Source organism: Dactylosporangium darangshiense, from assembly GCF_039537565.1.
Taxonomy (GTDB): Bacteria; Actinomycetota; Actinomycetes; order Mycobacteriales; family Micromonosporaceae; genus Dactylosporangium; species Dactylosporangium darangshiense.
On the sequence record NZ_BAABAT010000015.1, the window covers coordinates 171245 to 228670 of the forward strand.

The following is a 57426-nucleotide window of genomic DNA, read 5'->3' on the forward strand; positions in this document are numbered from 1 at the left end:
CGCCGACCCCAACCCGGTGCGCATCGCCGTGCACAACGCCCGGCTTCCCGCGCCGGTGCCCGCCTACCCGGCCGCCGAGTTCACCACGATGATCGAGCGCGAGCGCGTCGACGTCGTGGTCGTGTGCACGGTGGACCGCTACCACGACGAGTACATCGTGGCCGCGCTGGAGGCCGGGTGCGACGTGCTGACCGAGAAGCCGATGACCATCGACGCGCGGCGCTGCGCGTGGATCCTCGACGCCGTGCGCCGCACCGGCCGCCGCGTCCGGGTCACCTTCAACTACCGCTACAACCCGCTGCACGAGGCGGTGAAACGGATCCTGGCCTCGGGCGAGATCGGCGAGGTCGGGTCGGTGCACTTCGAGTGGCTGCTCGACGTGCGGCACGGCGCGGACTACTTCCGCCGCTGGCACCGTGACAAGGCCGACTCCGGCGGGCTGCTCGTGCACAAGGCCGGGCACCACTTCGACCTGGTCAACTGGTGGCTGGCCGCCGAGCCGGAGCAGGTGTTCGCCGAAGGGCGGTTGTTCTTCTACGGTACGGACGGGACGGGCCACGGCGCCGGCAAGTTCTCGGTGGACATGGACGACCCCGAGCTCGACGCGCTCTACGGCGAGGCGGCCGTCAAGGTCGACGGCTACCACCGCGACCAGGACGTCTTCGCTCCCGGCGTCACCATCGAGGACGACCTCGCGGTCATGGTCCGCTACACCGGCGGCGCCACGATGACGTACCACCTCACGGCCTACGCACCGTGGGAGGGCTACCGGGTCATGTTCAACGGCAGCCGCGGCCGCCTGGAGCTCGAGGTCGTCGAGAGCGACCACGTCGCGCCGGCGGGCGCCGCCGCCGTCAAGGGCTTCGGCACCCCGGTCGAGAAGGGCATGGTCTCGCTGCGCGTCCACCCGTACTGGGCGCCGCCGCGCGACGTCGAGGTCACCGGCTACGAGCGGCGCGGCCACGGCGGCGCCGACCGGCGCATGCTGGCGGCGCTGCTGGACCCGGGCGCCCCGCCGGACCCGCTCGGCCGCTCCGCCGACGCCGAGGACGGCGCCCGCGCCCTGCTCGTCGGCCTCGCCGCCAACGAGTCCATCGCCACCGGTCGGCCCGTCCGCACCGCCGAGCTCAAATCTGGGATCGCCCATGCATGAGGACCAGTTGCTGCCCGCCGAGCCGGGGGTGCGCGCGATTGCGCGCGAGCTCTACCGGCACGCGAAGGACCTGCCGCTGATCAGCCCGCACGGCCACGTCGACCCGGCGATCCTCGCCGACGACCGGCCGTTTCCCGACCCCGCCCGGCTCATCGTCGTGCCGGACCACTACATCACCCGGATGCTCGCCAGCCAGGGCATCGAGCCCGCCGCGCTCGGCGTGCCGTCGCTGGACGGCACGGCGGTGCAGACCGACGGGCGCACGATCTGGCGGCTGCTGGCCGCCAACTGGCACCTGTTCCGGGGCACGCCGTCGCGGCTGTGGACCGAGCGGGTGCTCACCGAGGTCTTCGAGGTGCAGACGGCGCTGAGCGTGCGCACCGCCGACGAGGTGTACGACGCGATCGCCGCGCGGCTGGCCGACCCCGAGTTCCGGCCCCGGGCGCTGTTCGAGCGCTTCAACCTCGAGGTGCTGGCCACCACCGAGTCGCCGCTGTCGGACCTGGGCGCGCACGCCAAGCTCGCCGCCGACGGCTGGGGCGGACCGGGCGGGCGGGTCATCACCACGTTCCGCCCCGACGACCTCGTCGACGTGGACTGGCCGGGCTGGGAGGACCGCGTGGCGCAGCTCGGCGCCGGCACCTACGCGCAGTTCCTGGACCGCCTGCGCGAGCGCCGCCTCGCGTTCATCGCCGCCGGCGCCACCTCCAGCGACCACGGCCACCCCACCGCCGCCACGCTCTCGCTCTCGCCCGGCGAGGCCGCCGCCCTGTTCGACCGGGCGCGGCGCGGGCGGGTCGAGCCCGGCGACGCCGAGCGCTTCCGGGCGCACATGCTCGTCGAGTTCGCCCGCATGTCCGTCGAGGACGGGCTCGTCATGCAGCTGCACCCGGGCGCGGTGCGCAACCACAACGCCGCCCTCTACGCCCGGCACGGCCGCGACGTCGGCGGCGACATCCCGGGCCCGACCGAGTACGTGCGGGCGCTGCGGCCGCTGCTGGACGAGTTCGGCACCGACCGGCGGTTCCGCATCGTGCTGTACACGCTCGACGAGACGGTCTTCACCCGCGAACTGGCGCCGCTCGCCGGCGGCTACTCGGCCGTGTTCCTCGGCGCGCCGTGGTGGTTCCTGGACAGCCCCGAGGGGCTGCGCCGCTTCCGCGAGGCGGTGACCGAGACGGCCGGCTTCTACAACACCGCCGGCTTCGTCGACGACACCCGCGCGTTCTGCTCGATCCCGGTCCGCCACGACGTGGCGCGGCGCATCGACGCGGGCTTCCTCGCCCGGCTCGTCGCCGAGCACCGGCTCCCGCTCGACGAGGCCGCCGAGACGATCGCGGACCTCGCCTACCACCTGCCCAAGCGCGTGTTTCAGCGCACCGTCCACAATGGAGTAACCCAGTGAGGGTCAGTAGCGAAGCGGAGGAGCCCGAACCAATGTACACAGCATTCAGCCGGCGCCGGAGCGAAGCGGAGGCGACGGCGTGACCTTGATTACCGGCCTGGCCGTGCACGACGTGCGGTTCCCGACCGCGGCGGCCGGGGACGGCTCCGACGCCATCAACCGCGGCGACTACTCGGCCACCTACGTGGTGCTCGAAACCGCGGGCGGCGTGCGCGGCTTCGGCCTGACCTTCACCAACGGCCGCGGCAACGAGCTCACCTGCGCCGCCGTCGAGGCGCTGGGCCACCACGTGGTCGGGCACGACGTCGGGGAGCTGTGCACCGCCGAAGGGGCGCGCACCCTGACCGCGGACGTGCAGCTGCGCTGGCTCGGCCCGGAGAAGGGCGTCATCCACATGGCGGCCGGCGCGCTGCTCAACGCCGTGTGGGACCTGCGGGCCCGGCTCGCCGGCGTGCCGATGTGGCGGCTGCTGGCCGAGCTGCCGACCGCGGACCTCGTCGCCGCCGTGGACTTCCGGCACATCTCCGACGCGATCACGCCCGAGGAGGCCGCGGCCCTGCTCGACCGAGGGCTGGAGGGCTACGCCGAGCGGCTCGAGCGCGCCACGCGGGAGGGCTTCCCGGCGTACACCACCTCCGTGGGCTGGCTCGGGTACGACGACGAGAAGGTCCGCTCGCTCACCCGCCAGGCCGTCAAGGACGGCTGGACCGCGGTGAAGATGAAGGTCGGCGGCCCGATCGACGACGACGTGCGCCGCGCCGGCATCATCCGCTCCGAGATCGGCCCCGGCTCGCTGCTCATGATGGACGCCAACCAGGTCTGGGACGTGGGCGAGGCCATCGCCAACATGGAGCGGCTCGTCGCCTTCGACCCCTACTGGATCGAGGAGCCCACGCACGCCGACGACGTGCTCGGCCACGCCGCGATCCAGCGCGCGCTCGGCGAGCGCTGCCGGGTCGCCACCGGCGAGGTCGGCGCCAACCGGGTCATCTTCAAACAGCTGCTGCAGGCCGGCGCGATCGGCATCATGCAGGTCGACGCCTGCCGGGTCGCCGGCGTCGGCGAGGTCCTCGCCGAGCTGCTGCTGGCCGCCCGCTTCGGCGTCACCGTGTGCCCGCACGCGGGCGGGGTCGGGCTGTGCGAGTACGTGCAGCACCTGTCCTTCTTCGACTACCTGCGCGTCGGGCGGTCGATGGAGGGGCGGATGATCGAGTACGTGGACCACCTGCACGAGCACTTCACCGACCCGGTCCGGGTCGCCGGCGGCCGCTACCTGCTGCCCGAGCGGCCCGGCTACAGCGTGGAGATGCGGCCCGAGTCGATCGCGCACTACGCCTACCCGGCGGGACCCGCATGGAGCGCCTGAGCCGCAGGACGCTGGACGGCCTCGACCACCGCCCGGCGATCCGGCCGGGCGACGCGGGCGTCGGCGTCGTGCACCTCGGGCTCGGCGCCTTCCACCGGGCACACCAGGCCGTCTTCACCGAGGACGCGATCGCGAAGGGCGGCGGCGACTGGGCCATCGCCGCGGTCGCGCCCAGCTCCCGCTCCGTGCTCGATCCGCTGATCGAGCAGGACCTGCTCTACAGCGTGTTGACGCTGGACGCCGAGCGGGTCCGCCCGCGCGTCCTCGGGGTGCACGCCGCCGCACTGCACGCCGCCGGCGACCCCGCCGGCGTCGAGGCCCGCCTCGCCGACCCCGCCGTCCGGGTCGTCACGCTCACCGTCACCGAGAAGGCCTACAGCCGCGACTCGGCGATCTTCCGGCTGCTCGTGCGCGGCCTGCGGGCCCGCGGCGGCGCGCCGGTGGCCCTGCTCAGCTGCGACAACCTGCCCTCCAACGGCCGCCGGCTGCGGGAGCTCGTCGTCGCAGAGCTGGGGGAGTCCATCGTGGAATCGGTCGGGTTCCCGTGCTCGATGGTCGACCGGATCGTGCCCGCCAGCACCGAGGGCACCTACGCCATGGCACAGGCCGCGCTCGGCGTGGTCGACCGGGCCGCCGTCGCCGCCGAGCCGTTCAGCCAATGGGTGATCGAGGACGACTTCCCCGCCGACCGGCCCGCGTGGGAGCTCGCCGGCGCGATTTTCACCGACGACGTCGCGTCCTGGGAGCGGCTGAAGCTGCGCATGCTCAACGGCGTGCACTCGGCGCTGGCCTACCTCGGCGCGCTGGCCGGCGCGCCGACCATCGACCGGGCCCTCGCACTGCCCGGGATGCGGGCCGCGATGGAAAGTTTCATCCGCACGGACATCGCGCCCACGCTGCGCCCGCCCGAGGGGCTTTCCATCCAGCGGTACGGCGAGAGCGTCCTCGAACGCTTCTCGAACCCGGCCCTGCGCCACCGCACCCTGCAGGTGGCGATGGACGGCACGCAGAAGCTCCCGCAGCGGCTGCTCGGCACCATCGCCGACCGGCGGGCCGCCGGCGCCACCCCGCGCTACGCCGCGCTCGTGCTCGCCGCCTGGATGCGCTTCGTGCGCGGCCGGGCCGACGACGGCACCCCGCTGCCGCTGGACGACCCCCTCGCCGACCGGCTGCGGGCCGCACCGTCGCTGCTGGAGCTCGACGCCGTCTTCCCGCCCGGGTTCGCCGACGACGCGGAGCTGCGGGCGGAGCTCGACGAGTGGGGCAAGGCGCTGCAACGCCACGGCGTCGTCGGCACGCTGGGTGCGCTGCCGTGACCGCGCCGGCCACGGTCGCGCTCATCGGCGCCGCCGGCCACGGCGCCTGGCACCTGCGCGCCATCGACGCGCTCGGCGAACGGGTCCGGCTGGTCGCCACCTGCGACGTCCAGCCGGGCTTCGACTACACCGACCACCGGCTCATGCTGCGCGAGCGGCGGCCCGAGGTCGTCGTGGTCTGCACGCCGCCGCACACCCACCTGCCGATCGCCCTCGACGTGCTCGAGGCCGGCGCCGACCTGCTGCTGGAGAAGCCGCCGGTGCTGTCGCTGGCCGACCACCGCACCCTCGCCGCCGCGGCCGAGGGGCGGGCCCTGCAGATCGGCTTCCAGGCCCTGGGCTCGCCGACGATGGACCGGCTGCCCGGCCGCGTCGGCGAGGTGACCTCGGCCTCGGTCGCCGGCGCCTGGTGGCGGCCGGACGACTACTGGACGCGCTCGTCGTGGGCCGGGCGGCGCGGGCGGGACGGCGCGCTCGTCAACGCCTTCGCCCACGCGCTCATGCAGGCCCTGGCGATCACCGGTATCCGTCCACCGTGGACGCTGAGCCTCGATCGGTACCGCACGCGCTGCGCCGTCGAGGTCGAGGACACGGCCACGCTGCGCCTCGACGCGCCCGACGGCCGGTCCCTGTTCGTCGCCGTCACCCTGTGCTCGACCGAGTTCGTCCCCGGCGACATCAGCGTCGCCGGCAAGGACGGCACCTGCGAGGTCGGCTACGCGCAGGACCGCCTCGACGGCGAGGTCCTGCCCGGCCGCACCGGCCTGCTGGAGAACCTGCTCGACCACCGCGACCGCGGCACCCCGCTGCTGGTGCCGCTGGAGCGGACCGAACCCTTCACCGCTTTGGCCGAGGCGATCCTCGCCGAAGGCCCGCCCACCCTGCTCGGCCCGGACCGGCTGGCACCGCGCCCCGACGGCGTGGAGATCCCCGGCATCGCCGGCCTGGTGCGCCGGGCCGCGGCCGAGCGCGCCCACTTCCGCGAGATCGGAGCGTTCCAGTGAGGAAACTTTCCATCGGCGACCTGCCCGACGGCGGCACCCCCGCCACCCTCGCCGCGATCGGCGAGGGCTGGGGTCCGGTGCAGCGCGGCGGCATCAGCCGCTACGACACGCCGGGGCACCGCACCCACCCCGAGAGCGACCACCACGTCCACGACGTCCCTGAAATTTTCACGATCGTGCAGGGCGCCGGCGCGCTCGAGCTCAACGGCGTCGCGGGCACCCGCTTCGCGGCCGGCGACATCCTCATCATCGAGCCCGGCGAGAACCACCACCTCATCAGCGACGGCGACGTGCCCCTGGTTTTCACGTGGATGCATCTCTCGCGGCCGACTGATTGACGGCGGATCGACATCGGTCTAGTTTGCTCGTGAGGAAACCGCTTTCCTCGTCGCATGCGGCGGACCCGCCCAGTCTTCGGCCGCACACCCCATGCGCTTCTCTCCTGTACTGACCCCGGAGGAAGCATGGAAACCCGCCAACGGCGGCGCAGATGGCCCATCGTGGCCGCCGGCGCCGCCGCGTTCACCGCCGTGGCCGCGATCTCCGCCCAGATCGCGTTCGCGGCCACCCTCTTCAGCGACAACTTCGAGGACGGCGACACCAGCGGCTGGTCGAAGTCCGGCGGCACCTGGGCCGTCGTCAGCGACGGCTCCAAGGCGCTGCAGCAGAGCAGCGCGGGCAGCGAGAACGCCCGCGAGTTCGCCGGCGACAGCGGCTGGACGAACTACACCGTCACCGCCCGCGTCAAGCCGCTGTCGTTCGGCAGCGGCGGCCACGCGGCGCTGCTGGCCCGGGCCAAGACCTCCACCACGTTCTACCGGCTCGCGCTGCTGCCCGGATCCGTCCAGCTGCAGGCCGTCAACAGCGGCTCGGTGACCGTGCTGGCGTCGGCATCGCGGTCGGTGAGCACCGGGACGTGGTACACCCTCGGCCTCACCGTCTCCGGAAGCACCGTCTCCGCGACCGTGGACGGCGCCTCGGTCGGCTCCGGGTCGAGCTCGGTGGCCTCCGGCGGGCGCATGGGCGTGCAGACGGTGTACGCGAGCGCCGAGTTCGACGACGTGACGGTCAGCGACGCGGCCGGCCCCGGCCCGACGACAACCGGCCCGACGCCGACGAAGTCCCCGACGCCCACCAAGTCCCCGACGCCCACGCCGACCACCACGACCCCGCCGCCGTCCTCGGGCTGGCCGACCCCGACCGGGCAGGCCTCGGTCAGCGGCACGATCCAGGTCTCCGGCACGTTCGACGGGGGCATGAAGCGGTACTGCTGCATCGGCGACGGCGGCCAGAGCGAGAGCCAGGACCCGATGTTCAACCTCGCGGCCGGCGCCACGCTGCAGAACGTCATCCTCGGCGCCCCCGCCGGCGACGGCGTGCACTGCAACGGCGACTGCCACCTCATCAACGTGTGGTGGGAGGACGTCGGCGAGGACGCCGCCACGTTCCTCGGAGGCTCGAACTACTACGTCACCGGCGGCGGCGCGCGGCACGCCAGCGACAAGATCTTCCAGCACAACGGCCCCGGCACCGTGCACATCAGCAACTTCTACGCCGAGGACGCCGGCAAGCTCTACCGCGCCTGCGGCAACTGCAGCAGCAGCTACACCCGCCACGTCACCGTCGACAACGTCCGCGTGACCTCCACCAAGGTCGTCGCCGGCATCAACGTCAACTGGGGCGACACGGCGACGTTCAGCAACATCACCGTGATCGGCGACTCGTCGCACAAGACGATCATCTGCGACAAGTACAACGGCGTGCCGAAGGGCAGCGAACCCACCCACGTGGGCAGCGGCCCCGACAGCACCAACTGCCTGTACGACCCGAACACGGACGTGCACTGGTCGTGACCCCTCCCCTGGCGCCCGCCCGCACTGGCGGGCGGGCGTTAGGCTCCCAGGCCATGACACTTCGTGCCATACCGGCGCGGCTCGCCGCCACCGCGACCGCCGGATTGCTCGCCGCGCTCACGCCGGCCGCGCCGGCCGGCGCGGAGGTGACGCCGACACCGACGCTGGACCCGGACGACCCCGCCGTGAAGGCCGGCACCCTGATCGGGCGGCTGCTGCCGGCGATCTGCTGCCTCGTGATCTTCGTGATCCTGCTGGGCGTGCTGCTGGTCCTGCTCAACCGCCGCAAGGAGCGCCGGGCCCGCGGCTACCGATAGCCGTTTATTTGCTCGCCCGGTGTCCGTGGCCGCGCCTACGCTTTCCGGCATGGCGAAGGCGAGCGGGGGCGGGCTGCGCCCGGTTCAGGACGTCGTCGCCCGCATCCGCTACGACGCGGCGCTCGACGCGGCCCGCTTCGTCGTCGGCTACACCGAGCGCGGGGCGGGCGTGCGCGAGACGCCGCTGCTCGCGTTCGTGAGCGGCGGCGACGTGCCGTGGCACCGGGTGCAGTACGTGAAGGCCGGCGACGTCACCGTCTGGGACCGCCAGGCCCGGGTCGACCTCGTCTCCGGCCCCGCCGCCGACCTCGCCGCCCTTGCCGCACCGCCGCCCGCGCCGCACCGCGAGCCCCGCACCGCCGGGCGCGCCGTCTCGTCGTTCGACGCCGATGCGTGTCTGCGCTTCGACCCGGCGGCCGGGGATTGGGTGCCGGCCGGGCCGCCCGCGCCCGTGCACGCCGACGTCGTGCAGGTGGCGACGTTCAACGTGCTCTCCGACGCCTACGACCGGGAGCTCACCTACCCCGAGCGGCGGGTGCCGGCCTGCGTCGAGCTGCTCGAGGGGCTCGGCGCCGACGTGGTCGCGCTGCACGAGGTCACGCACGAGCTCTGGGCGGCGCTGCTCGCGGCGCCGTGGCTGCGGCAGGGGTACTGCGTCTCCGCCGGCCCCGACCCGGAGATCGGCTACGGCACGACGCTCATCGCGCGGTGGCCGCTGACGCTGGAGGTGCACCGGCTCTCGGCGTACAAGCGGCTGGTCCTCGGCCACACCGTGCTCAACGGCCGCCGGACCGGCTTCGTCGCCGCGCACCTGACCAGCGACCACACCGAGGGCGCCGAGCAGCGGCGGGAGCACCAGCTGCGGGTCGTCGCCGAGCGCCTCGGCCGCGGCGACCTCGACGCCGCCGTCGTGCTCACCGACCTCAACGCCGGCGACGAGGCCGCGCCCGCTGCACCTATTGCTCTGGGCCGAGGCTACGTCGACGCCTGGCGGGCGCTGCACCCGCACGACGCCGGGTTCACGTTCGACCCGGCCGTGAACCCGCTCGCCGCCGTCGCCTCCCGCACCGGCCGGGCCGCCCGGCTGGACCGCATCCTGGTGCGCGGCCCGCTCACTCCGGTCGTGGCCGAGCGCTTCGGCGACCGGCCGTTCGCGTCCGACGGCGGGGCCGCGCTGTACGTCTCGGACCACTTCGGCGTCACCGCGCTGCTGCAGCCGGAGCCGCAGACGCTCGCCTCGGCGTCGGTGCACACCTCGGCGCTCGTGGTGCGCCCGCCTTCGTCCTCCTGGGCGCAGATCCAGGCCGTGCGGGAGGCGCACGACCCGGCGTACCGACGATGGATGCCGCACATCAATCTCCTCTACGGCTTCGTGCCCGAGGCCGACTTCGACGCCGCCGCCCGCGTGAGCGCCGCGGCGCTCGAGGGCCTCGGCGACCTCGGCCCGGTCCGCGTCCGGCTGGCGCAGCTGCGCCGCTTCGTCCACCGCGGCAGCACCACCGTGTGGGCCGAGCCGGAGACGTCGCCGCCGGGCGCGCTGCGACGCCTGCAGGCCGCGCTCGCCGCCCGCTTCCCCGGCTGCACCGAGCAGGACTCCCGCGGCGCCGCGGGCTTCACGCCCCACCTCACCGTCGCCAAGCTCACCGGCCCGGCCGCGGCCGTCGACCAGCGCTTCGCGGCGCTGCAGCGCGACTGGCACCCGGTCGAGTTCACCGTCACCGCCGTCGACCTGATCAGCCGCCGCGCCGACGAGCCCTTCGCGGTGCGCCACACCGTGCCGTTCGCCACCGGCCACGACGCGGCCCTCGCGGTCGTCTCGGCCGCCTGCGCGGCGGTGCGCGCCGGTTCCCGCGTGCATGTGGTGGGTTCGGTACGCCTGGGCGTCGCCACCCCCACCGCCGACCTCGACCTGGTCTGGGCCACCCCGCGCCCGGCGGCTCCGGCGGGCGATCCGCTCGACGACCTGGCGGCGCGGCTGGACGGCGCCCGGCGGGCCGGCGTCGTCGTGCCGGTGCTGCGCGCCACCGTCGCCGGGGTCAGCGTCGACGCGCAGCACGTGGCGGTCGCCGACGTCGACCGGCTCGACCCCGCGGATCCCGCGCTGGACGACGCCGGCCGGCGCGCGGTCCTGGCGGTGCGCGACGCCGACGCGCTGCTGGAGGGCCTCGACCCGGCCGCCTTCCGGGCCCTGCTGGCCAGGGTGCGCGCGTGGTCCCGCGAGCGTGAGCTGGACGGGGCCGCGTGGGGCCTGGTCGGCGGGTTCACCTGGGCGGTGCTGACCGCCGAGGCGATGCGGCACAACGCCGCCGACCTCGACGGCTTCCTGCGCCACTGCGCCGGGCACCCGCGCCGGCCGCGCTCGGGGGACCGGCACGCGTACTGGCCCGTGTACTCCCCGACGCCGCCCGGCGTGAACACCACCCGCACGATGACGCGCTCGACGGCGCGCCTGGTCGACGATCACCTGCACGGCCGGCCGGTCCGCTCCACACATGACCGGCTGGTGTCGCTCGGCGGCGGCGACGACCTCGACGGCCGGGTGCTCGGGCTGATCCTGGCCCTGGAGGACGTCGGGGCCGAGGTGCGCCCGTATCCGCGCCGCCGCGCCCTGGGCCTGGACGGCGGCGACCCGTCCGCCATCGAGCCGCTGCTGGATTGACCGCGCTTTACATCTACATACGCGGTATGCATACTCCGTAGGTATGTCGATCCGGCACGGTCTGCTCGCGCTGCTGCAGCGCGGGCCGATGCACGGCTACCAGCTGCGCACGAACTTCGAGGCGTCGACCGGGGGAACCTGGCCGCTGAACATCGGCCAGGTCTACACGACCCTCGCGCGGCTGGAGCGCGACGATCTCGTGCGGGCGCTGCCCGAGTCCGAGGGCCAGCGCCCGTACGAGATCACCGAGGCCGGCCGGACCGAGGTGGGCGCCTGGTTCGCCACCCCGGTCGGCCGCGCCGACCGCCCTCGCGACGAGCTCGCCGTGAAGCTGGCGCTCGCGATCACCACGCCCGGTGTGGACGTGGCCGCCGTCGTGCAGGCCCAGCGGACGTCGACGATGCGGGCGATGCAGGAGTACACCCGCCTGAAACGCAGCGCGGAAGGCGAGCTCCCGTGGCGCTTGGTCCTCGACGCGATGGTGTTCCAGGCCGAGGCCGAGCTGCGCTGGCTCGACCACTGCGAGACGAGCCTGCTCCGCCACGCCGAGTCCCGGCCCGCCGCCCCCTCGCTCCCCGAGGCGGTGGCGCATGAGCACGCTTGAGCTCCTCGACGCGTGCCGCACGCACGGCAGCGGCGAGACGGCCGTGCCGGCGCTGCGCGGCGTCTCGCTGAGCGTCGCGCCCGGCGAGCTGGTCGCGGTGATGGGCCCGTCGGGCTCGGGCAAGTCGACCCTGCTCAACCTGGCCGGCGGCCTGGACCGCCCGACCGCCGGCGGCGTCGCCGTCGAGGGCCGCCGCCTGGAGTCGCTGGGCCGCCGCGAGCTGGCCGCGCTGCGGCGCCGCTCCATCGGGTACGTCTTCCAGGACCTCAACCTCCTGCCCGCCCTCACCGCCGCCGAGAACGTGGCGCTGCCGCTGGAGCTGGACGGCGTACCGTTGCGGCGGGCGCGGCGCGAGGCCCTGTCCGCCCTCGCCGACGTCGACCTCGACGGTTGCGGCCGGCGCTTCCCCGACGAGCTGTCGGGCGGCCAGCAGCAGCGGGTGGCGATCGCGCGGGCCCTGGTCGGCCGCCGCCGGCTCCTCCTGGCCGACGAGCCGACCGGCGCACTGGACTCCCAGACCGGCGAGTCGGTCCTGCGCCTCATGCGCTCCAAGATCGACGCGGGCGCGGCCGGGGTCCTGGTGACCCACGAGCCCCGCCACGCGGCCTGGGCCGACCGGGTCGTGTTCCTGCGCGACGGCCTCGTCGTCGACGCTTCGGGCCCGCTCGCCACCGCGGACGACCTCCTCGACGGCGCCGCCCGATGACGTTCCTGCGCACGTGGGCCGCCGCGGTCCGCATCGCCCGGCGGGAGGCGGCCCGTTCGAAGGGCCGCACCGCCCTTGTCGTCGCGCTCATCATGCTGCCGGTCCTGGCGCTGTCGTTCCTGGCCGCGACCGACGCCATGTTCACCCTCACCCCCGCCGAACAGGCCGACCGCGACCTCGGGCGGTTCGATGCGGTCCTCGAGTGGCGCTACGACGGCCCGGTGCGCCAGGACCGCGACGGCCACCTGGCGCATCCGCTCTCCGCCGACGCCCGCCCGGTGACCGCCGCGAGCTCCGAGGACGTCGAGCGCACCCTGCTGGCGGCGCTGCCGGCGGGCACCCGGCTCGCGCACGCCGAGGAGGACCACCTGGTCGCGGTGCGCACTCCGGCCGGCCGCACGGTGCTGCCGGCGTTGGCGCTGGACGTGGCGGATCCGCGGTACCAGGGCCATATCCAACTGCTCCGCGGTCGCGCCCCGGCCACGGACGGCGAGGTGGCGCTCGACGCCGCCGCCCTGACCCGCACGAGCACCCGCGTCGGCGGAACGCTGACCCTGCCCGACGCGGGCCGCACCCTCACCGTCGTCGGCGAGTTCGAGCGCCCCGGCGACCTGCGCGCGGCCCTGGTGCTGCGCCCCGGCGCGCTACCGTCCGATCCCGGCACCTGGTACGCCGACACCCCCGCCCCGCTGACCTGGCCCCAGGTCCGGTCCCTCAACGAGCGCGGCATCGTCGCCCAGTCCCGCGCGGTGCGCCTGGGCCCGATGCAGGCCGGCATGCTCGCCGCCCCGGACGCGGACCTCCCGGCGCTGGACCGCCGCCGCGAGCTGGCGCCGCTGGTGCTCGGCATGGCATTCCTCGAGGTGGTACTCCTGGCCGGCCCCGCCTTCGCCATAGGCGCCCGCCGCCGTCGCCGCGAGCTCGCCCTGATCGCCGCGAACGGCGGGACCCCCGCGCATCTGCGCCGCATCGTCCTCGCCGACGGCCTGGTGCTCGGCACGGCCGCCGCCCTGGCCGGCATCGCACTCGGGGTGGGCAGCGCATTCGCCGCACGCCCGCTCGTCGAGGTCTACGTGACGGCAATGCGGGCCGGCTCTTACCGGGTAAGTTTGCCGCTCCTCGCCGCCCTGGCCGCCCTCGCGGTCGCGATGGGTATGGCCGCGGCGCTGGCCCCGGCGATCGTGGCCGGCCGCTCGGACGTGCTGGCCGCCCTGACCGGTCGCCGCCTCGCACCGCGGGCCGGCCGCCGCCTGGCTTCGGCGGCCCTGGCCGCCCTGCTGGCGGGCGCGGCAGTCGCGGCGTGGGGCGTCGCCTCGTACGCCTCCCGCACCGTGCTCGCCGGCCTGCTGGTCGCCGAGGCCGGCCTGGTGCTGTCGACGCCCGCGCTGCTGGCGGCGGTCGCCGGTCTCGGCGGCGCGTTGCCGCCGGCTCTCCGGATCGCCTTGCGCGACGCCGCCCGCAACCGCACCGCCGCGGCACCCGCCGTGTCGGCCGTGATGGCGGCGGTCATCGGCAGCATCACGGTGGGCGTGTACGCCGCCAGCCTCAACGCCCGCACCGAGCGCATGGCAGTGCCGACGCTGCCGCCCGGGTATGCGACGGCGTACCAGCCGCCTACCCTGCGCACGGAGCCGGCGCCGGCGCGTGTGCCCACGGCGCAGTTGCGGGCGGCGATGTCTCCGCTACCGGTGCGCGAGACGGTCGAGGTGCGGGCCGTGATCTGCGCCGACCCGGCGTCGCAGTGCGGCCTGGAGCCGATCCGGCCTCCGGAGAACCGCTGCCCGTACCGGGCCGGGTCGCTCACCGGGGCCGAGCAGCGGGCCGCGGCCGCCGACCTGCGCTGCGACGACCTGTACCACGTCCTGTCCGGCGACGCCACGGTGCTGCACATCGTCGACGACGGCCGCCTCCCCGGCCCCGTCTCGTCGGCACCGGGTGGCGTCTCGTCTTCACCTGGCCCCGGTTCCTCTGCACCTGGCCCCGGTTCGTCGGCACCTGGCCCCGGTTCGTCGGCACCTGGCCCCGGTTCGTCGGCACCTGGCCCCGGTTCGTCGGCCCCTGGCCTCGGTTCATCGGCTGGTCCCGGTTCGTCGGCGCCGGGCGGGGTCTCGCCGGGGGCTGGCGGCGTCTCGCCGGGAGTCCCCGGCGTTTCGTCGGGGCTCGGTGACGCTCTGTCGACGATCGGCGGCCTTACCGGTGACGACCTGGAGCAGGCCCGGGCAACGCTCCGTGCCGGCGGCGCCGTGGTGACCGACCCACTCCTGATCCGCGACGGCCGGGTCCTGCTGCGCCGCACCGGCACCGGCACCCAGGACGAGCCGCTGAGCGTTCCCGGCCACTACGCCACCACCGCCCGGAGTTCTGAGTTCTACGCTCTGTCGCCGGACGCGGTGCGAAGGGCCGGGTACGACAGCGCCGTCATCGGCCTGGTCGCCGCCACCACCCGGGCACCCACCGTCGCGGAGCGCGACGCCTACTTCGAGTCACTGGCCCGTTTCGGGCACGGTTACGGCGGCGAGGTGGTCGAGCCGCAGCGGCGCACCGCCGGCCTCCTAGAGTTGATGCTCGCGTTCGCCGCCGCCGCGGTCGCCCTGGGCGCGGCCGGCATCGCGACCGCACTGTCCGCAGTGGACGGCCGCCCGGACCACGCCACGCTGGGCGCGGTCGGTGCGTCTCCCGCTCTGCGTCGCCGGTTGGCGCTGAGCCGGGCCGGCCTGATCGCCGTCCTGGGTTCGGTGCTGGGCGTGGTGGCCGGCGCGTCCGCGGGCGCGGCGCTGCTGGCCGCAATGAACCGCCGCAACGTCATGACGTGGCCGTCGGAGCCGCCGGCCCCGATCACGCTGCCTTGGACGAGCATCGCGATCGCCCTGCTGGCGGTCCCGTTGATCGCCATGGCGGCCGGCGCCCTGTTCACCCGCGCCCGCCTACCGATCGAGCGCCGCCTCTGACCCACCACACCGGACGCGCCTTGCGGCGTCGCTCGCGGAGGCGATGCGCTTGCGGCGTCGCTCGCGGAGGCGATGCGCTTGCGGCGTCGCTCGCGGAGGCGATGCGCGTCCGGCGTCGCTCGCGGAGGCGTCGCACCGAACACGTTCGTGACGAACACGACCGCACTGCACCCGCTGCCGTAGCTTTCCCCTCGCCCGCCAGGCTGGCCGTTGCGCAGGCTCGGCCTGCGGTCGAACGTGTTCGTGACGAACATGGCCGCGCCGCGCCCGCTGCCGCTTGCCCTCGCTCGCCGACCTGGCCGTCGAGCAGGCTCGGAGTGCGGTCGAACGTGTTCGTGACGAACATGGCCGCGCCGCGCCCGCTGCCGCTTGCCCTCGCTCGCCGACCTGGCCGTCGAGCAGGCTCGGAGTGCGGTCGAACGTGTTCGTGACGAACGTCGAGGAATTGTTAGCCGGCGGTCCGTGGCGGGCGACGCACCAGAGCCCCGGTGTCGATCTCGAAAGCGAACGGTTCCTGGACGACAAGCCTGCCGTCGGCGCGGGCCACCGCCTGCTCGACATAATGAGAGCCCTCGAGGCGGAAGAGTCTCAACGTGATCGAGCCTTGTTGCTCCTGTTCTACCAGCAGGTAAAGGCCAATTCCGGCAGCGGCGTACAGGTGCATTTTGACCAGCCGATCCGCACCCGCGTTGCCCGGAGAAACGACCTCGACGGCCAGTAGGACGTCTGGGGCGTCGATGACGACGCCCTCTTCGTCGGTATCCGCCATGACCAGGTCGGGAATCATGATGCGGCCCGTGTGTAGGCGTACGTTCACCGCTTCCAAGGCCAACAGGCCGGCATTCGCGGCTGCGGCGTCGAGCGCTACGAACAGCAATGACGAAAGTCGCTGGTGACGCTTGCTCGGTACCGGGCTCGCCAACAAACTTCCATCCAGCAGCTCGATTCGGTCCGCCGTCTCCCCGAGTGCGAGGTACTCCTCCTCGGTCCACGGCCCCTCGTGCTCGAGCACCGCACCGCTCATCAGGTGGCCCTACCTTCCGACGCCGACGTTCCAGCGTCCCGGGCCGGTCGTCGCAGGCGAAGGGGCACGCCGTCATCGGCCGATAGCCTAGCGTCAGATGGCCATTTACCCATATGGCCTACAGTGCATCGAGATGTCCAGCGGGATCGCTACGAACGTGTTCGCAGCGAATGCGTAGGTCAGGCCGGGGGATAGGCGGTCGGACGAACGTGTTCGTGACGAACGTGTGGCTTGTGGCGGTGGTGCGGTGGGCCGGGGTGAACGTGTTCGTGACGAACGTGTGGGTCGCGGCGGTGGTGCGGGGGGCCGCGACGAACGCGTTCGTCGCGAATGTGGTCGTCGTACGAGGTGTTGGCGATGAGTGTTGACGGCCGTGGGCGAACATGTTCGCCGCGAAAAAGGGGCGTTTCGGGCATAACCGCCCCGGATGATGGGACGTATCGGGCGCGGTGCATGGGAGTTAGCCCGAACGTGCACGAATCCGCCCCTCTGGCCGGAATAATTCCTGCTGGGGGGAACGAACCAAGCAAGCGTCGTCGCGATGTCCTTACGTGCATTGGCGCGATATGTGGCGGATTGGTCAGATACCCCGTCCTTATCGGATCACCGTGGAAATGTAGGGGTACCGACACGTGCGCCTGTTCAGACTGCTCATCGGCGGGGTCCTCGCGGCCCTGGTATCGGCGCTGCTGCCCAGCGTCACGGCGTACGCGATCGGCGCCAACCTCATCGGGAACCCATCCGTGGAGACGGCCAACGCGGCCGGGTCGGCGCCGGCGAGTTGGACGTTCGACAAGTGGGGGACCAACACCACCACGTCCAGCTGGAAGGCGGGGGGCAAAGACGGGCAGAAGAGCCTCGCCGTCACGATGACGGCGCGCACCTCCGGCGATGCCAAGTGGATGGCGGCGCCCGTCACCGTCAAGCCCAACACCAAGTACGTGGCGTCCGACTGGTACATCAGCGACGCCCAGACGAGCCTCGAGGTCGTCTACACCAACGCCGCGGGCAAGCAGACCTTCAACTGGCTCGCCGACGCCGCGGTGTCGGCGAGCTGGAAGCAGCTGTCGGTCGAGTTCACAACGCCGGCCGACGCGGTGAAGGCGTCGGTGTACCACGTGCTGGCCAAGAAGGGCAGCCTGCAGACCGACCTCTACCTCCTCGCCGAGTCCGGAGCCTCCGACCCGACGCCGGTGCCGACCTCCGTCACGCTCACCGCGCCGGCCGGCGGGGCGACCGTCAGCGGCACCCAGCAGGTCGCGGCCACCGCCAGCGCCGACGTGGTCGGGGTCAAGTTCGCCGTCGACGGCGTGGACCTGGGGGCGGAGGACACCAGCGCACCGTTCACCGCCAGCTGGGACACGACCAAGGCCACCAACGCCGCGCACACGGTGACGGCCACGGCCCGGACGGCGTCGAGCGCGACCGCCGCGACGACCAAGGTCACGGTGACGGTCGGCAACGCCACGAGCACTCCGCCGCCGCCGGCCACGCCCGGCAACCTCATCGCCAACCCGTCCGTTGAGACCGCGGCGGGGAGCGCGCCGGCCGGGTGGAGCGGCTCCAACTGGGGGACGAACACCGCCGCGTTCAGCTACCTGACCACCGGGCGCACCGGCGGGCGGAGCGTGAAGACGCAGATCACGAAGTACACCAGCGGCGATGCGAAATGGAGCCCGGCCGTCGTCGGTGTCACGCCCGGCAGGACGTATCAGTACGCCAACTGGTACCAGTCCAACGCCGACAGTGAGATCGACGTCGAGGTTACGATGGCCGACGGGTCGCAGCAGTACGCGTACCTCGCCGCGGCGCCCGCGTCGGCGAGCTGGGCGAAGGTCAGCGCGCAGTACACCGTCCCGGCCGGCGCCACGAAGATCACCGTGTTCCAGGTGCTGGCGAAGGTGGGCTGGGTGACCGGCGACGACTTCTCGCTGGCCGAGTACACGCCGGCGCAGCTGAGCCGGGCGCTGGTCAGCCTGACGTTCGACGACGGGTGGCGCTCGCAGTACACGGCGGGGCTGCCGCTGCTGGACAAGTACCACATGCCGGCCACGTACTACCTGCTGACCAGCACGACCGACTACCCGGACTACATGACCCAGGCCCAGATGGGCGAGCTGCCCGGGCACGGCATCGAGATGGCCTCGCACACCGTCGACCACCCGCACCTGCCGACCCTGAGCGCGGCGAAGATCGACAGCGAGCTCAAGGACTGCCAGGCGACGCTGCGGCAGTGGTACGGCGCGGGCGTGGCCAAGAACTTCGCGACGCCCTACGGCGAGTACAACGCCACCGTGCTGAGCACCAGCAAGAAGTACTACCGCTCGCACCGCTCGACCGACGAGGGCTTCAACACCAAGGACAGCACCGACGTCAACAACATCAAGGTCCAGAACATCCTCGACACCACGACGCCGGCGCAGGTCGGCCAGTGGATCGACCAGGCGATCCGCGACAAGAGCTGGCTCGTGCTGGTGTACCACGAGGTCTCCTCGACCGCCGAGGACCCGACCTACGCGGTCACGCCCGCCAACCTCGAGGCCGAGCTCAAGCTGATCCAGCAGCGCGGCATCGCGGTGCGCACCGTCGACCAGGCGCTGGACGAGGTGGTACCGCAGCTGGCATAACATGACGGTCGTGGGGTGGATCGTCAAGGACCTGGGCCGGTTCCTCTTCGGCCGGGATCCGGCGGTCCACCCCAAGACGCGCCTCGGCCGCGCGCTGCCCCTGATCGGCGTCCTCGCCGGCTTCCTGTGCGGCCTGATGGCCTACGAGTACTACCTCGGCAACGTCCGGCACCCCGACTGGATCCTGACCGTCATCGCCTCGGTGCTCATCGGCCTGACGATCGCGCTCATACCGACCCGGCCGCTGCTGGCCTGGCGGGTGGCGTTCGTCACGGCGATCCTCACCAGCCTGCGCATCCACATCGACCAGGGCACCCCGTGGCCGTTCCAGCCGGTGCAGATCCTCACCTACCCGGTGATCCTCGCCGTCGTGGCGATCCGCCACCCGCGCGGCGTGGTCCTCTGGACGGGCCTGTCGGCGTTCCTGCTCCTCATCGTGTACGTCCTGCCGCCGAATGTCCCCGGCCTGCTGCTGGCCCTGGTCGCCGTGCTCGTGGTCGGCGACCAGGTGCGCCGCCGCCGCGAGGTCCAGCGTGCGCTCGCCGAGGAGGAGGAGCGCTCCGAGCTCGCGCAGACGCGGCGGGCGATCGCCGAGGAGCGCAACCGGATCGCGCGGGAGATGCACGACGTGGTCGCGCACCACATGTCGCTGATCGCGGTGCGGGCCGAGACGGCGATCTACCGCATCGAGGGCGTCCCGCCGGCCGTTGCCGAAGAGCTTCAAGCCATCGCCGGTACGTCGAGAGAGGCGCTCACCGAGATGCGCCGCCTGCTCGGCGTGCTGCGCAACGACTCGGTGCCGCTCACCGAGCCCCAGCCGACCCTGGACGACCTCGCCGGGCTGGTCCGCGAGGCGCGCGAGGCCGGGGTGCTGATCGAGTACTCGCCGCTGCCGGGCGCCGAGGTGCCGCCCGGCGTCGGGCTGGCCGCGTTCCGCATCGTGCAGGAGGCGCTGAGCAACGCCCGCCGTCACGCCGCCGGTGCGCCGGTCGCGATCGTGCTCTTCCGCGACGCCGCCGAGCTGCGGATCCTGGTGCGCAACGAGCCGACGGGCGCGCCGCTCGGGCCGGAGGGCAAGGGGCACGGGCTGCTCGGCATGCGGGAACGGGCCGCGGCCGTCGGCGGCACGCTGCGCACCGGGCCGACCGCCGACGGGGCGTACGAGGTCGTGGCCACGCTGCCGCTGGACGGAGAGGCATGATCAAGCTGCTCATCGTGGACGACCAGGCGATGGTCCGGCAGGGCTTCGCCGCGCTGCTGGCCGCCCAGCCCGACTTCACCGTCGTCGGCGACGCCGCCGACGGTGAGCAGGGCGTGACGCTGGCCCGCGAGCGCGCGCCCGACGTGGTGCTCATGGACATCCGCATGCCGGTCCTCGACGGGCTGGCGGCCACCCGGCGCATCCTCGACGTCGCGCCCGGGCTGCACCAGCCGCGGGTGCTCATGCTCACCACCTTCGACCTCGACGACTACGTGTTCGAGGCGCTGCGGGCCGGCGCCTCCGGCTTCCTGCTCAAGGACGCGCCCGCGGCCGAGCTCGTCAACGCGGTGCGGGTCGTCGCGGCCGGCGACGGGCTGCTCGCGCCGTCGGTCACCCGCAAGCTGATCGAGCAGTTCGCGGCGCGCCCGCGCGCGGTGGCGCACCGGCCCGACCGGCTGCGCGACCTCACCCCGCGCGAGGTCGAGGTGCTGCGCCTGATCGCCCGCGGCCAGTCCAACGCCGAGATCGCCGCCTCGCTCGTCGTGGCCGAGCAGACGGTGAAGACCCACGTGAGCCGGGTGCTGCAGAAGCTCGACCTGCGCGACCGTGCCCAGGCCGTCGTGTTCGCCTACGAGACCGGCGTGGTCAACGCGGGGGAGTAGGTAGTACCGGGGTACGACCCGGGCATGGCTCCCCGGAGTGACGTGCCGGCGCCGGGCGCACGCCTACCTTGCGCGCATGTACACCGTGGACACGCTCATCGACTGGTACCGCGAGTACGCCCCCGACCTGCGCACCGCCCGCGAGGAGCAGCGCGAACTGCTCGCACAGCGCCCGATGCACCCGAAGCTCGACGACATCGAGGCCGAGGTCTGCTACCTCACCGTCCGCGCCCTGCGCCCGCACACCGTGGTCGAGATCGGCTCGTTCCACGGCTGGTCGACCTCCTGGCTGCTGCGGGCGCTGCGCGACAACGGCGACGGCGTGCTGTACACCTATGACCGCCTCGACCACGCCGCGCGCACGCTGCCGGACGAGCTGACCAGCACCCGCTGGCGCTTCACCCACGGCGACGTGCGCGCCACCGAACTGCCCGACAACCCCGGCTTCGTGCTGGTCGACGCCCTGCACACGGCCGGCTTCGCCCGCTGGTACACCGCCGCGCTGCTGGACCGGCTCAAGCCTGGCGTCGCCGTCGGTGTCCACGACGTCTTCCACGGCCGCTGCCCGTGGCCCAACAGCGAGGGCGCGGTGCTGCTGCGCTGGCTGCGCGCCCGCGGCCTGGGCTACCTCACCGCGGCCCGGCGCGCCGACCCGGACCTGCGCGACCATCTGCTCGGCGTCAAGCGGCGCCTGCGCATCTCCGCCCCCGTGCACTCGGGCTCGCACGACCCGATGGCCTTCTTCGGTACCGCAGAGGTAGTGCAATAACCGCTCCGTCGTATGACGAGTCGCACCCGTCCCCGTTCCTACCTTCCTCGGCATGCGAAGCCTGCTGCTGATCCCCGTCGCCGCCGCGATCCTGACCGTCTTCGGACCCACGCACCCGGCGGCCGTCGAGCCGCCGCTGCCGATCCACAGTGGACGGTACGCCGACGGCCGCGCCCTCGAGGTCGTCGGCGACCCGTACACGGCACGCACCGTCGTGGTGCTCGTCCCCGGCGTCGACACCACGGAGGAGAACTTCGACCGCGGGCTCGGTGGCGTCCAGCGCCGGGCCCCGGCCTGGCAGGCGCACGCGCTCGCCGACGAGATCGCGGCCCGTGGCGGCCCCGGCGCGGCGGACTCGGTCGCCGTGCTGGCCTGGCTCGGGTACCGCACTCCGCATGGCGTCGGCCTGGACGCGGCGCGCGAGGACCTGGCGGCGGCCGGCGCGACGGCGCTGCGCGAGTTCGTCTCGCGCCTGCCCGGCCAGCGCATCGTCGTGGTCGGGCACAGCTACGGCTCCACGGTCGCCGGGCTGGCCGCGCCCGGGCTGGACCGGCGGGTCACCGACATCGTCGCGCTCGGCAGCCCCGGCATGGGCGCCGACTCGGTCGCGCAGCTGCACACCGGCGCGCACGTGTGGGCCGGCACCGCCGCCGACGACTGGACGCGGCGCATCCCGGGCCTGCGGATCGTCGGCGCCGGGCACGGCGAGCACCCGTACGACCCGTCGTTCGGGGCCGAACCGCTGCCGGTCGGCGGCGTCGAGGGCCACGACGGGTACTTCGTCGCCGGGACGCAGAGCCTGGCCGCCCTCGCCGACATCGCGCTCGGCACCGAGCCGGCGGCTCAGCGTTTGTAGCCCTCCAGGGCGGCCACCGTCGAGCCCCCCGACGTCCGGTTCCGCCGTCTATGCTGGTTCGCCATGGTCGACTTCGACGTGCTGGTGCTCGCGGGCGCCGGCGTGGACACCATCGTGCGCGTCCCCGAGCTGCGCCTGCCGCCGGGCGACTTCCTTCCGGTGGCACCGGTCCGGGACTACGTCGCCCATTCGGGCAACGGCGTCGCGCTCGGATTCCACGCGCTGGGCCTGCGCACCAAGTTCGCCGACTTCGCCGGCGCGGACGCGCAGGGCGAGCTGATCCGGGCGCGGTACGCCGCGGTGGGCCTCGACTACAGCGGTCACCCGGCCCCGAACGGCACGCCGCGCAGCGTCAACCTCGTCGACGCTGCAGGCCGCCGCTTCTCGTTCTTCGACGGCCGCCACCCGCCGGGCACGCTCCTGCCGGAGGAGTTCTACCTGCCGCTGGTCGAGCGGGCCGCACACGTGCACGTGGCCACGCAGTTCACACCGGCCGTCTGGGCCGCCGCCCGCGAGCTCGGCGTGTCCACCTCGACCGACGTGCACGCCTGGAACGGCGTGGACGAGTGGGCGTGGCCGATGGCCGGCGAGGCCGACATCGTCTTCCTGTCCTCGGCAGCCGCGCCCGAGCGCATCGACGACATCATGCGCCTAATTGCGACCAAGGGCCGGGCTTCGATCGTGGTCGCCACCGAGGGCGAGCACGGCAGCCGCGTCCTGGCCGGCGCATCCGGCGACGTGCAACGCTTCCCGGTCGCCCGCCCCGAGCGCCCGGTCGTGGACAGCAACGGCGCCGGCGACGCGTACAGCACCGCGTTCATGAGCCGCTGGATGCGCGGCCGCCCCGCGGCGGAGTGCGCGCTGGCCGGCGCCGTCTCCGGCGCCTTCGCCTGCGGCGCGCCCGGCACGCACGAGGAGCTCATCACCGCCGATGCCCTCGACGCCGCCGTCGAGCGCGCCCGGGCTACTTGGCCCGCCGCACCTGGCACATGAGCGGCTCGGCGCCCGGGACCTGGTCCCGGGCGTCGTACTCGAACCCTTCGAACGGGTCCTGCGCCGCGACCTCCAGGATCGGCTCGGGATCGAGCCCCTCCAGCCTGACGAGCTGCCCCTGCCCGCCGCGGTCGTTGTCCGTCAGGTGCCACTTGCCGGTGTGGCTCAGCGGCTGCTGCGGCTCGCCGAACATCAGCCCGTCGGCGACGTAGACGCCGTCGTCGCGGAAGCTGATCTTCCCGCCGCAGTCGCTCTGCCAGACCCCCGGCACCTGGTCCTCGCTGATGTGCGGCCGGTCATCGCCGAAGACGCTGTCGAACACCGCCCACGGCGCCTCGCAGCACCCGCAGCCGAGCAGCAGCGGCGCGACCAACGCGGCGATGGCAACCTTGACCCCGAGGCGCTTCTTCGTCATGCCGCAACATGATGATCGCCGTCTCTCTGCATCTCAAGCCGGGGCTCCTCGGTCCGTCTGATCGCTCGCTGTCCTGCCGAGTCCGAAATATCCGGCGCTGGCGCGCCAGATATTTCGGACATTTCATATTATTGCGTGCTGAGCGGTGAATGCTGGCTTCGCCCGTATTTCCTAGCAAATTGGTTGGTAGTCAGCCGACGTGATTTTGCTGTCGGCTTCGCGCCGATGCGTTGCGGGCCGTCCCGTCGGCGCCATTCTCGGGTGCATGCCGAAGCTCGTCGACCGGATGATCCGCGCGGCGCGGTGGCTCGCCCCGCGGTGGCGCCGCCCCGTGCGCCGCACGGTACGGCTCGCGGTGCGGCTGGTCGCGGCGGCGGTCCTGCTCGCCGGCCTCGCCACGGTCGGGTGCACCCAGTGGCTGCGCTTCGCCGCGCGCGGCCACGTGTTCACCGTCGAGGACGTGCCGGCCGCGCCGGTGGCGCTGGTGCTGGGCGCGCAGGTGTACGAGGACGGCTCGCCCTCGCCGTTCCTCGTCGCGCGCCTCGAGATCGCCCGCCGGCTCTACGAGACGGGCAGGGTCCACGCGATCCTGGTCTCCGGCGATCACGGGCGGTGGGAGTACGACGAGCCGTCCACCATGCGCCAGTGGCTGATCGACCACAACGTCCCGGCCGTCAAGGTCGTGCGCGACTACGCGGGCTTCGACACCTACGACTCGTGCGCGCGGGCGGTGCGCGTCTTCGGGGTGCACCGGGCGATCGTGGTTTCGCAGGGGTACCACATCACGCGCGCCGTAGCGCTGTGCCGCCACCTGGGGCTGGACGCCGACGGCGTGGGCGACTCGACGATGGCGCAGTTCCACAAGCCGTGGATGACCGGGGCGGTACGCGAGTTCGGCGCCGCCGACAAGGCCGCATACGACGTCGTGTCGGGCCGCGACCCCGTGTACCTGGGCCGGCACGAGACCGGCATCGAGGACGCCCTGAGCGCCGGATGACATTTTCTCTCCACGATCACGCGATTTGCGCCCGGACAAATCAGACATCGCGATGATGGTGGAGACATGATGCACTCCCTTGTACATTTTCGCTCCACGATCTGACCCATGCCCGATTTGTCCGAGCGTGTTTTGCGTGATCGCGGAGAGAAAAGCGACGAGGCCATCGGGGAGTCGGACTTTTCGCCTGCCGGGGTATAAATCCGATAAGTCGTGGCGCGCCAGCGCCCGACTTATCGGACCCCCAGCACGAGGCGGACGAGGAGAGGGCGAGGGAGGATCGAACGCATGAGTGGACTGTTCGACGGGCTCGGGCTCACCTCGCCGGTGGTCGCGGCGCCGATGGCCGGGGGGCCGACCACGCCCTCGCTGGTCGCCGCCGCCGGGCGCGCCGGGGTGCTCGGGTTCCTCGCCGCCGGGTACCGCACGCCCGAGGACCTTGCGGGGCAGATCGCGGCGGTGCGCAGAGTCGGGAAGGGCGCCTTCGGGGTCAACGTGTTCGCGCCCAATCCGGTGCCCGTCGATCCCGCAGAGTTCCGGGCCTACGCGCAGGCGCTGCGCGGGGACGGGGAGGTGTACGGGCTCGACCTCGCCGCCGCCCACATCGTCGAGAACGACGATCACTGGCATGCCAAGGTCGCGCTGCTGGTCTCCGATCCGGTGCCGGTGGTGTCGTTCACGTTCGGGCTGCCGCCGCGCGGTGACCTGGAGGCGCTGCGGCGGACCGGGAGCATCCTGCTGCAGACGGTCACCTCGGTGGAGGAGGCGCGCGCGGCCGACGAGGCCGGGGTGGACGGGCTCGTGGTGCAGGCCGCGGCCGCGGGGGCGCACTCGGGGACGTTCACGCCGGCGGAGCCGCCTCGGGACGTACCACTGCTGGAGCTCTTGCAGGAAATCGGCAATGCGGTGAACCTGCCGCTGGTCGGGGCCGGTGGGGTGGCGACCGCGGACGACGTCGTGGCCGTGCTCGGGGCCGGTGCCGAGGCGGCGATGGCCGGCACCGCGCTGCTGCGCACGGACGAGAGCGGTGCCTCGGCGGTACACAAGGCAGCCCTCGTCGAGATGTCCACAGTGGACACCGTGGTCACCCGGGCGTTCAGCGGGCGGCCGGCGCGGGCACTGCGCAACGCGTTCGTGGATCGGTTCGACGGGCGGGCGCCGCTGGGCTATCCGGCGGTGCACCACCTCACCACGCCGCTGCGGCGCGCCGCGGCCGCGTCCGGGGACACCGACCGCGTGAACCTGTGGGCGGGCAAACGGTTCCGGCACGCCCGCGCCGGCGCGGCCCGGGCGGCACTGGCGAGGCTGGCGGCGAAGGCCTGAGCAGAGGCTACGAGGCCAGGCCGTGCTCGTACGCGTACCGCACCGCTTGCGCCCGGTCGCGCGCGCCGGTCTTGGCGAACAGCCGGTTGATGTGCGACTTGACCGTCACCTCGGTCACGTACAGCCGCTCGGCGATCTCGCGGTTGGACAGCCCGGCCGCGATCAGGACCAGCACCTCGGCCTCGCGCGCGGTCAGCCCGTCGGGCAGCGGCCCGCCGGGCGGGGACTCGGCTGTGTTCACTGCGGGCGGTGGCGGCGCGCCCTGCGTCGCCGCGGCCACCAGGCGCTGCTGCACGTGCGGGTCGAGCACCGACTGCCCGGCCGCCGCGGCGCGCACCGCCTGGGCGATCTGCACGCGGCCGGCGTCCTTCGTCAGATACCCCAGCGCGCCCGCCCGCAGCGCCGCCAGGATGTGCTCGTCGTCGGCGAACGTGGTGAGCACCACGACCCGGGTCTGCGGATGCCGCTCGCGGATGACGCCGGTCGCCTCCACGCCGTCGCGGCGCGGCATGCGCAGGTCCATGAGCACCACGTCGGGGCGGTGCCGCTCGACGAGCTCGATCGCCTGCTCGCCGTCGGCCGCCTCGCCGACCACCTCGACGTCGTCGAGCAGCCCCAGCATCACCGCGAGCCCCTCGCGCACCGCCGTCTGGTCATCGGCAACGACCACGCGGATGCTCATGCAGGCATCTTCACATCCACCGTCCATCCGTGATCGCTCGGCCCGGCCTCGACGGTGCCGCCGGCCAACTCGGCGCGCTCGCGCAGGCCGGTGAGGCCGTAGCCGGGCGAGAGCCCGGTGACCGGCGGCCCGCCCGTGCCGCGGTTGTGCACGGTCAGGCGGACCGCGTCGTCGAGGTACGCCAGCCGCACCGCCACCTCGCTGCCCGGCGCGTGCTTGCGCACGTTCGATAGCGCCTCCTGCGCACCGCGGAACAGCGCCAGCCCCGTCTCCGCGCTGAGCGCCCGCGGCTCCCCGTCCACCTCGAACAGGGCCGGCGCGCCGGCGTCCTCGCGGTACCCGGCGGCGAGCTCCCCGACCAGCTCCGGCAGCGGCACCGGGTCGCCGCGCAGTGCGCTGACCGCCCGGCGCGTCTCCGTGAGCCCGTCGCGGGCCAGCCGCCCGGCCCGGTCGACGATGACCGCGGCCTCGGCGGCGCGGTCGCGCTCCAGCAGGGCCGCGGCCGTCTCCAGCTGCAGCGACAGCGCCGACAGCGAGTGCGCGAGCACGTCGTGGATCTCGCGGGCCAGCCGCGCCCGCTCGGCGAGCGTCGCGGTGCGCGCCTGCTCGCCGGCCAGCTTCCGGTCCTGCTCGGACCGCGCCTCTCGCTCCCGCCGCACGATCCCCAGCAGCAGCAGGACGAGCATCGTGCCGACCCAGATCGTGATCCCCTCGATCGACGCGCCGACGAGGGCCTGCACCAGCGCCAGGACCGCCGCGCCCGCGCCCGTGAGCACCGCGGCCCGCACCAGCGGCAGGGAAGTGGCGGCGATGGTGACGGCGGCGAGGCAGTAACAGGCGCCGAAGTCCCCGGGCCGGACCGCGGCCAGGAAGATGCCGGCCGCCATGCAGATCCCGATGGTGTACACCTGGAGCCGCTCCCCGCCGGCCCGGAACGTCATCGCGACCCAGGCCAGCCCGCCCACGACCATGCCGGCCGTCAACGCCAGCCCTTGCCCGGTGACCCCCGGCCGCGGTTCGTTCTGGAACATCGCGACGGTCAGCAGCACCACGAAGATGAGACTGCGAACCTGACGCCAGCGCGCGACGTGCTGGTCGGTGACGTTGAGCACCGCACCAGTCTGCGCCACGCGCCCGCCCGCGGCCCGCCCGCCCGGCGCCGGCCCGCCGGGTCGCCGAATGCCGGCCTCGGCGCTTCCGGCGGCCGCCGCAGCATCGGCCGCGTAGCCGGCAGTTGCGCCGCCCACGGTCGCCGGGGCGGCGCTTGCGTTGCTGTTGCTGTTGCTGTTGCTTTTGCTGTTGCCGGTGGCGGTGTGGTGCCGGGTGCCCGCCGGGCCGTCCAGCCCGGCGGGTCGTGCGGTGGTCATCGTCCGAAGAGGCCGGCGCCCGAGCGGGCGGCGCGGCGCGACCCGGGCGGTGCGAAGGGCGCGCCGGTGCCGATCGCGCGGCGGCCGACGATCGCGGCCTCGCCGAGGAAGCTCAGGCCGAGGACGACCAGCAGCCCCGCGGACAGGACGCTCTGGTCTGCGCCGAGCGCGTGGCCGGCGAGCATCTGGCCCAGGCGCAGGACGATCAGGCCGGCCCAGACAGCGATCGTGACGAGGGTGTAGCGGTACCACACATGGCCGTTCTGCACGAAGACCCGCACGGTCAGCCCTCGGATGATCCCGCCCAGCACGGCGACGACCGCACCGGCCCCGAGCACGGCCCCGTCGATGACCCCGTGATGCACGGTGGCGGCGAAGTCGACCTTCGACAGCGTGTACCCACCCAGCACGATCAGGATCAGCGGCGGCGCGACGAGCCGGCGAACCTCGAGGGGCTCGCCCATGAAGCGGCGGACCATCAGCAGGACGATGACGACGAGGGCGATCAGCAGGGTGGTGAGGCTCATGCCGAAGACGTTATGGATCGCCGGGCTCCGAGTCCGCCACCCACGGGTGGAAATGCGCTCGGCCCGCGGGTGGAGATTCCCGGCCCGCACGCGTCCAACCGAACCGTCGCGGGACGCAGATTCCCGGCCGTGCGCATCCGGCGACAAGGAAGGCGACAACGAAGGCGACAAGGACGGCGACAACGAAGGCGACAAGGAAGGGGACAAGGGAGGCGACAAGGGAATGGGACTCCCAGGCCGCACGGGTCCGGCTCGTCAGAGGGATCGGGCTCGTCAGGGGATGGAGACGCCCAGGCCGTAGGCGTCCAGAGCGAAGTCCAGCATCATCTCCTGCGCGGACTGCGGATAGGCCTCAGGGTCGGCCGCGGCCAGCGCCGCGACGCCCTCGACCATCGACAGCAGGCCGAGCGCCACGGCCTCCACCCGGATCGTGGCCCAGCGCGGCGCCGCGGCGGCCACGAGGCGCTCGATCCGCGACCGCCAGCCCCGGTTGTTGGTGCGGTGCATCTCGACGAGGTCCTCGTCGGTGAACGCGGCCGCCAGGAACCCGAGCCAGACCCGGCTCTCGGCGGCCCGCTGCGCGTCGAGCGCCAGCCCCTGGTGCAGCACGTCGCGCAGCGCCGCCCGCGGCGAGGAGGCGGCGGACTCGAGCGCGGCCACGCGCGCCCCGACCACCTCGTGCAGCAGCCGCCGCGCATGGCTCAGCAAGGCCCGCCGGTTCGGGAACCGGTGCATGACGAGGCCCGTCGTGCACCCGGCGGCCGCGGCCACGGCCCGGATGGTGAGTTTCTCGAGCCCGTCGCGCGCCAGCACGTCCCACACGGCCCGGGACAGCCGCTCGCTCTGATCCTCGGAGTGTTTCACGTAACAGATGTTACCGTAACGCTTGTTACGGAGGTGAGCGGCGCCCCACCATACGTCCCGGAACAGTTGTTACGGCGAGGCGAAACACGAGAGGGCGGCGACGTGGGACTGACGATCGAGGAGCGGCCGTGGGACGACCCGGACGGGGTGGCGCTGCGGACCGACCAGCGCGCGGAGCTCGACGCGCGCTACGGCACGAGCTTCCACGAGCCGGGCGCGGCGCCCTCCGCCGCCGACGTCGACCTCTTCCTCGTCGCGGTGGTCGACGGCAAGGCGGCCGGCTGCGGCGCGCTGCGCCGGCTCGATGCGACCACTGCGGAGATCAAGCGCATGTACGTGGTGCCGGAACGCCGTGGCACCGGCGTCGCCACGGCGGTGCTGCGCGCGCTGGAGTCGGCCGCGGCCGAACGCGGCTGGACGGTGCTGCGCCTCGAGACCGGGACCGAGCAGCCCGACGCGCGGCGCTTCTACGAGCGCGAGGGCTACCACGAGATCCCGCTGTTCGGCGCCTACGTGGGTTTCGACCTCTCCGTCTGCTACGAACGGACGCTCGCTACTCCAACAGGCTGACCGCGGCCTCCGCGCGCAGGGCCGCGGGCGCATGGTGCAGGTCGCGCGCCAGCTTCAGGGCCTCCCGCGCGCCGGTCGGGTCGGCCAGGGCCAGGGCGCGGATGCGGCGCAGGTCCGGCTCCGAGAAGCCGCTCTGGCCGGGCAGTCCCCGCTCCAGCGCCGCCGTGGCCACGTCGGCCGCCTCGGCGGCGCGGTCCGAGGCGAGCAGGGCGTCGGCGTACAACGCCTCGAGGCGGCCGAAGCGGCGCATCGCCTCGCCCAGGTGCTCGCGGGCCGCGGTCATCCTCGGCAGGCCCTCGGGGGCGCCGGTGCGGACCTCCGCCCAGCCCAGGACCAGCCCGGCGAGGCTGCGGTACTCGGGGTGCCCGCCCAGCTCCGCCAGCCGCAGGGTCTCCTGCGCCGCCGTGCGCGCGGCCGCGGGGTCGTCGCGGTCGGCGGCGACGACGGCGATGAAGTGGGCGACGTACATGTCGAGGAACAGCTCGCCGACCCGGGCCGCGCGGGACCGGGCCGCGCGCAGGTGGTGCTGTGCGGCCTCGTCGTCGCCGAGCAGACCGCAGGCGATGGCCGCGGGGGCGTGCGCGCCGACGATCGGGTCCCAGTTGACGATCGGGAAGACCGGCGCCTCGCCGTCGGGCAGGGCGGCCAGCGCCGTGGTGAAGCAGCGGTGCGCGCGAGGGAGGTCGAGCACCGTGAGGGCGGCGTGGCCCTCGTGTACCTCGGCGACCAGCGCCGCCCACGGGTCGTCGTCGCCGCGCTGCGCGGGGGCGCGCGCGATCGAGACGGCGCGCTGCACGTCGCCGGAGGCGGTGTGGAAGGAGGCGTACCCCCACAGCGCCGGCAGCACGTCGAGCACCGGACGGCCGCGCAGGCGCAGCAGCAGGGGCTCCATCGCGGCGTACTGCTCGGCGACGAACGGCGCGAGGTAGCCGTCGGTGGCCTGATGCATGTACGCCAGGCGGATGCGCAGGTCCAGCTCGGCCACGTCGCGCCGCTCGCCGGCGGGTGCGCGGTGCAGCGCGGTGATGGCCTCCTGCAGCAGCGCGGAGGCCTGCTCGTGCGCGGTCCGCTCGTAGGCCTCGCCGGCCGCCTCGGCCAGGGCGGGGACCACGTCGAACGGCGTGAGCACCGGCAGCGCCTCGCGCAGGTGGCCGGCGAGCTGGGCCTTCGTGCCCAGGCCGGTGTCGCGCAGCGCCTGCGCGGCGCGGGCGTGCAGCCGGGCGCGGCGCAGCGGGCCCTGGTCCTGGTACGCGGTCTGGCGCACCAGGTCGTGCGAGAAACGCAGCAGCCCGGGGTCGTCGGTGGCGGTGAGCAGGCCGGCGACGACGGCGGTGTCGAGCGTGTCGAACAGCGCCAGCTCGTCGATCTGCACGACCTCGCGCAGCACCGGCACGGCGACGTCGCGGCCGAGCACCGAGGCGACCGCGAGCACGGCGTTGACCTGGCCGGGCAGGCGGGCCAGGCGTCGGCGGACGACCTCCTGGACGCGGACGGGCACCGTCTCGGGGGACAGGGTGTGCTCGGCGACGAGCACCCGCAGCAGCTCGACGACGAAGAACGGGTTGCCGCCGGTGCGATCGGCGAGCATCGCCACCGTGTCGGGCGGCACGTCGCCGCCGGTCACCGACCGTGCCAGGGCGGCGATGGCGTCGTGGCCGAGGCCGTGCAGCGGCAGGCGGACCGCGGCCGGGTCGGCGACCAGCTCGGCGAGCACGCCGGCGAGGGGCGCCTCGGGGGCGAGCTCGGCCTCGCGGTAGCCGACGGCGAGCAGCACCCGGCTGCGGCGCAGCCCCTTGGCGAACATGGTGAGCAGCACGGTCGACGGTGCGTCGAGCCAGTGGGCGTCGTCGACGACGAGCACGAGCGGCGCGTGCGCGGCGAGGCGGCCCAGGCCGTCGACGATGCCCTGGTACAGCCGGGACCGCGCCATCTCGGGGTCGGCCATGCGCTCGGCGGCGGGCAGCGAGAGCACCTCGCCGAGCGTGGGGTCCAGCACGGCGGGCAGGTTGCCGTACGGCGCGAACGCCGCCGAGAGCGCGGCGGCCGCCCCGGCGTTGCCGGTGGCGATCTCGCGCAGGATCTGCGCCCACGGCAGGAAGACCGGCGGCGCCTCGCCGTCGACGCCGGTGCCGGTGCCGACGAGCCCGGGCGCACGGGCCGCGACCTCACGCAGCAGGGCGGACTTGCCGATGCCGGGGCTGCCGGAGACGAGCAGCAGCCGTCCCTGCCCGGCGGCGGCCTCCGCGAGCAGCCGGTCGACGGCGCGCAGCTCCTCGTCCCGCCCGACCAGCCCCTCCCCGAGCTCCGCCGAAACCGCCACGTCCGCCGAAACCGCCACGTCCGCCGAAACCACCACGTCGGCCGGAACCGCCGGGGCGCTCGGCGCCGGATGCGAGCCCAGGTGCGACGCCTGGCGCAGGATCTCCTGTGCCAGCTGCTGCAGCGCCGGGCCGGGCTCGATGCCGAGCTCCTCGATCAGCCCGGCGCGGGCCCGTGTGTAGGCCGCCATCGCGTCCGCCTGGCGGCCGCTGCGGTACAGGGCGAGCATGAGCTGGCCCCAGAGCCGTTCCCGATAGGGCGCCTCGGCGAGGGCGTGCTCGCTGCGGTACACCACCTCGGCCGCGCGCCCGAGCGCCAGCAGCGCCTCCGAGTGCTGCTCGACGGCGGTCAGGCGCAGCTCGACCAGGCGCGCCCGCTCGGCACGGGCCAGGGACGACTCGCCGAGCTCCGGCAGCGGGTCGCCGCGCCACAGGTCCAGGGCCTCGCCCAGGGTGCGCAGCGCGGCGGCCGGGTCGGCGGCGAGCTCGGCGGCGGCGCGCTCGACGGCGGCGGCGAACCGGGCCGCGTCCACGCTCTCGGCCGGCACCTGCAGCACGTAGCCGGGCGCGCGGCTGACCAGGACGGCCGAGCGGTCCCGGGAGGTGCGGTCGGGCTCGAGGGCCCGGCGCAGGCGCGAGACGTAGGCCTGCAGGGACGAGATCGCCCGCTCCGGCGGCTCGTCGGCCCACAGCTCGTCGATGAGCCGTTGCACGGAGACGATGCGGCCGGGCTGCGTGGCGAGCATGGCCAGCACGGCGCGCTGCTTCGGGGTACCGGTGTCGACGGGGCCGTCCGGGCCGGTGACCTCGAGGGGGCCGAGGACGCGGAACTGCAGGATGCCGGACCCTCCCCACGTCGTCGAACGGCGCAAACCGGCGCCGCGACGAGCCTACGGGGCGGGTGTCGGCCGCCGGGGTCGGCCGAAAGGGTCAACGTCCGTACGCTGGTGGTATGAGCGTCCTCGATGACATCGCGCGCGGCCAGTACGTCAGCCTCACCTCGTTCCGCCGCGACGGCACGCCGGTCGCCACGCCGGTCTGGCACGTGGTGTACGACGGCGAGGTCGTCATCGTGTCGGAGGAGCGGGCCTTCAAGGTCAAGCGCATCCGCAACAACCCGCTGGTGACGCTGACGGTGTGCGACCTGCGCGGCCGCATCAAGCCGGGCGCGCCAACCGCCGAGGGCAGCGCGCGGCTGCTGGACGAGGCGGGCACCGCGACGGCCCGGGAGCACCTGCGGCGCAAGTACGTGACCGCCCGCATCGGCTACTTCTTCCAGCGCCTGCTGCGGCTGCGCCGCCCGCCGGGCATCGGCATCGCGGTCACGCTCAGCTGACGGTCGCGCTCAACCGGCGGTCATGCTCAACCGACAAGGCAGGGGGCCCGGGCGGCGCGCGGCCCGGACCCCCTGCCTCGAAACAACCGTTAGCTCAGCGTGACGGCCGTGTCGTCGATGACGAACGAGGTCTGCAGCGAGGAGTCCTCGCTGCCGCTGAACTTGATGGTCACCGTCTGGCCCGCGAAGGCGTTCAGGCTGAAGGACTTGAGCTGGTAGCCCGAGGCCTTGTTGAGGTTGGACAGCGTGCCCAGCGTGGTCGTGCCGGCCGTGACGGTCAGCTTGTCGTACTGGACCGTGGTGGTCGTCTCGGCCGAGTCGATGTGCACGTAGAACGTCAGTGTCGCCGTGCATCCGGCCGGGATGGTCACCGACTGCTGGATCGCCTCGGTGTGGGTCGTGCCGTAGCCGTCGAGCCACGAGCTGTAGGTGCCGCCGTGCGCGGCCTGACCCTGGCTGGCCCACTGGCCGATGCTGCCGGTGGTGCCGCTCCACGACGTCGCGCCGGACTCGAAGCCGGGGTTGAGCAGCTTCTGGCCCGAGCAGCCGCCGGTCGGCGGGGTGCTGGTGGGCGGCGTGGTGGTGGGCGGCGGCGTGGTGCCGCCGGTGCAGGTCGGGTCGCCCGACTGCGCCGGAACCGACACCGCGTCCCACGCGGCCTTGACCGTGTTGAACTGAGTGCAGCTGCCCGGGAACAGGTTCTTGGCGGCGGTCAGCGTCCAGGTGCGGTACTTCAGGTACGACGACGACGAGGTCTTCATCAGCATCGCGTTGTACATGATCTTGATCGCGGTCTGGATGCCCAGGCCGGTCACGGTGCTGCTGTTGCAGGTCGAGCTGGCCGGCTGGCCGTTGCCCGACGTGCCCTGCGACAGCAGGTAGAACCAGTGGTTACCCGGACCGGCGGCCGCGTGGACCTCCTCGGACGGGATGCTGCTGGAGTAGCAGTTGTCGTCGCCGAGGGCCGACGGGTTGTACATGTTGCGGATCGGGCCGCTGCCGACGAGGTTGACCTCCTCGCCGACCAGGAAGTCCGGCGGGTCGTTCGGGTTGTTCGCGAACCACTCGGTGGCCGCGCCGAACGTGTCCGCGACGAACTCCTGGGTGTTGCCGTTGGAGATGCCGCCCGGCGTGGTGTCGTCGATGCCGTGGCCCATCTCGTGTCCGACGACGTCGGCGGAGGCGATCCACTGACCGGCGGTGTTCTTGCCGATCTGGACCTGCGTGCCGTCGTAGTAGGCGTTCTGGTCGTTCAGGCCGACGCGGATCGGCCAGGCGCCGCCCGAGCCGTTCATCCCGTTGCGACCCAACCAGGAGGAGAGCATCGCGACTTCCTTCTGCGCGACGTAGAGCGCGTCGACGCAGCCGGTCTCCCGGTTGGTGCCGGTGCCGTTGCCCCACACGTCGTCCGAGCCGCTGAACGTGGTGTTGTTCGCGGCGTCCTGGCAGGCCAGGCTCGTGATCGACGGGTCCTGCATGCGGTACGTGCTGCCCGACAGGGTCGTGTTGATCGACACCGATCCGTTGATCCAGCCGGTACCGGTGCCGTGCGTCACGTGCTCGGTCGTCTTCAGCACTGCGCCGCTGAGCGCGTCGACGTCGACGGTGAGCCGGCTGGCGCCCTCGGCGCCGGTGCCGGACAGCGTGGTCTCGTAGGCGAGCTTCGCCGCCCCGTCGAGCGTGTAGACCACGAGCTGTGTGCCCTCGACGTTGTTGACCTGCGTCAGCTGCTTGCGGGCGACAGCTTCGGCGTCCTTCGCACTGACCTTCGCCGTCGTCGAGAGGCTGCCGATCGCCTTGGTCTGCGACACCGAGGTGTACGTGGCGGCGCCGGACTTGTCGGTGACGACGACGAAGTCGCCGCCGCGCACCGGCAGGCCCTTGTAGGTGCGCTCGTAGGCGATGTACTTGGCGTTGCCGGAGGCCGTGACCGAGCGCTGCACGTAGGCGTCGTCGGTGCTGGGCTGCAGAACGCTCGGCTTGCCCTGGACGAACGAGTCGACCGCCTGTGCGGCGGCGGCGTTCGAGACCTCGGCGGCCGCCGACGGCGATGGGGGTGAGGCTTGCACGGCCACGGCGGTGCCGGTTGTTACCAGCCCGACCGCGAACACTCCGGCCGCTGTAGCGAACCGTGGTGAGAGCTTCAAAGGGTGCCTTCTTTCAGCAACGACCACCCCACCGGGGAATGTTGACGGGGTGTGCCGGAACCAATGGAGACACGCGCACGTCGAAGCGTGTGGATGGCCGGCGTGCGCGCCGTTCGACCGGCCTGCCGTCCTCATCGACTTGCAGCGATGTCAGGACGATCACACATCGGGCAAGACTTGGACAAGGGTCGATGCCCTATGCCCACCCTCGCCCCCACCCTGTACTTCGGGACCCGAAACAACCCGGAAATCTTGCGCTCCGTAGCGGGAGTGCCAGTTCCACCGCTACTCCTCGTTAACTTTTAACTGATGCTAGGGTGCCGGGGTGGATCTCGAGCCGATCGATGCGGTCGCCGCCGTTGTCTCGGGATACGGGATCGCCGGGCGCCGGCTGCGCGAGATCATCGCCCGGCTCACCGAGTCGCCGACGACCCTCGACGATCTCGTGCGCGACCTCGCCGTCCCGCGCCGCACCGTCGAGGCGCTCCTGCGAGCCGCCGGCCCCGACCTCGACACCGGCGGCGAGACGCTCGTGCTGCAAGATTCCGTCCGGCAGCGGTACGGCGAACGCTTCGCCCTTGCGACCCTGCACGACGTGCCCGAGGTGCCCGGGATGGCCGAACTCGTCGCCGGCGCACCCGCCGCCGACCGCGCACTCGACCACGTCTCCGCGACCGCCGACACCGCGCGCCGCCGGGCGCAGTGGCTGGCCGGCACCTACGACCTCGCCGGCGCCCGCCTGGTCTGCATCGGCGATCACGACCTCACCTCGCTCGCAGTGCGCCGGGCCTGCCCGGACGTCGAGATCACCGTCGTCGACGTCGACGAACGGCTGCTCGCCTACATCGACGGCCAGGGCGCCGGCATCGCCTGTTACCACGCCGACCTGCGCTTCGGCCTGCCGCCGGTCGTCGCCGGCAGCGGCGACCTCGTCTTCACCGACCCGCCCTACACCCCCGAGGGCGTGCAGCTCTTCCTCGGGCGGGGCGCTCAGGCGCTGCGCGACCGGGGCAACGGGCGGCTCGTCATGGCGTACGGCTTCAGTCCGCTGACCCCGGCACTCGGCCTGAAGGTGCAGCGGGCGGTGCTCGACCTCGACCTGGTCATCGAGGCGATGCTGCCGGCGTTCAACCGCTACCACGGCGCGCAGGCCGTCGGCAGCGCCAGCGACCTCTACGTCTGCCGGCCCACCCCGCAGACCTGGCAGGTCCTCGACCGCCGCCTCGACCGGCTCGCCGGCTCGGCCAACATCTACACACACGGCGAGCAGTCCCTGGAGGGCACGGCGGCGCGCGGCCCGGCCCGCATCCTCGGCGGCGGCCCGCTGCAGGCCGACGAGCTCACCGTCGACCTCGCCGCCGACCCCGGGCCGTGGCTGGCCCGGGTGCTGCTCGCGCTCAACGTCCCCGCGGTCACGCTGCTGGTGCCGAACAACCACCCCGACCTGCGCGACGCGGCCTCCCAGGCCGCGCTGCGGGCGCTCGTCGGCGCGAAGTACGACCTGCGCCTGCGCCGCAGCACCCCCGCGCCCGACCGGGCGACCGTCGAGGCGACGCTTCGGACCCAGGAGCCGCCGGACGCGGCCGGCTGGCTGCTGACGCACGCGCACGGCAAGGTCGGCAACGTGCTGCGGGAGGCCCTGATGCGCGCCGACCCGGCGCTGTCGCGGTCCGAGGCGCAGGCCCGGGCGTCCGCGCTGGCCGGGCCCGGCCGCGCCGAGGCGCGCCTGATCGACCTGCCCCGCCACGCGATCGCCGGGCTGACGGGCGCGTGAGCGGTCCGCAGCGAAGCGGAGGGGCCGCGAACAACGTACGCAGCCGTGGCTCGCGCAGGAGCCGGAGCGAAGCGGAGGCGCAGGCGTGAGCGAGGCGAAGCGGAAGGCGCTCTGGCGCGACCGCGACGTGGCGATCTTCCTCGGGGTGCAGACGCTGTCGGCGTTCGGCGACGCGTGCACCTTCGCGGCCGTGCCGCTGCTCATGCGTACCGGCGCGATCTCCATCACCGGCGTGGGCTGGGTCCGGGCGCTCGAGGCCGTCGCGACGCTGCTGACGGGGATCGTCGCCGGGGTGATCGCGGACCGCTTCGACCGGCGCACCGTGCTGCGCGTGTGCGACGCCGCCCGGTTCGTGCTGCTCGGCGCCATCCCCCTCGTCTGGCTGGCCGGCCCGCAGCCGTGGCTGCTGTTCGTGGTGCTGCCCGCCGCCGCGGTCTTCTCGATGGTCTTTCAGGTCACCTACGTGACCGTGGTGCCGGCGCTGGTGCCGAAGGAGCGGATCAACGACGCCAACGGGCTGCTCTACGGCTCCTACTCGATCGCGTGGCTGGCCGGGCCCGCCGTCGCCGGGCTCGTGTCGCAGGCCGCGGGCCCCGCCGCGGCGATCGGCATCGACGCCGTCTCCTTCGCGCTCTCGGCGATCGGGCTGTACCTCGTGCGCCTGCACAACCCTGCCGGCGGCACCGAGCGCGGCCTGGGCGCCGGCGTGCACTTCATCCGGCGGCACCCGGTCATGCTGTCGCTGACCGTGCTGCTCGCCGTGCTGATCTTCTTCACCTCGAGCCTGAACGACGTCATCGTGTACCACCTCATGACCGGCCTCGGCCAGCCGGACTCGGTGATCGGCCTGGTCCTGACCGCCGGCGTGCTGGGCAGCACGTTCGCGGCGGCGGCGGTCGCGCCGCTGCGCCGGCGGGTGGGCTTCGGCGCGACCTGGATCGGCGCCTACACGCTGTGCGGCGCGATCGTCGCCGGGATCGGCGTGGCGACGCACGTGCCCGCCGTCGCCGTCCTCGCCGCCGGCGTGACGCTGTGCACCGGGGTGGCCGGCATCGCCTCGATGTCGCTGCGCCAGGAGGTGACGCCGGCGCCGCTGCTGGGCCGGGTGACCTCGGCGTTCTGGACGCTGCAATTGGTGCTCGCCCCGGCCGGCGACGCGGTGCTGACCTTCGCCGCCAAGCACGCCGGCGTGCCGGCCACCCTGGCGGTCGCCGGCGCGACGATCACCGTGACCGCGCTGGCCGCCCTGCTGACGCCGTTGGGCCGGCGAACAGCATCTGCGCCGCCGCCTCCCACATAGCGACGAGGTCGGTGCCGGCGGGCGCGCGCAGCCACTGCAGCTGCAGCCCGTCCATGGTGGCGATGATCTGCCGGGCGAGCGCCTCCGGGCGGGCCGAGACCGGCTTCGCCAGGGCGGTCAGCGCGTCCAGCACACCCTGCTGGCGGGCCGCGAAGTAGTCGTGCGCGGGATGGTCGGGCGCGAGGGACTCCGCGGCGAGCACCGCGAACAGGCGCACGATCTCCGGCTGGGTGGCGTTGCGGCGCACCAGGGCCGCGCACAGCGCGCGCAGGTCGGACGGCGGCGGGTCGCCGATTGCGCGGTGGTCCTCGGCGTCGCGGTGCTCGAGCACGGCGATGAGCAGGCCGTCCTTCGAGCCGACGTGGTGCAGCAGGCCCGGGACGGTCAGCCCGCACGCGTCGGCGACGTCCTGCATCGACAGGCCCCAGAAGCCGCGCTCGGCGACCAGTGCGGTGGCCGCCTCGATGATCTGCCGGCGGCGCTCCGGCGCCGGCAGACGCGAGCGCTCGCGCCGTGCCATCCGCGCCACCTCCCTTGTCCGCCGCTGCGGGCGGGTCTATCTTACGCACTATCTACTACTTACTAGGTACTAGGTAAGGGGCTTGTCGTGGAGATCGAGGAGCAGGCCGCGCTCACCAGCGGCGCCGACTTCTGGCACACCCGGGCCGTCGCCGACGTGCCCGCCGTGATGGTCACCGACGGCCCGCACGGCGTGCGCAAGCAGGTCGTGGGCGAGGGCCTCGGGCTGCTCGCGAGCGAGCCGTCGACGTGCTTCCCGCCCGCCGTCGCGATGGGCTCGACCTGGGACCCCGAGCTCGTGCGGCGGGTCGGCGCGGCGCTCGGCCAGGAGTGCCTGGCCATGGACGTCGCCGTGCTGCTCGGCCCCGGCATCAACCTCAAGCGCACCCCGCTGGGCGGGCGCAACTTCGAGTACTTCTCCGAGGACCCGATTCTTACGGGCGTGCTCGCCACCGAGTGGGTCGCCGGCCTGCAGAGCAAGGGCGTCGGCGCCTCGCTCAAGCACTTCGCGATGAACAGCCAGGAGACCGACCGGATGCGCGTCAGCGCCGACGTCGACGAGCGCACGCTGCGGGAGATGTACCTGCGCGCGTTCCAGCGCGTCGTGCAGCGGGCCCGGCCGTGGACGGTCATGTGCTCCTACAACCGGATCAACGGCGTCTACGCCAGCCAGCACCGCTGGTTGCTCACCGACGTGCTGCGCGGCGAGTGGGGATACGAGGGCGTGCTGGTGTCCGACTGGGGCGCCGTGGTCGACCGCGTCGAGGCGGTGCGCGCCGGCCTCGACCTGACGATGCCGGGCCCGGACGATGCCGGCGACCGGGACCTGGCCGCCGCCGTCCGCGCCGGGTCACTGCCCGCGGCGGCGCTGCAGACCGCCGCGTCTCGCGTGGAGTCCCTGGTACGCCGGGCAGTCGCCGCGGCGACGCCGGGCGCTACGTATGACGCCGACGCGCACCACGCGCTCGCCCGCGAGGCGGCCTCGCGCGGGATCGTGCTGCTGAAGAACGACGGCGGGCTGCTGCCGCTGGCCGCCGGCGAGCCCTCGATCGCGGTCATCGGCGAGCAGGCGCGCAGCCCGCGGTACCAGGGCGGCGGCTCTTCGCTCATCAACCCGACGCGCCTGGACAACGCGCTCGACGAGATCACCGCCCACGCCACCGGGACCGTGCGCTTCGCGGCCGGCTACGACGACCCCGAGGCGGCCGCGGCGCTCGCGCGCGAGTCGTCGGTGGCGATCGTGTTCGCCGGCTCCGAGGAGGAGACCGAGGGCTCGGACCGCACCAGCCTGGAGCTGCCGGCCGCGCACCGCGCGCTGATCGAGAAGGTCGCGGCGGCCAACCCGCGCACCGTGGTCGTGCTCTCCAACGGCGCCGTGATCCGTACCGGCCCGTGGGACGCGGCCGTGCCCGCGCTGGTCGAGGGCTGGCTGCTCGGGCAGGCCGGCGGCGGTGCGATCGCCGACGTGCTCTTCGGCGTCGTGAACCCGTCGGGGCGGCTCACCGAGACGATCCCGGTGAAGCTGGCCGACCACCCGTCGTACCTGGACTTCCCGGGCGAGCAGGGGCACGTGCGCTACGGGGAGGGCATCCACGTGGGGTACCGCGGCTTCGACGCCCGCGAGCAGGAGGTCGCCTACCCGTTCGGGTTCGGGCTGTCGTACACCACGTTCGAGTACTCCGGCCTGTCGGTGTCCACCGTGGACGGTGGCCTCGAGGTGCGGGTGAGCGTGGCCAACACCGGCTCGCGCGACGGGCGGGAGGTCGTGCAGGTGTACACCTCGATCGGCTCCTCGCGGGTGCGCCGCGCGCCGCGGGAGCTCAAGGCGTTTGCGAGTGTGCCGATCGCCGCGGGCGAGTCCGCCGAGGTCGTGCTGACCGTCGATGCCGGCGATCTCGCCTACTGGGACGTCGAGCTCGGCCGCTGGGTCGTCGAGGCGGGCGACTACACGGTCGCCGTCGGCGCCTCCTCGCGCGACATCCGCACGACGGCAACGGTCGCGCTGGCCGGCGACGACGAGCGCCGCGCGCTGACCGTCGACTCGACGATCGGGGAGTGGTTCGCCGACCCGCGCGGCGCGCAGGCACTCGCCGAGGCGTTCACGGCGATGGCGGCGGCCGGCGGGGGCGCGATGGCCCAGACGGTGGCCGACCCGGCGATGCTCAGCCTCATGGCGAGCATGCCGCTGGACCGCGTGGTCGCCTTCGCCGGCGACGCGTTCACCCCCGAGATCCTCGCCGACCTGCTCAAGGCCGCGAACTGAACTTCGCGACATAGCGCTTCTGCCACGGCGTCTCGACGGCGTGCGGGTGGTAGTGGCGGCGGACGTACGCGACCGCCTCACCCGCCGGCACGCCGTCGAGGACGGCGATGCACGCCAGGGCCGTGCCCGTGCGGCCCCGGCCCCCGCCGCAGGCCACCTCCACGCGCTCGTCTTCGGCCCGCCGCAGCGCCTCGGCGAACGCCTCCGCGGTCGCTGCCCGGTCGGCGGGCAGCCAGAAGTCCGGCCAGCGCACCCAGACGGCCGGCCATCCGAAGTCGGGCGGCGGCTTGCCGAGCAGGTACAGCCCGAACTCGGGTCTGGTGGTCGGCGCCGGGTTGCGCAGCCCCCGGCCGCGCACCAGCCGGCCGGACGGCAGCCGCAGGACGCCGCCCTCTCCGGGTTCCCACATCCGACCACGATAGCGATGCGCCGCGCCGCCGCGGGTGATCGGATGCAGCGGTGGGTCCCATCGAATGGCTCCGGCAACGCGACGCCGGCCTCACCGTCCTGCGCCGCGCCGCCCGCACGGCCGTCGTCATGCCCATCGTCTTCGGGGTGGCCTTCGGGGTGATCCGCAACCCGATCGTGGCCACCTACTCGGCCTTCGGCGCCTTCGCCCTGCTCCTGTTCGTCGACTTCACCGGCCCGATGGCCGACCGCGTCCGGGCCCAGGTCGGCCTCGGGCTCGCCGGAGTGGTGCTCATCTCCCTCGGTACCCTGATCGCGCCGATCACCTGGCTGGCCGTGCTCACCACCGCGGTGGTCACGTTCGCCGTCTTCTTCGCCGGCGTCGTCAGCTCGGTGCTGGCCGGTGCCACGACCGCCCTCCTGCTGCCGTTCATCCTCTCCTCGTCCCTGCCCGGCCCGCCCTCGGCGATCCCGGAGCGCCTGGCCGGCTGGGGTCTCGCCACCGCCGCCAGCGTCGTGGCGATCATGGTGCTGTGGCCGGCGCCGGTGCGCGACCCGCTGCGCGGCCGCGTCATCGAGGCGTGTCACGCCCTGGCCGACCGGTTGCGCGACGAGGTCGCCGGCGCGCTGGACATGCCCGGCGGCACCCAGGCCGAGGTGGAAGAGTCCGCCGAGCGCGCCGCCGCGGTGATCAAGGCGCTGAAGCACGACTTCTACCACACCCCGTATCGCCCGACCGGCCTCAGCACCGGCGACCGCGCCCTCGTCCGGCTCGTCGACGAGCTGACCTGGTTGAGCACGGTCATCGCGGCCGGCGGCCCACCCGGCCCGGTGGGCCCGTGCCGGGTCCGCTTCGGCGCCGCCGTGGCCCTGCGGGAGGGCGCCGAGCTGCTCGAGTCGCGCGACGGCGACCCCGCGAAGCTGCACCACGCCCTGGAGAACCTGCGCGCCGCGGCCCACTCGGTCGAGGACATCCCCGCCCTGCGCAGCGGCCTCGAGCCCAGTTTCCGGGCCCAGGAGATCGGCTTCGCCGCCGGCGCCATCGCCGCGAACATCGAGGTCGCCGCGCTGTCCGAGCGCCGCACCCTGAAGCAGCGGCTCCTCGGCTGGCAGCCCAGCGGCATCGGCGGCCCGTTCGCCGCCGCCCGGGAGCGCGCCGCCGCCCACGTGCAGGGCCACTCGGTCTGGCTGCACAACAGCATCCGCGCCGCCGCCGGCCTGGCCATCGCCGTGCTCGTCGCGCGGCTCACCGCCGTCGAGCACGCGTTCTGGGTCGTGCTCGGCGCCCTCGCCGTGCTGCGCTCCAACGCACTCAACACCGGCCAGACCGCCGTGCGCGCCGTGCTCGGCTCCCTGGTCGGCATCGTCGCCGGCGGCGCCCTGGTCGCCCTCATGGGCCCGAACCGCGTCTTCGCCTGGATCCTGCTGCCGCCCGCGATCCTCGTGGCCGGCCTGGCCCCCGCGGTCGTCTCCTTCGCCGCCGGCCAGGCTGCGTTTACTGTCGTCCTGTTCGTCCTGTTCAACCTCATCGACCCGATCGGCTGGCGGGTCGGCATCGTCCGCCTCGAGGACGTCGCGCTCGGCTGCGCCGTCAGCCTCGCCGTGGGCCTGCTGCTCTGGCCGCGCGGCGCCGGCCGCGCCCTGAACGTCGCCCTCGCCGAGGCGTACTCCGACAGCGCCGCCTACCTGCGCGCCGCCGTCGACTACGGCGTGGCCGCCGGCGCCGACCCCCGTGCGGAGGCCCAGCGCGCCGCCGCGGCCGCCCGCCGCATGGACGACGCCTTCCGCACCTACCTCACCGAACGCGGCGCCAAGCCCGTCCCCATGCTCGACATGAGCCGCCTCGTCGGCGGCGTGGTCGGCCTGCGCCTCGCGGCGGACGCCGTCCTCGACCTGTGGTCCCGGGCCCGCGACGCGACCCCCGGCCTGACCGCGGACCGTTCGCGCCTGCGCGAGTCGGGCGGCGAGATCGCCGGCTGGTACGTCGGCCTGGCCGCCGCCCTGACCGGCACCGCATCGGTCCCGGAGCCGTTGCCGCCGGGCGCCGCGCTGCCCGACCCGCAGGCGGCCTCGCCGCGCCTGGTGTGGACCGGCGGCCACCTGGACGCGGCCCGCCGTCTGCAGCCTGGCCTGATCACCCCCGCGAGGGAGGTCGCCGCTACTGCTTCGGCCTGAAGCTCGCGAACACGAGGTCGAGGTCCGGCCGCGCGGCGTTCCAGTCGGATTCCGGCGTCTGCCACCAGAACCCGTACGCCTTGACCGGCGTCGCGACCACACCACGGTTGTTCACGTGCTGGCGGGTGGAGCTCCCGTCGAACGTGAACTCCCAGTCGGCCGCCTTGATGAAGTAGTCGACGGGCCCGAGCCGCACCTTGGTGTAGTTGCGGAAGTCTCCCGCCCCGACGCGCTGCTGCTCCTGCTGCGTCCAGTCCGCAACCGGATCGGGCCGCGGCTGGTCCGACTGGTCGATGCCGAGCGTGCGCCCGTTCCCGCGGAAGTACACGATCGTGCCCTCCTTGGACTGCCGCCACCCCGCCGGCACGTACACGGAGAACCCACTCGGATCGTGATAGTCGACCCACCCCTGCGGCAGCGTCGGCAGCACCCGCCCGGTCGGCGACGCCTGACCACCCGGCGCCGCAGCACTGCTCGCCTGATTCGTCGGCGCACCACCGGCGCTCGGACCACCCGTGGTCGGCGCCGCGGCGGCCGCGGTCGTCTGCACCGACCCGGCCTGCTTCGCCGGTTCGTTCTTGTCGTCCCCACGCACCGCGAGCCAGATGACCAGCACGATGACGATCACCGCGCCGACCCCACCGAGGATGAGCGCCCGCCCGTTCCTGCGCTGCGGCGCCTCGATGATGTCGGACGCACCCACCCGCCCCCGCACCGGCGCGATGGTGCGCGTCTGCGGCTCCTCGGCGACTTCCGCCCCGGCCTGGATCGCCCCGGCCTGGATCGGCTCGGCCTGGACCGTCTCGACCCGGTCTTCCACGTCCGGCTCGGCATCCGTCACGGTCGCCGTTTCCGCTTCGGCGCGCGCCTGCTCCTCCGCGAGCGCCGCTGCTTCCGCGCGCGCTTGTTCCGCTGCGAGAGCCTCTGCTTCCGCGCGGGCCTGTGCTTCTTCGCGCGCCCGCTCTGCTGCACGGGCCGCGGCCTCTGCTCGTGCCTGTTCCGCGGCGCGAGCTTCGGCTGCGCGGGCTTCCGCCTCTGCGCGTGCTTGTTCCGCTGCGCGTGCCTGTTCCGCCGCGCGGGCCTCTGCTTCTGCGCGGGCCTGTGCTTCTTCGCGCGCCTGTTCCGCTGCGCGGGCCGCTGCTTCTGCGCGCGCCTGTTCCGCGGCGCGAGCCTCGGCTGCGCGGGCTTCCGCCTCTACGCGGGCCTGTTCCTCCGCACGGGCCTCTTCAGCGGCGCGAGCTTCTGCCTCCGCACGGGCCTCTTCCGCTGCGCGGGCCTCCGCCTCCGCATTGGCTTGCTCCTCCGCGCGCAGCTCTTCTTCCGCGCGCGCCCTCGCTTCCTCCGTGTCCGATTTATCGGAAATATCAGCAGCAAGCTCGGCGGGCACCACGGCGGTTCGGGGTTCCGTGCGTGGCGGGACGATCGCCGTCGGTGGATCGACCGGCGCGGGCGGAGGCGTCGGTTCCGGCGTCGTGGGGGGCGTGCGCTGGGCCGGGAGGACCGGCTCGACCGGCTCGGCGCCGCCGCGGCTCCAGCCGCTGAACCACGAGCGCTTTCGTTTCGGGGTCTCGCGCTGCACCAGCGCCTTGCGCAGCAGCTCCTCGGCCTGCGAGAAGTTGGCCCGCGAGCGCGGGTCCTTGCGCAGCAGCCCGCGCAGCACCGGGGCGAGCGCGCCCGCGCGCTGTGGCGGGTCGGCCTCCTGCGAGGCGAGGGCGGTCAGCGTCTCCATCGCCGAACCCCGGCCGAACGGGGAGCGACCCTCGACCGCGGCGTACAGGGTGGCGCCGAGCGACCACAGATCGCTCGCGGGGCCGGCGATGCCCTCGCGGGCCCGCTCCGGCGCAATGAACTCGGGCGAGCCGAGCACGAGCCCGGTCCGCGTGACGTGGCCCTCGCCCTCGACCCGCGCGATGCCGAAGTCGGTGAGCACGACCCGGCCGTCGTCGGCGAGCAGGACGTTGCCCGGCTTGATGTCGCGGTGGTCGACGCCGGCGCGATGTGCGGCCCGCAGCGCGTCGAGGACCGCGAGGCCGATCTCCGCCACCCGGCGCGGCTCGATCGGGCCGTCCTGGCGGATGACCTGGTCGAGGGAGCGCGACGGGACGTACTCCATCACGAGCCACGGCGAACCCTCGGCCGCCAGGACGTCGTAGACGCGCACGACGTTCGGGTGGCTCAGCCGCGCCGCCGCGCGCGCCTCGCGCAGGGTCCGCTCCATGGCCACGTCCCGCGCGCTGTCGAGCAGCTCGGGCGGCAGCACGATCTGTTTGACGGCGACGTCACGGTGCAGCGTCTCGTCCCGGGCGCGCCATACGCGGCCCATGCCGCCCACGCCCAGTTGCTCGAACAGGCGGTAGCGGTCGGCAACGAGCGGGGGCGCGGCGGGCATGCATCATTGTGTACCCGATGCCGCCCCTCACCACGCACAGCCCTCGCCGTGGTGAGTCGCGCGACAGATTTCCGACGCGTCCGCCGGTCGATCCGCCGAGATCGGCTCGGCCCGCCCGTCTGATTGCGGACCCGGGCTCGGCTCGCCGCCCCGTCGAGGAGCTGCCCGCGTGATCGCGTGACGGCTCGGCTCGCCGCCGCGTCGAGGAGCTGCCTGCGTGATCGCGTGACCGGCTCGGCTCGCCGCCGCGTCGAGGAGCTGCCCGCGTGATCGTGATGCCGGCTCGGTTCGCCGCCACGTCGTGGGGCTGCTCGCCTGATCGCGGGGCCGGCTTCGAGCACGCCTCGGCGGGTCACCCGTGTGTCGTTGCCTGACCTCGGGTTTCTTGACTGGTACAGAGATCATTTCTAGGTTGAGCGGCATGACCCCGATGCGGGAGCCGACCTTCCTGATCCTGACCGCGCTCGCGGTGCGGGCGCTGCACGGGTACGCCGTGATCCAGGAAGTCGCCGCGCTCTCCGGCGGACGGGTCGTGCTGCCGGCGGGCACCCTGTACGCGGCGCTGGAGCGGATGACCGCCGAAGGCCTCGTCGCGCCCGAGGGCGACGAGGTGGTCGACGGCCGGAACCGGCGGTACTACCGGCTCACCGACGACGGCGCCCGCGCGCTCGCCGACGACGCGGACCGCCAGCGCCGCAACGCCGACACCGCCGCCGACCGCCTGCGCCAGCGCTCGACGATCCCCCGCTGATCGGCCGATCAGTTCCGTAGCCACGTTCGCCCCGGCCAACGAACGGTACGTATGGCCGGTCGCCCCCGAAAGCGGCAAGCGCCGTTGCTTGCCGGACCAGGGGCCGCGCCGGTGCCAGCATCAGCCGCAGGTAGGGCCGGCCCATGGGTTGCGCATGGTCGTCGTCCTCTCCGTCGTCCTCAGCTCCGTCGTCTTCATGCCGTGCTGCGGAATTCGTTCGCTCGGACCGCGGTCCTGGCCGCCCGGAAACAACTGTTCCGGGCGGCCGAGGGTGGGGGTGGAACATCGGCTGGTCCATACGATCGCCGACGCCACTGACGCGGCGCTGAAACGGGCTTACGGCTCGGGCGGGCGGCGCTCCGGCAGCATGTCGCGCGTCCAGATCATCGGCGGGCGCGGTGGCCAGGCCGGCGGGCGGCGGCGGTACCCGTGCCGCGTGGCCGCGCTGACCACCACGGCGGCCGCCATGAGCAGCCCGGACAGGCGAGCCCGGGGCGTGAGTATCTGCTTCATACACGGCAGTCTGGGCCGGCATCCTGACGCGCCACTGACGCGCGCATGATCAAGGAGATCGGTCAGGTCCACCGAATAATACAAAGCCACCGAATAATACGAAATTTCGGATAAATCCGGACGCGCCAGCGTCTGGATTTATCTGATGAAAACGCCGTCCCGACGAAGCGCCAGTCCGACGAGACGTTCCCTGACCGAGGCCACCCCGGCCGGGAAACGGCGAGGGCGGCGGCATAGAAGCAACGATGCCGCCGCCCCCAACGAGCAACACGGTCAGGACGCAGACGCCAAAGTGAGAGAGAAGCGGGACGCTCGGTCCGTCCAGCGGGAACGCACCGCAAAGCCCGCCGCCGACAGTTCCTCGTCCAGGCGCTCCGGGCGGAACTTCGCCGAGACCTCGGTGCGCAGCTCCTCGCCCTCGGCGAACGACACGTCCAAGGCCAGGTCCTGGACGCGCACCGTCATCCGGCGCTGCGCGCGCAGGCGCATCTCGATCCACTCGTTCGCCGGGTCCCACAGCGCGACGTGGGCGAAGGCCGACGGGTCGAAGTCGGCGTTGAGCTCGCGGTTCAGGACGTGGAGCACGTTGCGGTTGAACTCGGCCGTCACGCCCGCGGCGTCGTCGTATGCCGGCACCAGGACCGCCGGGTCCTTCACCAGGTCGGCGCCGAGCAGGAGCCACTCGCCGGGTGCGAGGCGGTCGCGCAGCGCGGACAGGAACGGGGCCCGCTCCGACGGGGTGAAGTTGCCGATCGTGCCGCCGAGGAAGGCGACCAGGCGGGTGCCGGACTCCGGCAGGACCTCCAGGTGGTTGACGAAGTCGGCGACGATGCCGTGCAGGTGCAGGTCCGGGTAGTCCCGGCGCAGCGAGCCCAGGGCGTCGCGCAGAGCCGCGCCGGAGACGTCCAGCGGGACGAACGAACCCAGGGTGCCGTGGTCGCGTAGCGCGTCCAGCAGCAGGCGGGTCTTCTCCGACGAGCCCGAGCCGAGCTCCACCAGGACCTTCGCGCCGGTGAGGCGGGCGATGAGGGGAGCGCGGTCGGCCAGGATCTCCCGTTCGGCGCGCGTCGGATAGTACTCGGGCAGCCTGGTGATCTCCTCGAACAGGGCGCTGCCGCGGGCGTCGTAGAAGTACTTCGGCGGCAGCCACTTGGGCGCCGCGGTCAGGCCGGCCCGGGCGTCGGCGCGCAACGCCGCGGCGAGGTCTGCGTCGGTCAGGTATACGTCGAGGTCGAGATCCGGCACAGTCACGATGCAGCACCTTCCAGCGCGGTGATCGTCGCCGCCTGCGGGGTGGCGACGAGCAGGGAGCGGTCGGGGACGGGGATCCAGCCGGGGGCGTCGTCGAGCGGCTCCGAGGCGACGAGCACGCTCTCGCCCGGGGTCGCGCGGTAGGACAGGGAGTGGCCGTACGCCGTCGCGGCGATGGTCTCGCCGTCGGTGAGCAGCAGGTTGAGGCGCGAGCCGGGCGCGGCCGCGGCGACCTGCGCCACGACGGCGGCCAGCGCCTTGCCGAGCGGCGCGCCCGTGCGCAGGCCGGCACGGGTCAGGGCCCACAGCAGGGCGCTGTCCGTCGGCGCGTCCAGCGTGAGCAGGTCGCGCGTCGGCAGGGTGGCGGCGGGTCCGGTCACGCTGTCGGGCCAGCCGGCCACCCGGCCGTTGTGGCTGAACAGCCAGCGGGCGTCGGCGAAGGGCGCGGCGGCCGTCTCGGTGACCGGCATGCCCTCCGTCGCCGAGCGGACCGCGGCCAGGATCGCGCCGGAGCGGGCCGCCGCGGCCAACGCCGGCAGTCCGGCGTCGCTCCACAGTGGAAAGCTCCGGCGGTACCGGATGGGCTCCGGAAGCTCTTCGAACCACCCGACGCCGAAGCCGTCGGCGTTGATGGTGCCGCCGCCACGCATGTCCCGGGGTGCCCAGGACTGCCGGTTCAGCGAATGCGGCGGCGTGAAGAGCAGGTCCGCCAGCGGGATCGGCGGACCCAGGTACGCAACGTGCCGGCACACTACGCGAGCTCCGCGGGGCGCGCGTCGCGCGCTGTCCTGAAGCCGCTGAAGATCTGCCGGCGGATCGGGTAGTCCCAGTTGCGGAACGTGCCACGGCAGGCGACCGCGTCGGTGCCGAACGACCCGCCGCGCAGCACCTTGTACTCCGGGCCGAAGAACACCTCCGAGTACTCCCGGTAGGGAAACGCCGTGAACCCCGGGTAGCCGGTGAAGTCGCTGCCGACCCACTCCCACACGTCGCCGATGAGCTGGTGCACGCCCAGCGGGGACGCGCCGGCCGGGTAGGCGCCGACGGGCGCGGGGCCCAGGTGACGCTGGCCGAGGTTCGCGTGCTGCGGGCCCGGGTCCTCGTCGCCCCACGGGAACCGGCGCGAGCGGCCGGTCGCCGGGTCCCACCGCGCCGCCTTCTCCCACTCGGCCTCGGTCGGCAACCGCCGGCCCGCCCACGCCGCGTAGGCGCTCGCCTCGTGGAACGACACGTGCACGACCGGCGCATCGGGCACGATCGGCGCGGTGCGGCCGAACCCGGTCGCGAGCCACCCGCCGGGGTCGCGAGTCCAGTGCAGCGGCGGGCTGCCGCCGGCCGCGACGAACTCGGCGTACTGCGCGTTGGTCACCGGCGCCGCGTCGATGAAGAACGCCGGCACGTCGACCACGTGCGCCGGCCGCTCGTTGTCCAGCGCCCAGGCCTCGGTCGAGGTGCCCATCGTGAACGGGCCGGCCGGCACCAGCACCTCGCCGCGGACGTCCACGGTGGACGGTGGCGGCGGCGGCGCGGAGAGCACCGCCTCGCCGGCCCGCAACTGGTGCGTGGCCAGCATGGTCTCGTCGTGCTGCTGCTCGTGCTGGAGGATCATGCCGAAGGCGAAGCCGTCCTCGGTGAGCCTTCTTCCCTCCAGGTGTACCCGATCCAGCACGTCGAGCGCCTTGTCGCGCACGGTCGCGACGTAGGCGCGCGCCTCCTTCGGCCCGAGCAGCGGCAGCGCCGGCCGGTCCTTGCGCGCGTGCCTGAAGGCGTCGTAGAGGTGGTCGATGTCGGCGCGGACCGGGTCCCGGCCGCCGACGTCGCGCACCAGCCACAGCTCCTCCTGGTTGCCGATGTGCGCCAGGTCCCACACCAGCGGCGACATCAGCGGCGAGTGCTGGCGGATGAGGTCGTCATCGTCGACCGCCTCGGTCAGCACCGCGGAGCGCCGGCGCGTGCGCTCGAGCTCCCGCGCGACGCGCTCCCTCAGGTCAGTCATTACGTGTACTCCCTTCGATGACGTCGTCCAGCAGGGGCGGCGGCAGTTCCAGCCGCTGCAGGGCGAGCTCGCGCACGGCCCGGGCGGCGCCGGCCAGGACCGGGTCGCTCATGCCGTCGCGGGCCGCCTCCACCCAGCGCCCGGCCGCCGGCGCGCACAGCTCGAGGACCATCGACACGGTGCGCTGGTCGGCGAGCAGGACGGTCAGCAGCGCGGCGGGCGCGAACCAGCCGCGCCCGGGCTGGGTGTCGAGGTAGCGGATCTCGAGGTACCCGCGCGGGCGCACCGGCGGGAACAGGGTGCTCAGGTGATAGTCGAGGTCCGCGTACGTCGGCCGCGGACCCAGCGCGCCGCGGATCCAGTCCGCGAACGTCACCCCCGCGGGGACGTGCCAGGCGCCGTCGGGCCGGCGTACGCACAGCAGGGCCGCGTCGAGCGCGTAGGCCGCCCAGGCGGCGGCCGGGTCGGAGCCCGTGCCGACCTGGCGGGTGCGGGACGGGTCGATGCCGCGCCAGGCCTGCTGGCGGGCCGATGCCCAGCCGGTGTCGCGCCCGGCGAACCGCCCCGAGTTGGCGAACAGCGCCAGCAGCGGGGGTCCGAGGGCGTGCACGGCCGCCCAGCGCTCGGCGAGCTCGGGCGCGGGGCCGGGGTCGAGGCAGACCTGCAGGCCCGCCGTCGAGCACATCATGATTTTTCCGGACACGCCCCGGCGGTCGAAGGCCGCTTCCATGGCGTCGTACCGGGGGGTGGAGAGCAGCCGCCGGGGTGACCGGTGCGGATCGACGCCGGTCTCGCCGAGCTCGAGCCCGGCTCCCGCCAGCAGGGCGGTGAGCTGCTCGATTTCATCGCTGACGGCCGTGTGGAGCTCGGCCAGTGAGGCGTGCGGCCGGCTGGAGATCTCCACCTGGCCGCCGGGTTCAAGGGTGACGCTGCCGCCGTGGCGCAGCGGGAGCGCGGGGCTATCGGCCCGCAGGGTCACCGGTGCGTGGTCACCGAGTGCCTGACAGAGCCGGTCACGATCCAGAAAAGCCGAGGGATCGTCGCGTTGGTGAACCGTGAACTCGAGTTCGACACCGACCGCCGCGGGAGGTCCTGTTTTGAAGCAGATCGATGCAATATAGCCCTCGGCCTGCTCGATCTCGGTGATGACCTCGTCGTGGTCGGCGGCCGTGCGAACACCCTGCAAGGTCGCCATGCAAGCCGACGCTACCCCAGGAATCGTCGATCGGCTAACGCTGACGTTGAACAAATCATTACCGAATAACTACCGCACGACTACAGGAAGTGGTCCTCGGAAACGCGTCAGCGCAGCATGCGGTACAGCTTCAGCGCCTCGCGGTTGACCGAGCGCAGACCGGGCACTCTGGCCAGTGCGACCAGCCGGTCGATGAGCGGCACGGCCCGGTCCACGAGCAGGTCGGTCTTCTGCTGTTCGGGGGAGGAGTCGTGCACCCAGTACAGCGTGATCCCCATCTGGCACAGCCACAGCAGCTCGGGCAGGTCGGCCCGCAGCTCGGGGTCGATCTTCGTGGTGGAGCCCTCGACCACGTCGCGCAGGATGCTCATGGCACGCTCGCGGGCCGGTGCCGACTCGGGGCTGAACGGGCTGAGCGGCGAGCCGGGCTCCACCGCCGACTTGATGAACTTGCCGGCGAAGGCGTGGTACGGCGACATCGTGCGCACCATCGTGGCGAACGCGACCCGGAGCCGCTCGTCGAACGGCCCCGGGTTGGCGAGGGGCTCGGCGCAGGCCCGCGCCGCGTCCTCCTGGATCGTGGCGTAGAACTCCTGCACCAGGTGATCCTTGGAGGGGAAGTAGTAGTAGGCGTTGCCGACCGACAACCCGGCCGCCTGCGCGATGCCGCGCATGGTGGTCTTGTCGTAGCCCTGGTCGCGAAACAGCCGCACCGCCGTCTGCACGATCAGCCGCTTGGTCTGCTCGCCGCGCTCCGAGCCCTTCTCGGCCGGCGGGTTCTTCTCAGATGTCGCAGGTTCCGCCACAGTCCCGACCATATCCGTCCGTGCCCGCTTCCTCGGCGGCTGCCTCCCGGCGGCGCAGGGCCGTGCGCAGCGAGCCGGCCGAGGCGGCGACCTGCCGCGCGAGCGGGCGCAGGTGCGGCTGGGCGAGGCGCGCCGCCAGCCCCCGATAACCATCCAGCGCCCAGAGGCACATGAGCCAGGCCGCGTCGCTGGTGTACACGCCGCCGTCGTCGGCGACCACCGTGATGTCGGCCAGGGTCTGCTCCACCTCGAGCGCCGGATACCGGCGGCGCGCCTCGTCGCTGCCCGCCGCGACGAACTCCAGCGGGACGAGCTGGGACCGGCCCGCGAGCCAGGACCGTGCCGTGCGGCACAGTCCACAGCTCGCGTCGTACAGCACGGTCAGTCGGGTGATCATCGCGGCGGTGCCGGGTCCCCGGGAGCCGGGTGGGTGGGGCCGCTGTAGGGCGAGGTCGGGCGATTGGCCGGCGGCGCCGGGTTGCGCGGCGGCGCGTAGGGGAAGGGCGGCACCGGCACCGGCGCGGCCAGGGGTGCTCCGACGGGCGCCATCATCCGCCCCGGCAGCACGGGCGGCGCGGCCTTCTCGAGCATCCGCCGCCGGCGGAACCGGCTGAGCACGTACAGGTTGAAGAAGTGCACCGCGCCGAGCACCAGCAGCACGAACCCCAGCTTCATCGCCAGGGCCTCCATCGCCTCGCTGCCGTCGTCGAGGGTCGCCTTGCTGATCTTCAGGGCGACCGCGACGTAGCCGAGGTTGAGCAGGTAGAACCCGACGACCAGCAGGTGGTTGACCGACTCGGCCAGTCGCTCGTCCTCGAACGCGTCGTCGAGGAACACCTGGCCGTTGCGCTTGAGGGTCCGGGCGACCCAGACGGTGAGCACGATGCTGACCGCCAGGTACACCAGGTAGGTGCCGAGCTTGAGATCCATCTCCGCCTCCGGGAGACTCAGTTGAACGTGTTCAACAACAAGGTAACCCTGAATATGAACACGTTCAACTGTGCCCGTGGTCACGTGGCGGGCGGCCGGTACCAGACCCACGGCCCGCCCTCGGTGCCGAGGATGAGCCCCTCGTCCTGCATCGACAGCGCGAGCGTCCCGTCGTCGAGCAGGATGGACATCTGGGCCCGCACCATCGGGGCCGCGAACGGGGTGAACCGCCCGTCCCGCCACACTCCCGTGCCCTCGCCGGGAACCGTGACGACCAGCCCGCCGCTGCCGACCGGCTGTGCGGGCCCGATCGCCGCCGAGGCCGGGAAGCCGGGCATCTCGACGGCGTCGTCCGGGGTGAGCCGCCAGGCCCGGTTCGGCATATGGGTGAGCACCCAGACGTCGCGCCCGTCCGCCGAGACCTTCGGCATGCCGCCGACCGGCAGCTCGGTCGGCAGCTCCCGCCAGTCCTGCCCGCCTCGGGCGTAGTACACCCGGGTGACCAGGCCGTCGTACCTGGTCTTCCACCGCTCCTGGTCGTTGCCGGGCGTGACCGCCTCGCCGCTCGGGAGCGGACCCGGCAGGAACAGCTTGCGCACGTAGGCGTCGTTGGCGGCGTCGGCGGCGGAGGCCGTGCTGGCCTGGAACGAGCGGCCGCCGTCGGTCGTCTCCCACCACCGTGGCAGGGGATCGTCGGGGTAGCGGTTGGACACGATCCCGACGAACGCCGAGTCCTTGCCCGTCGGGACGAGCAGCAGCCGCCCCACCTCGGGCAGTTCCGGCGGCTCGATCCGGGTCCAGTGCCGCCCGCCGTCCGTGGACCGGCCGAGCGTGACGTCGCAGCGGTTGTCCGCCCGGCAGTCGCTGAAGACCACCCAGCCGTGCCGGGCGTCGACGAACTGCACGCCCATCGTGCCGCGGGCGCCCTCGAGGCGGACCGTGCGCTCGGTGACCTGGTTCGCCGGGGCGGGCGCCGCCGGCTGCACCGCGTTGACCGTCAGCGCCGCGACCAGCGCGGTGGCGAGGCCGCCGAGCCAGACCGCGCCCCGCCGCCGTGCGCGCCGCCACCGCGGCATGGCCTCGACCGGCACCGGCCGGAACGTGCCGGTGAACTCCTCGGCGAAGCGCGCGAACTCGTCCTCGACGATCGTGTCAGGCATGCCACACCTCCGGGGTCGGCCGGGACGCGGGGAGCGGGGAGCGCAGCGCCGTGTCAGGCATGCCACACCTCCGGGGTCAGCTGGGCGGCGAGCCTGGCGCGGCCGCGGGTGAGCCAGGAGCGCACGGTGCCCTCGGCGACGCCCTCCTGCTCGGCGATCTCGGCGACGCCGAGCTGCGCCAGGTGGTGCAGCACGAGCGCGCGGCGCTGGGCGGGCGGCAGCGTGGCGAGCGCGGCCACCAGCGCGACGCGGTCCGGGCTCGGCCCCTCGACGTGCTGCTCGCGCTGCCGGGCGAGGAACCCGATCGCCGTCTGCAGCCGCCTCAAGCGGCTGGTGGCGAGGTTCCAGGCGACGCGGCGCACCCAGCCGGCCGGGTCGTCGTAGCGGGCGATCTTCGGCCACTGCTGCAGGGCGCGGCAGAAGGCCTCCTGCGCGAGGTCCTGCGCCTCGGCGTGGTCGCCGAGGTAGGCGTAGAGCTGCACGGCGATGCGCTGGAACTGCGCGCCGTAGAACTCGGCGAAGGGTGGCGGCTCGGGCATGTACATGTCACGCGCGAGCATGCCCCACCGCTGCATCGGCCGCGGTCTTTCTCCGCCCGCAGGCGCCCCGCAGGGGATTTGCCGGATTTATCGCGGTCGACAGATCCGGCAAATCCCCTAAATGCCCCGATGGGTCGAGCGCCACAACAAAGACAAGGGCAGGACACAACAAAGGAAGAGCAGGAAGAAGGAGCTATGACACGGCGGCGATCATCAGGGCGGTGCCGAGCAGGGCCAGGTGGTGCAGGGCCTGGTCGGCCACGTACATGCCGTTGACCGGGGTGGTGGTCTCGGCGAACTCGGGGGAGCGGGTGGCGCGCAGGATCGCCCGCACGGGCCAGCGGCGGTCGAGCAGGCCGTGCGTCACGACGGAGAAGGCGAAGCCGGCGCACACGCCCAGCGGGGAGAGCGGCAGGCGCAGCGCCGCCGCCGTGAGCAGCAGCACGGCGGCCAGGGTGAGGTGGTACGTGAGCAGGTGCCCGCCCAGGGCACGCCAGGCGGCGGCGCCCGAGCCGGACTTGCCCGCGGCCTGGTGGTCGGTCTGGGCGATGTGGTCGCCGAGCGAGTGCCCCACGAACAGGGCACCGAGCGTCACGGCGAAAACGACGGACCTGACGAGTGTTTCATGCGACATGATGGACGGGCTCCTCACTGAGCGCTGGCGCGGTAGGGAGCAGCGGGGCGGCTCGGTCTTGGCGGATGGGGCCGTCCCGCCGGCCCGGGACTGCATTGCGAGCCTCGATCATCCGCCCGCCGTGTGTCCCACTTCTATGTCGAACCTTGCAGAACACATGTGTCCTGGGTCGCGGCGGGCCGGATAAATCAGGAACTAACCGGACATATCGTATATTAGGGGAGCCTGCTCGGCGGTGCGGTCAGCGCCGCGCTGCGCCAGCGGTCCGGCCGCCGCTGAACTACCCTGACATCCATGGGCATTGACGACATTCAGGGCCTGCTGGAGGAGCTGTCGGCGTCGGGCGCAGAGCGGGCGGTGCAGGTCGCCGTCTACCGCGACGGCGAGGAGGTGCTGTCCGCGGCCGCCGGGGGAGCGACCCCTGAGACGGTCTTCTACACGTACTCCTCGATGAAGGCCGGCATGTCCGCCCTCGTCCACGTATGCGTGCGCGAGGGGATGTTCGGCTACGACACGGCGTTGGCGAAGCTGTGGCCCGAGTTCGCCGAGCACGGCAAGGGCGACGTCACGGTCCGCCACGTGCTCACGCACAGCGCCGGCCTGCCCGCCGTGCCGCCGGACACGACGCCCGAGGACCTCTGCGACTGGGACGGCATGTGCGCGCGGCTGGCCGCGGCCGAGCCCTGGTGGCCGGCGGGGGCGAAGATGGCGTACCACGCGATCACCTACGGCTACCTCGCCGGCGAGGTCGTGCGCCGCGCCACCGGCCTCGCGCCCGGCGCCGCCCTGCGCGAGCTGGTCGCGGCGCCGATCG

The 57426-nt window shown here is 73.3% G+C and carries 51 protein-coding genes (2 of these 51 only partly in view); 29 read left to right on the top strand and 22 right to left on the bottom strand.

Annotation, left to right across the window (positions count from 1 at the left end; all coding sequences use genetic code 11):
• The 12 genes from ABD901_RS26900 to ABD901_RS26955 form a co-directional block, all read left to right on the top strand.
• Positions 1–1153 carry the 3' portion of a Gfo/Idh/MocA family protein gene (locus tag ABD901_RS26900; protein ID WP_345130376.1) on the top strand. Its footprint begins 101 nt before the window's first position, so the window shows 1153 of its 1254 coding nt (coding positions 102–1254); its start codon lies off the left edge, out of view; the stop codon is at positions 1151–1153.
• Positions 1146–2558: a glucuronate isomerase gene (gene uxaC / locus ABD901_RS26905; protein ID WP_345130377.1), complete on the top strand. Its 1413-nt coding sequence runs from the start codon at positions 1146–1148 to the stop codon at positions 2556–2558. Before ABD901_RS26900 ends, uxaC begins: the two co-directional genes overlap by 8 nt.
• Before the next feature lie 79 nt (positions 2559–2637).
• Positions 2638–3924, top strand: a complete 1287-nt coding sequence (locus ABD901_RS26910) for an enolase C-terminal domain-like protein (RefSeq protein ID WP_345130378.1) — start codon at positions 2638–2640, stop codon at positions 3922–3924.
• Entirely contained in the window at positions 3912–5240 is a 1329-nt protein-coding gene (locus ABD901_RS26915; RefSeq protein ID WP_345130380.1) for a mannitol dehydrogenase family protein, read from the top strand. The genes ABD901_RS26910 and ABD901_RS26915 overlap by 13 nt, the downstream gene beginning before the upstream one ends.
• Positions 5237–6244 carry a Gfo/Idh/MocA family protein gene (locus ABD901_RS26920; RefSeq protein WP_345130382.1) on the top strand — a complete coding sequence of 336 codons (1008 nt, stop codon included), beginning with the start codon at positions 5237–5239 and terminating at the stop codon, positions 6242–6244. Before ABD901_RS26915 ends, ABD901_RS26920 begins: the two co-directional genes overlap by 4 nt.
• Entirely contained in the window at positions 6241–6582 is a 342-nt protein-coding gene (locus tag ABD901_RS26925) for a cupin domain-containing protein (RefSeq protein WP_345130384.1), read from the top strand. The genes ABD901_RS26920 and ABD901_RS26925 overlap by 4 nt, the downstream gene beginning before the upstream one ends.
• Before the next feature lie 126 nt (positions 6583–6708).
• Positions 6709–8097: a pectate lyase gene (locus ABD901_RS26930; protein ID WP_345130386.1), complete on the top strand. Its 1389-nt coding sequence runs from the start codon at positions 6709–6711 to the stop codon at positions 8095–8097.
• Between the two features lie 53 nt (positions 8098–8150).
• Positions 8151–8414, top strand: a complete 264-nt coding sequence (locus tag ABD901_RS26935) for a hypothetical protein (RefSeq protein WP_345130388.1) — start codon at positions 8151–8153, stop codon at positions 8412–8414.
• 49 nt (positions 8415–8463) lie between these two features.
• A complete protein-coding gene (locus ABD901_RS26940; RefSeq protein ID WP_345130390.1) occupies positions 8464–11073 on the top strand; it encodes an RNA repair domain-containing protein in 2610 nt (869 codons plus the stop codon).
• Between the two features lie 43 nt (positions 11074–11116).
• On the top strand, positions 11117–11677 hold the full coding sequence (locus ABD901_RS26945) for a PadR family transcriptional regulator (RefSeq protein WP_345130393.1): 561 nt from the start codon (positions 11117–11119) through the stop codon (positions 11675–11677).
• Complete coding sequence (locus ABD901_RS26950; RefSeq protein ID WP_345130395.1) at positions 11664–12383, top strand: ABC transporter ATP-binding protein; 720 nt, start codon at positions 11664–11666, stop codon at positions 12381–12383. The genes ABD901_RS26945 and ABD901_RS26950 overlap by 14 nt, the downstream gene beginning before the upstream one ends.
• Positions 12380–15331 (top strand): FtsX-like permease family protein, encoded by a 2952-nt coding sequence (locus ABD901_RS26955; RefSeq protein WP_345130397.1) that lies wholly within the window; start codon positions 12380–12382, stop codon positions 15329–15331. The genes ABD901_RS26950 and ABD901_RS26955 overlap by 4 nt, the downstream gene beginning before the upstream one ends.
• A 448-nt stretch (positions 15332–15779) precedes the next feature.
• Here the strand turns inward: ABD901_RS26955 and ABD901_RS26960 are convergent, their stop codons facing one another.
• Entirely contained in the window at positions 15780–16355 is a 576-nt protein-coding gene (locus tag ABD901_RS26960) for a Uma2 family endonuclease (protein ID WP_345130400.1), read from the bottom strand.
• A 215-nt stretch (positions 16356–16570) separates the two neighbouring features.
• Here ABD901_RS26960 and ABD901_RS26965 point away from each other — a divergent pair, with 215 nt between their 5' ends.
• From ABD901_RS26965 to ABD901_RS26995, 7 genes are all read left to right on the top strand, one after another.
• Complete coding sequence (locus tag ABD901_RS26965; RefSeq protein ID WP_345130402.1) at positions 16571–16723, top strand: hypothetical protein; 153 nt, start codon at positions 16571–16573, stop codon at positions 16721–16723.
• Positions 16724–16987: 264 nt separating this feature from the next.
• Positions 16988–18982, top strand: coding sequence for a polysaccharide deacetylase family protein (locus ABD901_RS26970; protein WP_345130404.1), 1995 nt, complete (start codon positions 16988–16990; stop codon positions 18980–18982).
• A 1-nt stretch (position 18983) separates the two neighbouring features.
• On the top strand, positions 18984–20183 hold the full coding sequence (locus tag ABD901_RS26975) for a sensor histidine kinase (protein ID WP_345130406.1): 1200 nt from the start codon (positions 18984–18986) through the stop codon (positions 20181–20183).
• Positions 20180–20845, top strand: coding sequence for a response regulator (locus ABD901_RS26980; protein ID WP_345130408.1), 666 nt, complete (start codon positions 20180–20182; stop codon positions 20843–20845). The genes ABD901_RS26975 and ABD901_RS26980 overlap by 4 nt, the downstream gene beginning before the upstream one ends.
• Positions 20846–20921: 76 nt before the next feature.
• The gene (locus ABD901_RS26985) at positions 20922–21614 is read left to right on the top strand and encodes a class I SAM-dependent methyltransferase (protein ID WP_345130409.1); all 693 of its coding nucleotides are present in this window, start codon (positions 20922–20924) and stop codon (positions 21612–21614) included.
• Between the two features lie 52 nt (positions 21615–21666).
• Entirely contained in the window at positions 21667–22470 is an 804-nt protein-coding gene (locus ABD901_RS26990) for an alpha/beta hydrolase (protein WP_345130411.1), read from the top strand.
• Between the two features lie 63 nt (positions 22471–22533).
• Positions 22534–23463 carry a carbohydrate kinase family protein gene (locus tag ABD901_RS26995; RefSeq protein ID WP_345130413.1) on the top strand — a complete coding sequence of 310 codons (930 nt, stop codon included), beginning with the start codon at positions 22534–22536 and terminating at the stop codon, positions 23461–23463.
• Here ABD901_RS26995 and ABD901_RS27000 read toward each other — a convergent pair.
• Complete coding sequence (locus ABD901_RS27000; protein WP_345130415.1) at positions 23435–23878, bottom strand: hypothetical protein; 444 nt, start codon at positions 23876–23878, stop codon at positions 23435–23437. The two genes, ABD901_RS26995 and ABD901_RS27000, sit on opposite strands and share 29 nt — an antisense overlap.
• A gap of 265 nt (positions 23879–24143) precedes the next feature.
• Here ABD901_RS27000 and ABD901_RS27005 point away from each other — a divergent pair, with 265 nt between their 5' ends.
• Positions 24144–24875: a SanA/YdcF family protein gene (locus ABD901_RS27005; RefSeq protein ID WP_345130417.1), complete on the top strand. Its 732-nt coding sequence runs from the start codon at positions 24144–24146 to the stop codon at positions 24873–24875.
• Between the two features lie 288 nt (positions 24876–25163).
• Complete coding sequence (locus tag ABD901_RS27010; RefSeq protein WP_345130420.1) at positions 25164–26198, top strand: nitronate monooxygenase; 1035 nt, start codon at positions 25164–25166, stop codon at positions 26196–26198.
• 7 nt (positions 26199–26205) lie between these two features.
• Here ABD901_RS27010 and ABD901_RS27015 read toward each other — a convergent pair whose 3' ends face one another.
• From ABD901_RS27015 to ABD901_RS27030, 4 genes are all read right to left on the bottom strand, one after another.
• On the bottom strand, positions 26206–26880 hold the full coding sequence (locus ABD901_RS27015; RefSeq protein WP_345130423.1) for a response regulator: 675 nt from the start codon (positions 26878–26880) through the stop codon (positions 26206–26208).
• The gene (locus tag ABD901_RS27020; RefSeq protein ID WP_345130425.1) at positions 26877–28247 is read right to left on the bottom strand and encodes a sensor histidine kinase; all 1371 of its coding nucleotides are present in this window, start codon (positions 28245–28247) and stop codon (positions 26877–26879) included. Before ABD901_RS27020 ends, ABD901_RS27015 begins: the two co-directional genes overlap by 4 nt.
• On the bottom strand, positions 28244–28774 hold the full coding sequence (locus tag ABD901_RS27025; RefSeq protein WP_345130427.1) for a hypothetical protein: 531 nt from the start codon (positions 28772–28774) through the stop codon (positions 28244–28246). The genes ABD901_RS27020 and ABD901_RS27025 overlap by 4 nt, the downstream gene beginning before the upstream one ends.
• Before the next feature lie 273 nt (positions 28775–29047).
• A complete protein-coding gene (locus ABD901_RS27030) occupies positions 29048–29638 on the bottom strand; it encodes a TetR/AcrR family transcriptional regulator (RefSeq protein ID WP_345130429.1) in 591 nt (196 codons plus the stop codon).
• A 102-nt stretch (positions 29639–29740) separates the two neighbouring features.
• On the opposite strand from ABD901_RS27030, the gene ABD901_RS27035 reads away from it, so the two are divergent.
• The gene (locus ABD901_RS27035; RefSeq protein WP_345130431.1) at positions 29741–30208 is read left to right on the top strand and encodes a GNAT family N-acetyltransferase; all 468 of its coding nucleotides are present in this window, start codon (positions 29741–29743) and stop codon (positions 30206–30208) included.
• On the opposite strand, the gene ABD901_RS27040 is transcribed toward ABD901_RS27035, so the two are convergent.
• The gene (locus ABD901_RS27040; RefSeq protein WP_345130433.1) at positions 30192–33398 is read right to left on the bottom strand and encodes an ATP-binding protein; all 3207 of its coding nucleotides are present in this window, start codon (positions 33396–33398) and stop codon (positions 30192–30194) included. The two genes, ABD901_RS27035 and ABD901_RS27040, sit on opposite strands and share 17 nt — an antisense overlap.
• A gap of 80 nt (positions 33399–33478) precedes the next feature.
• Here ABD901_RS27040 and ABD901_RS27045 point away from each other — a divergent pair, with 80 nt between their 5' ends.
• Complete coding sequence (locus ABD901_RS27045; RefSeq protein ID WP_345130435.1) at positions 33479–33862, top strand: PPOX class F420-dependent oxidoreductase; 384 nt, start codon at positions 33479–33481, stop codon at positions 33860–33862.
• Positions 33863–33951: 89 nt separating this feature from the next.
• Here ABD901_RS27045 and ABD901_RS27050 read toward each other — a convergent pair whose 3' ends face one another.
• Entirely contained in the window at positions 33952–36009 is a 2058-nt protein-coding gene (locus ABD901_RS27050) for a M4 family metallopeptidase (protein WP_345130438.1), read from the bottom strand.
• 325 nt (positions 36010–36334) lie between these two features.
• On the opposite strand from ABD901_RS27050, the gene ABD901_RS27055 reads away from it, so the two are divergent.
• Positions 36335–37783 (top strand): bis-aminopropyl spermidine synthase family protein, encoded by a 1449-nt coding sequence (locus ABD901_RS27055; RefSeq protein WP_345130440.1) that lies wholly within the window; start codon positions 36335–36337, stop codon positions 37781–37783.
• Positions 37784–37868: 85 nt separating this feature from the next.
• Positions 37869–39083, top strand: a complete 1215-nt coding sequence (locus ABD901_RS27060) for an MFS transporter (RefSeq protein ID WP_345130442.1) — start codon at positions 37869–37871, stop codon at positions 39081–39083.
• Here the strand turns inward: ABD901_RS27060 and ABD901_RS27065 are convergent.
• On the bottom strand, positions 39007–39603 hold the full coding sequence (locus ABD901_RS27065) for a TetR/AcrR family transcriptional regulator (RefSeq protein ID WP_345130444.1): 597 nt from the start codon (positions 39601–39603) through the stop codon (positions 39007–39009). The genes ABD901_RS27060 and ABD901_RS27065 overlap by 77 nt on opposite strands.
• A gap of 87 nt (positions 39604–39690) precedes the next feature.
• On the opposite strand from ABD901_RS27065, the gene ABD901_RS27070 reads away from it, so the two are divergent.
• Positions 39691–41865: a glycoside hydrolase family 3 C-terminal domain-containing protein gene (locus ABD901_RS27070; RefSeq protein WP_345130445.1), complete on the top strand. Its 2175-nt coding sequence runs from the start codon at positions 39691–39693 to the stop codon at positions 41863–41865.
• Here ABD901_RS27070 and ABD901_RS27075 read toward each other — a convergent pair.
• The gene (locus ABD901_RS27075) at positions 41849–42274 is read right to left on the bottom strand and encodes a protein-tyrosine phosphatase family protein (RefSeq protein WP_345130446.1); all 426 of its coding nucleotides are present in this window, start codon (positions 42272–42274) and stop codon (positions 41849–41851) included. The two genes, ABD901_RS27070 and ABD901_RS27075, sit on opposite strands and share 17 nt — an antisense overlap.
• Positions 42275–42324: 50 nt before the next feature.
• Between ABD901_RS27075 and ABD901_RS27080 the strand changes: the two genes are divergently transcribed.
• A complete protein-coding gene (locus ABD901_RS27080; RefSeq protein ID WP_345130448.1) occupies positions 42325–44448 on the top strand; it encodes an FUSC family protein in 2124 nt (707 codons plus the stop codon).
• Here ABD901_RS27080 and ABD901_RS59135 read toward each other — a convergent pair.
• Positions 44432–46837: a serine/threonine-protein kinase gene (locus ABD901_RS59135; RefSeq protein ID WP_380132130.1), complete on the bottom strand. Its 2406-nt coding sequence runs from the start codon at positions 46835–46837 to the stop codon at positions 44432–44434. The two genes, ABD901_RS27080 and ABD901_RS59135, sit on opposite strands and share 17 nt — an antisense overlap.
• Before the next feature lie 421 nt (positions 46838–47258).
• On the opposite strand from ABD901_RS59135, the gene ABD901_RS27090 reads away from it, so the two are divergent.
• Entirely contained in the window at positions 47259–47588 is a 330-nt protein-coding gene (locus tag ABD901_RS27090; protein ID WP_345130449.1) for a PadR family transcriptional regulator, read from the top strand.
• Positions 47589–47924: 336 nt separating this feature from the next.
• Here ABD901_RS27090 and ABD901_RS27095 read toward each other — a convergent pair whose 3' ends face one another.
• The 11 genes from ABD901_RS27095 to ABD901_RS27145 form a co-directional block, all read right to left on the bottom strand.
• A complete protein-coding gene (locus tag ABD901_RS27095; RefSeq protein WP_345130451.1) occupies positions 47925–48101 on the bottom strand; it encodes a hypothetical protein in 177 nt (58 codons plus the stop codon).
• 273 nt (positions 48102–48374) lie between these two features.
• Entirely contained in the window at positions 48375–49346 is a 972-nt protein-coding gene (gene egtD / locus ABD901_RS27100) for an L-histidine N(alpha)-methyltransferase (RefSeq protein ID WP_345130493.1), read from the bottom strand.
• Between the two features lie 2 nt (positions 49347–49348).
• Positions 49349–50104, bottom strand: a complete 756-nt coding sequence (gene egtC, locus ABD901_RS27105) for an ergothioneine biosynthesis protein EgtC (protein ID WP_345130453.1) — start codon at positions 50102–50104, stop codon at positions 49349–49351.
• Positions 50104–51348 carry an ergothioneine biosynthesis protein EgtB gene (egtB, locus tag ABD901_RS27110; protein ID WP_345130455.1) on the bottom strand — a complete coding sequence of 415 codons (1245 nt, stop codon included), beginning with the start codon at positions 51346–51348 and terminating at the stop codon, positions 50104–50106. The genes egtC and egtB overlap by 1 nt, the downstream gene beginning before the upstream one ends.
• Positions 51341–52543 (bottom strand): ergothioneine biosynthesis glutamate--cysteine ligase EgtA, encoded by a 1203-nt coding sequence (gene egtA, locus ABD901_RS27115; RefSeq protein ID WP_345130457.1) that lies wholly within the window; start codon positions 52541–52543, stop codon positions 51341–51343. Before egtA ends, egtB begins: the two co-directional genes overlap by 8 nt.
• 107 nt (positions 52544–52650) lie before the next feature.
• A complete protein-coding gene (locus ABD901_RS27120) occupies positions 52651–53349 on the bottom strand; it encodes a TetR/AcrR family transcriptional regulator (protein WP_345130458.1) in 699 nt (232 codons plus the stop codon).
• Complete coding sequence (locus tag ABD901_RS27125) at positions 53327–53746, bottom strand: thiol-disulfide oxidoreductase DCC family protein (RefSeq protein ID WP_345130460.1); 420 nt, start codon at positions 53744–53746, stop codon at positions 53327–53329. The genes ABD901_RS27120 and ABD901_RS27125 overlap by 23 nt, the downstream gene beginning before the upstream one ends.
• Complete coding sequence (locus ABD901_RS27130; protein WP_345130462.1) at positions 53743–54279, bottom strand: hypothetical protein; 537 nt, start codon at positions 54277–54279, stop codon at positions 53743–53745. The genes ABD901_RS27125 and ABD901_RS27130 overlap by 4 nt, the downstream gene beginning before the upstream one ends.
• 80 nt (positions 54280–54359) lie before the next feature.
• Entirely contained in the window at positions 54360–55439 is a 1080-nt protein-coding gene (locus ABD901_RS27135; RefSeq protein WP_345130464.1) for a hypothetical protein, read from the bottom strand.
• A 53-nt stretch (positions 55440–55492) separates the two neighbouring features.
• Positions 55493–55999, bottom strand: a complete 507-nt coding sequence (locus tag ABD901_RS27140) for an RNA polymerase sigma factor (protein WP_345130466.1) — start codon at positions 55997–55999, stop codon at positions 55493–55495.
• Positions 56000–56171: 172 nt separating this feature from the next.
• Positions 56172–56612 (bottom strand): DUF3307 domain-containing protein, encoded by a 441-nt coding sequence (locus tag ABD901_RS27145; protein WP_345130468.1) that lies wholly within the window; start codon positions 56610–56612, stop codon positions 56172–56174.
• Positions 56613–56906: 294 nt separating this feature from the next.
• On the opposite strand from ABD901_RS27145, the gene ABD901_RS27150 reads away from it, so the two are divergent.
• Positions 56907–57426, top strand: the 5' portion of a protein-coding gene (locus ABD901_RS27150; protein ID WP_345130470.1) for a serine hydrolase domain-containing protein. The gene runs 515 nt beyond the window's last position; the window shows 520 of its 1035 coding nt (coding positions 1–520); the start codon lies at positions 56907–56909; its stop codon lies off the right edge, out of view.

Coding starts and splice junctions, on each gene's coding strand:
- egtB (WP_345130455.1), bottom strand. CDS start 51,348: ATGACTGACCTGAGGGAGCGCGTCGCGCGGGAGCTCGAGCGCACGCGC.
- ABD901_RS27135 (WP_345130464.1), bottom strand. CDS start 55,439: ATGCCTGACACGATCGTCGAGGACGAGTTCGCGCGCTTCGCCGAGGAG.
- ABD901_RS27145 (WP_345130468.1), bottom strand. CDS start 56,612: ATGTCGCATGAAACACTCGTCAGGTCCGTCGTTTTCGCCGTGACGCTC.
- ABD901_RS26995 (WP_345130413.1), top strand. CDS start 22,534: ATGGTCGACTTCGACGTGCTGGTGCTCGCGGGCGCCGGCGTGGACACC.
- ABD901_RS26960 (WP_345130400.1), bottom strand. CDS start 16,355: ATGAGCGGTGCGGTGCTCGAGCACGAGGGGCCGTGGACCGAGGAGGAG.
- ABD901_RS27075 (WP_345130446.1), bottom strand. CDS start 42,274: ATGTGGGAACCCGGAGAGGGCGGCGTCCTGCGGCTGCCGTCCGGCCGG.
- ABD901_RS27000 (WP_345130415.1), bottom strand. CDS start 23,878: ATGACGAAGAAGCGCCTCGGGGTCAAGGTTGCCATCGCCGCGTTGGTC.
- ABD901_RS26945 (WP_345130393.1), top strand. CDS start 11,117: ATGTCGATCCGGCACGGTCTGCTCGCGCTGCTGCAGCGCGGGCCGATG.
- ABD901_RS26940 (WP_345130390.1), top strand. CDS start 8,464: ATGGCGAAGGCGAGCGGGGGCGGGCTGCGCCCGGTTCAGGACGTCGTC.
- ABD901_RS27015 (WP_345130423.1), bottom strand. CDS start 26,880: ATGAGCATCCGCGTGGTCGTTGCCGATGACCAGACGGCGGTGCGCGAG.
- ABD901_RS27125 (WP_345130460.1), bottom strand. CDS start 53,746: ATGATCACCCGACTGACCGTGCTGTACGACGCGAGCTGTGGACTGTGC.
- ABD901_RS27090 (WP_345130449.1), top strand. CDS start 47,259: ATGACCCCGATGCGGGAGCCGACCTTCCTGATCCTGACCGCGCTCGCG.
- ABD901_RS26975 (WP_345130406.1), top strand. CDS start 18,984: ATGACGGTCGTGGGGTGGATCGTCAAGGACCTGGGCCGGTTCCTCTTC.
- ABD901_RS26915 (WP_345130380.1), top strand. CDS start 3,912: ATGGAGCGCCTGAGCCGCAGGACGCTGGACGGCCTCGACCACCGCCCG.
- ABD901_RS27020 (WP_345130425.1), bottom strand. CDS start 28,247: ATGACCACCGCACGACCCGCCGGGCTGGACGGCCCGGCGGGCACCCGG.
- ABD901_RS26955 (WP_345130397.1), top strand. CDS start 12,380: ATGACGTTCCTGCGCACGTGGGCCGCCGCGGTCCGCATCGCCCGGCGG.
- ABD901_RS26980 (WP_345130408.1), top strand. CDS start 20,180: ATGATCAAGCTGCTCATCGTGGACGACCAGGCGATGGTCCGGCAGGGC.
- egtA (WP_345130457.1), bottom strand. CDS start 52,543: ATGGCGACCTTGCAGGGTGTTCGCACGGCCGCCGACCACGACGAGGTC.
- ABD901_RS26930 (WP_345130386.1), top strand. CDS start 6,709: ATGGAAACCCGCCAACGGCGGCGCAGATGGCCCATCGTGGCCGCCGGC.
- ABD901_RS27095 (WP_345130451.1), bottom strand. CDS start 48,101: ATGAAGCAGATACTCACGCCCCGGGCTCGCCTGTCCGGGCTGCTCATG.
- ABD901_RS27130 (WP_345130462.1), bottom strand. CDS start 54,279: ATGGATCTCAAGCTCGGCACCTACCTGGTGTACCTGGCGGTCAGCATC.
- uxaC (WP_345130377.1), top strand. CDS start 1,146: ATGCATGAGGACCAGTTGCTGCCCGCCGAGCCGGGGGTGCGCGCGATT.
- ABD901_RS26990 (WP_345130411.1), top strand. CDS start 21,667: ATGCGAAGCCTGCTGCTGATCCCCGTCGCCGCCGCGATCCTGACCGTC.
- ABD901_RS27065 (WP_345130444.1), bottom strand. CDS start 39,603: ATGGCACGGCGCGAGCGCTCGCGTCTGCCGGCGCCGGAGCGCCGCCGG.
- ABD901_RS27005 (WP_345130417.1), top strand. CDS start 24,144: ATGCCGAAGCTCGTCGACCGGATGATCCGCGCGGCGCGGTGGCTCGCC.
- ABD901_RS27010 (WP_345130420.1), top strand. CDS start 25,164: ATGAGTGGACTGTTCGACGGGCTCGGGCTCACCTCGCCGGTGGTCGCG.
- ABD901_RS27140 (WP_345130466.1), bottom strand. CDS start 55,999: ATGCTCGCGCGTGACATGTACATGCCCGAGCCGCCACCCTTCGCCGAG.
- ABD901_RS27045 (WP_345130435.1), top strand. CDS start 33,479: ATGAGCGTCCTCGATGACATCGCGCGCGGCCAGTACGTCAGCCTCACC.
- ABD901_RS26935 (WP_345130388.1), top strand. CDS start 8,151: ATGACACTTCGTGCCATACCGGCGCGGCTCGCCGCCACCGCGACCGCC.
- ABD901_RS26985 (WP_345130409.1), top strand. CDS start 20,922: ATGTACACCGTGGACACGCTCATCGACTGGTACCGCGAGTACGCCCCC.
- ABD901_RS59135 (WP_380132130.1), bottom strand. CDS start 46,837: ATGCCCGCCGCGCCCCCGCTCGTTGCCGACCGCTACCGCCTGTTCGAG.
- ABD901_RS27025 (WP_345130427.1), bottom strand. CDS start 28,774: ATGAGCCTCACCACCCTGCTGATCGCCCTCGTCGTCATCGTCCTGCTG.
- ABD901_RS26950 (WP_345130395.1), top strand. CDS start 11,664: ATGAGCACGCTTGAGCTCCTCGACGCGTGCCGCACGCACGGCAGCGGC.